At 46.1% G+C, this 57671-nt stretch carries 50 protein-coding genes and 1 riboswitch; of the genes, 3 read left to right on the top strand and 47 right to left on the bottom strand.

The window, feature by feature from the left end; genetic code table 11:
* Positions 1–256 precede the first annotated feature (256 nt).
* The 27 genes from ARB69_RS15525 to eno form a co-directional block, all read right to left on the bottom strand.
* Positions 257–2437: a YhgE/Pip domain-containing protein gene (locus ARB69_RS15525; protein WP_055154118.1), complete on the bottom strand. Its 2181-nt coding sequence runs from the start codon at positions 2435–2437 to the stop codon at positions 257–259.
* Positions 2437–4968 carry a YhgE/Pip family protein gene (locus ARB69_RS15520; protein ID WP_055154116.1) on the bottom strand — a complete coding sequence of 844 codons (2532 nt, stop codon included), beginning with the start codon at positions 4966–4968 and terminating at the stop codon, positions 2437–2439. Before ARB69_RS15520 ends, ARB69_RS15525 begins: the two co-directional genes overlap by 1 nt.
* A gap of 321 nt (positions 4969–5289) precedes the next feature.
* A complete protein-coding gene (locus tag ARB69_RS15515) occupies positions 5290–5577 on the bottom strand; it encodes a hypothetical protein (protein WP_055154114.1) in 288 nt (95 codons plus the stop codon).
* 7 nt (positions 5578–5584) lie between these two features.
* On the bottom strand, positions 5585–6151 hold the full coding sequence (locus ARB69_RS15510; protein ID WP_055154112.1) for a hypothetical protein: 567 nt from the start codon (positions 6149–6151) through the stop codon (positions 5585–5587).
* 15 nt (positions 6152–6166) lie between these two features.
* On the bottom strand, positions 6167–6700 hold the full coding sequence (locus ARB69_RS15505; protein ID WP_055154110.1) for a hypothetical protein: 534 nt from the start codon (positions 6698–6700) through the stop codon (positions 6167–6169).
* A gap of 163 nt (positions 6701–6863) precedes the next feature.
* Positions 6864–7466 (bottom strand): hypothetical protein, encoded by a 603-nt coding sequence (locus ARB69_RS15500; RefSeq protein ID WP_055154108.1) that lies wholly within the window; start codon positions 7464–7466, stop codon positions 6864–6866.
* A gap of 58 nt (positions 7467–7524) precedes the next feature.
* Positions 7525–8061, bottom strand: a complete 537-nt coding sequence (locus ARB69_RS15495) for a hypothetical protein (protein WP_055154106.1) — start codon at positions 8059–8061, stop codon at positions 7525–7527.
* Positions 8061–8588 carry a hypothetical protein gene (locus ARB69_RS15490; RefSeq protein WP_055154104.1) on the bottom strand — a complete coding sequence of 176 codons (528 nt, stop codon included), beginning with the start codon at positions 8586–8588 and terminating at the stop codon, positions 8061–8063. Before ARB69_RS15490 ends, ARB69_RS15495 begins: the two co-directional genes overlap by 1 nt.
* Positions 8585–13687, bottom strand: coding sequence for an SdrD B-like domain-containing protein (locus tag ARB69_RS15485; protein ID WP_055154102.1), 5103 nt, complete (start codon positions 13685–13687; stop codon positions 8585–8587). The genes ARB69_RS15490 and ARB69_RS15485 overlap by 4 nt, the downstream gene beginning before the upstream one ends.
* 386 nt (positions 13688–14073) lie before the next feature.
* The gene (locus ARB69_RS15475) at positions 14074–14976 is read right to left on the bottom strand and encodes a tyrosine-type recombinase/integrase (protein WP_055154098.1); all 903 of its coding nucleotides are present in this window, start codon (positions 14974–14976) and stop codon (positions 14074–14076) included.
* A gap of 495 nt (positions 14977–15471) precedes the next feature.
* Complete coding sequence (locus tag ARB69_RS26745; RefSeq protein WP_154253326.1) at positions 15472–15618, bottom strand: hypothetical protein; 147 nt, start codon at positions 15616–15618, stop codon at positions 15472–15474.
* 25 nt (positions 15619–15643) lie between these two features.
* On the bottom strand, positions 15644–16108 hold the full coding sequence (smpB, locus tag ARB69_RS15470) for an SsrA-binding protein SmpB (protein WP_050640224.1): 465 nt from the start codon (positions 16106–16108) through the stop codon (positions 15644–15646).
* 16 nt (positions 16109–16124) lie between these two features.
* Positions 16125–18287 carry a ribonuclease R gene (rnr, locus tag ARB69_RS15465; RefSeq protein WP_055154096.1) on the bottom strand — a complete coding sequence of 721 codons (2163 nt, stop codon included), beginning with the start codon at positions 18285–18287 and terminating at the stop codon, positions 16125–16127.
* Positions 18288–18417: 130 nt separating this feature from the next.
* Positions 18418–18660, bottom strand: a complete 243-nt coding sequence (gene secG / locus ARB69_RS15460; RefSeq protein WP_025656397.1) for a preprotein translocase subunit SecG — start codon at positions 18658–18660, stop codon at positions 18418–18420.
* Between the two features lie 126 nt (positions 18661–18786).
* A complete protein-coding gene (locus tag ARB69_RS15455; RefSeq protein ID WP_055154094.1) occupies positions 18787–19863 on the bottom strand; it encodes a PucR family transcriptional regulator in 1077 nt (358 codons plus the stop codon).
* A gap of 168 nt (positions 19864–20031) precedes the next feature.
* Positions 20032–21489, bottom strand: coding sequence for a PTS transporter subunit IIC (locus tag ARB69_RS15450; RefSeq protein ID WP_167702504.1), 1458 nt, complete (start codon positions 21487–21489; stop codon positions 20032–20034).
* Between the two features lie 40 nt (positions 21490–21529).
* Positions 21530–21832: a PTS sorbitol IIB subunit gene (locus tag ARB69_RS15445; protein ID WP_070102466.1), complete on the bottom strand. Its 303-nt coding sequence runs from the start codon at positions 21830–21832 to the stop codon at positions 21530–21532.
* A gap of 18 nt (positions 21833–21850) precedes the next feature.
* The gene (locus tag ARB69_RS15440) at positions 21851–22327 is read right to left on the bottom strand and encodes a PTS sugar transporter subunit IIA (protein WP_050640228.1); all 477 of its coding nucleotides are present in this window, start codon (positions 22325–22327) and stop codon (positions 21851–21853) included.
* 14 nt (positions 22328–22341) lie between these two features.
* Positions 22342–22620 (bottom strand): HPr family phosphocarrier protein, encoded by a 279-nt coding sequence (locus tag ARB69_RS15435; RefSeq protein ID WP_050640229.1) that lies wholly within the window; start codon positions 22618–22620, stop codon positions 22342–22344.
* A gap of 22 nt (positions 22621–22642) precedes the next feature.
* Positions 22643–24355 carry a phosphoenolpyruvate--protein phosphotransferase gene (gene ptsP / locus ARB69_RS15430; RefSeq protein ID WP_083487115.1) on the bottom strand — a complete coding sequence of 571 codons (1713 nt, stop codon included), beginning with the start codon at positions 24353–24355 and terminating at the stop codon, positions 22643–22645.
* Between the two features lie 19 nt (positions 24356–24374).
* Positions 24375–25178 carry a Cof-type HAD-IIB family hydrolase gene (locus tag ARB69_RS15425; RefSeq protein WP_055154092.1) on the bottom strand — a complete coding sequence of 268 codons (804 nt, stop codon included), beginning with the start codon at positions 25176–25178 and terminating at the stop codon, positions 24375–24377.
* Between the two features lie 69 nt (positions 25179–25247).
* Positions 25248–26564: a RuBisCO large subunit C-terminal-like domain-containing protein gene (locus ARB69_RS15420; RefSeq protein WP_050640231.1), complete on the bottom strand. Its 1317-nt coding sequence runs from the start codon at positions 26562–26564 to the stop codon at positions 25248–25250.
* Positions 26565–26583: 19 nt separating this feature from the next.
* Positions 26584–27633, bottom strand: a complete 1050-nt coding sequence (locus ARB69_RS15415) for a (Fe-S)-binding protein (RefSeq protein ID WP_055154090.1) — start codon at positions 27631–27633, stop codon at positions 26584–26586.
* A complete protein-coding gene (locus tag ARB69_RS15410; protein ID WP_055154088.1) occupies positions 27633–28940 on the bottom strand; it encodes an FAD-binding protein in 1308 nt (435 codons plus the stop codon). Before ARB69_RS15410 ends, ARB69_RS15415 begins: the two co-directional genes overlap by 1 nt.
* Positions 28933–30585 carry an anaerobic glycerol-3-phosphate dehydrogenase subunit A gene (gene glpA / locus ARB69_RS15405; protein ID WP_050640234.1) on the bottom strand — a complete coding sequence of 551 codons (1653 nt, stop codon included), beginning with the start codon at positions 30583–30585 and terminating at the stop codon, positions 28933–28935. The genes ARB69_RS15410 and glpA overlap by 8 nt, the downstream gene beginning before the upstream one ends.
* Positions 30586–30962: 377 nt before the next feature.
* Positions 30963–31379 carry a secondary thiamine-phosphate synthase enzyme YjbQ gene (locus tag ARB69_RS15400; RefSeq protein ID WP_050640235.1) on the bottom strand — a complete coding sequence of 139 codons (417 nt, stop codon included), beginning with the start codon at positions 31377–31379 and terminating at the stop codon, positions 30963–30965.
* Positions 31380–31677: 298 nt separating this feature from the next.
* On the bottom strand, positions 31678–32949 hold the full coding sequence (eno, locus tag ARB69_RS15395) for a phosphopyruvate hydratase (protein WP_050640236.1): 1272 nt from the start codon (positions 32947–32949) through the stop codon (positions 31678–31680).
* Positions 32950–33091: 142 nt separating this feature from the next.
* On the opposite strand from eno, the gene ARB69_RS15390 reads away from it, so the two are divergent.
* Both ARB69_RS15390 and ARB69_RS15385 read left to right on the top strand, forming a co-directional pair.
* Positions 33092–33934, top strand: coding sequence for a YitT family protein (locus ARB69_RS15390; protein ID WP_055154086.1), 843 nt, complete (start codon positions 33092–33094; stop codon positions 33932–33934).
* Between the two features lie 21 nt (positions 33935–33955).
* Positions 33956–36151, top strand: coding sequence for a DNA topoisomerase III (locus ARB69_RS15385; RefSeq protein ID WP_055154084.1), 2196 nt, complete (start codon positions 33956–33958; stop codon positions 36149–36151).
* Between the two features lie 236 nt (positions 36152–36387).
* Here ARB69_RS15385 and ARB69_RS15380 read toward each other — a convergent pair whose 3' ends face one another.
* The 4 genes from ARB69_RS15380 to ARB69_RS15360 form a co-directional block, all read right to left on the bottom strand.
* Positions 36388–37104, bottom strand: a complete 717-nt coding sequence (locus ARB69_RS15380) for a cell wall hydrolase (RefSeq protein WP_050640239.1) — start codon at positions 37102–37104, stop codon at positions 36388–36390.
* A gap of 875 nt (positions 37105–37979) precedes the next feature.
* Complete coding sequence (phnX, locus tag ARB69_RS15370; RefSeq protein WP_055154080.1) at positions 37980–38762, bottom strand: phosphonoacetaldehyde hydrolase; 783 nt, start codon at positions 38760–38762, stop codon at positions 37980–37982.
* Positions 38755–39855 (bottom strand): 2-aminoethylphosphonate--pyruvate transaminase, encoded by a 1101-nt coding sequence (locus ARB69_RS15365; RefSeq protein ID WP_050640243.1) that lies wholly within the window; start codon positions 39853–39855, stop codon positions 38755–38757. Before ARB69_RS15365 ends, phnX begins: the two co-directional genes overlap by 8 nt.
* Before the next feature lie 216 nt (positions 39856–40071).
* On the bottom strand, positions 40072–40548 hold the full coding sequence (locus ARB69_RS15360; protein ID WP_070102464.1) for a pyridoxamine 5'-phosphate oxidase family protein: 477 nt from the start codon (positions 40546–40548) through the stop codon (positions 40072–40074).
* A gap of 218 nt (positions 40549–40766) precedes the next feature.
* Between ARB69_RS15360 and ARB69_RS15355 the strand changes: the two genes are divergently transcribed.
* Positions 40767–42116, top strand: a complete 1350-nt coding sequence (locus ARB69_RS15355; RefSeq protein WP_055154075.1) for an MATE family efflux transporter — start codon at positions 40767–40769, stop codon at positions 42114–42116.
* 188 nt (positions 42117–42304) lie between these two features.
* Here ARB69_RS15355 and ARB69_RS15350 read toward each other — a convergent pair whose 3' ends face one another.
* The 16 genes from ARB69_RS15350 to ARB69_RS15275 form a co-directional block, all read right to left on the bottom strand.
* Positions 42305–42910, bottom strand: coding sequence for a response regulator transcription factor (locus tag ARB69_RS15350; RefSeq protein ID WP_330377704.1), 606 nt, complete (start codon positions 42908–42910; stop codon positions 42305–42307).
* A complete protein-coding gene (locus tag ARB69_RS15345; protein WP_055154071.1) occupies positions 42897–44456 on the bottom strand; it encodes a sensor histidine kinase in 1560 nt (519 codons plus the stop codon). The genes ARB69_RS15350 and ARB69_RS15345 overlap by 14 nt, the downstream gene beginning before the upstream one ends.
* A gap of 258 nt (positions 44457–44714) precedes the next feature.
* Positions 44715–46724: an FtsX-like permease family protein gene (locus tag ARB69_RS15340; protein ID WP_055154069.1), complete on the bottom strand. Its 2010-nt coding sequence runs from the start codon at positions 46722–46724 to the stop codon at positions 44715–44717.
* A complete protein-coding gene (locus ARB69_RS15335; RefSeq protein ID WP_055154067.1) occupies positions 46721–47482 on the bottom strand; it encodes an ABC transporter ATP-binding protein in 762 nt (253 codons plus the stop codon). The genes ARB69_RS15340 and ARB69_RS15335 overlap by 4 nt, the downstream gene beginning before the upstream one ends.
* 215 nt (positions 47483–47697) lie before the next feature.
* Entirely contained in the window at positions 47698–48339 is a 642-nt protein-coding gene (locus ARB69_RS15330; protein ID WP_055154065.1) for a DUF4318 domain-containing protein, read from the bottom strand.
* Positions 48336–48788 (bottom strand): LytTR family DNA-binding domain-containing protein, encoded by a 453-nt coding sequence (locus ARB69_RS15325; RefSeq protein ID WP_055154063.1) that lies wholly within the window; start codon positions 48786–48788, stop codon positions 48336–48338. The genes ARB69_RS15330 and ARB69_RS15325 overlap by 4 nt, the downstream gene beginning before the upstream one ends.
* Before the next feature lie 242 nt (positions 48789–49030).
* The gene (locus ARB69_RS15320) at positions 49031–49246 is read right to left on the bottom strand and encodes a hypothetical protein (RefSeq protein ID WP_055154061.1); all 216 of its coding nucleotides are present in this window, start codon (positions 49244–49246) and stop codon (positions 49031–49033) included.
* Between the two features lie 57 nt (positions 49247–49303).
* Positions 49304–49930, bottom strand: coding sequence for an ECF transporter S component (locus ARB69_RS15315; protein ID WP_055154060.1), 627 nt, complete (start codon positions 49928–49930; stop codon positions 49304–49306).
* Positions 49931–50062: 132 nt separating this feature from the next.
* Positions 50063–50189: riboswitch (FMN riboswitch) on the bottom strand.
* A gap of 195 nt (positions 50190–50384) precedes the next feature.
* Positions 50385–51140 carry a tyrosine-type recombinase/integrase gene (locus ARB69_RS15310; protein ID WP_193763653.1) on the bottom strand — a complete coding sequence of 252 codons (756 nt, stop codon included), beginning with the start codon at positions 51138–51140 and terminating at the stop codon, positions 50385–50387.
* Positions 51141–51335: 195 nt separating this feature from the next.
* A complete protein-coding gene (locus ARB69_RS15305) occupies positions 51336–51965 on the bottom strand; it encodes a Spy0128 family protein (protein WP_055154056.1) in 630 nt (209 codons plus the stop codon).
* A gap of 9 nt (positions 51966–51974) precedes the next feature.
* Positions 51975–52754, bottom strand: coding sequence for a class B sortase (srtB, locus tag ARB69_RS15300; protein ID WP_242857613.1), 780 nt, complete (start codon positions 52752–52754; stop codon positions 51975–51977).
* Positions 52755–53789: a QVPTGV class sortase B protein-sorting domain-containing protein gene (locus ARB69_RS15295; RefSeq protein ID WP_055154054.1), complete on the bottom strand. Its 1035-nt coding sequence runs from the start codon at positions 53787–53789 to the stop codon at positions 52755–52757.
* 134 nt (positions 53790–53923) lie between these two features.
* The gene (gene lepB, locus ARB69_RS15290) at positions 53924–54484 is read right to left on the bottom strand and encodes a signal peptidase I (RefSeq protein WP_070102463.1); all 561 of its coding nucleotides are present in this window, start codon (positions 54482–54484) and stop codon (positions 53924–53926) included.
* Positions 54477–54794: a hypothetical protein gene (locus tag ARB69_RS15285; RefSeq protein WP_055154053.1), complete on the bottom strand. Its 318-nt coding sequence runs from the start codon at positions 54792–54794 to the stop codon at positions 54477–54479. The genes lepB and ARB69_RS15285 overlap by 8 nt, the downstream gene beginning before the upstream one ends.
* A gap of 24 nt (positions 54795–54818) precedes the next feature.
* On the bottom strand, positions 54819–56486 hold the full coding sequence (locus ARB69_RS15280; protein WP_055154050.1) for a Cna B-type domain-containing protein: 1668 nt from the start codon (positions 56484–56486) through the stop codon (positions 54819–54821).
* Positions 56487–56888: 402 nt separating this feature from the next.
* On the bottom strand, positions 56889–57539 hold the full coding sequence (locus ARB69_RS15275) for a tyrosine-type recombinase/integrase (RefSeq protein WP_242857612.1): 651 nt from the start codon (positions 57537–57539) through the stop codon (positions 56889–56891).
* Between the last annotated feature and the right edge of the window lie 132 nt (positions 57540–57671).

The raw sequence follows: 57671 nt of genomic DNA, 5'->3' as shown, positions 1-57671 counted from the left end.
AAAATATATCCGTCTTGTAAAGAGAACAGCAATTCCTAAAGCGGAATGCAAGACCTATTGTAGAAAATAACATCTTAAAAGAAAGCACCTCTTTGTGACAGAATCCTTTTGCCAATGATTCATACACACAAAGAAAGGTGCTTCATATGATTTAAAGTATACAACATTTTAAACACAAAAACTTATATGATCGGGAAGCGGCCGGCATCCGTGCATCCTGCTTCTCTCAGAAGCCCCTCCAGCCGAAATCCCCCGCCTACATAAGCTGCGTCTCCTCAAGTTTCTCTGAGAATGCAGTGTTCAGCTTTATAACAGGCTTTCTCAGCACCAGGCCCAGCATAAGTGATGCCGCCAGGAAGATCACCAGTATCCCCAGTTCTCTCCAATATGTCATCCCATAAGCCCCGCCGATGCACTCACGCATGGCGGTCATACTGTGGGTAAACGGAAGCAGCGGATATACCTTCTGGAAAAATGCCGGCGCCACTTCAATTGGAAACGTCCCGCCTGATCCTGCCACCTGCATAACCAGAAGCACAACGCAGACTGCCTTCCCGATATCTCCGAAGGACACGGTCAGGGTATATATGATATTTACATACACAATGCTGGTAATCCAGCCGGCCAGCAGAAACAGGAACGGATGCTCACACTGAATCTGCAGATAGTAAAGATCTCCCAGGCAGATAAGCCCGCTCTGGAACAGTCCCGCCAGCAGGAATATGAGATACCTCCCCAAATAGACCTGGTAATTCTTTACACGCTTCAGTCCGTTCAGTGATTTTGGAGATACGGTAACCTTTAACATTGCGACCAGTACGATGCCGCCCACCCAGATCGCAAGGGTGGAGTAAAACGGCGCCATGGAAGACCCGTAATTCTCTATTGGATACAGTTTAGTTGTCTCCAGTTCCACCGGAGATGCAAGGAAGGCGCTGATGCTTTCTTTGTCCCCGCCTACGATCTCTTCCAGCGTCTGGAAATCGCCGCTGCTCTGTGCCTGATTCAGCTTCCATACCGTTTCCGTCAGCCGTGAGGCCGCCTTTTCCAGCAGCGAACCGGACGTATCCAGTGTTTCTTTTATCTGTGACAGGTCTGACGAAGCAGAACCGGATAAAGTGTAGATACCATCGGCACTCTCATCCAGCTGTTTCAGAAGCCCGGATATACTGCTCCGGGTATCTCCCAGAGAGGCATAAAGGCCGTCCAGATTCCGTTTCACCTGTTCCTCATACTCACTCTGAACCTTTGACAGGCTCTGTGCACTCTGCTCAAGGAGGGCGTCCAGTTCTTCCTCTGAGGTAAGAGCCTCCTCCGGTTTATTTCGAATCGTCTCCGCCGCTTTGCTCAGCTTATCATAAAGAGACTGCTGGACAGCTATGGATTCATTCAGTTTTCCCACGACACTGCCAACAGCCGGGGCAATTACCGCATGTTCCTCTCCAAGCGACTGCAGGGCATCCCGCAGGTTCGTATAGGATTGTATGATGTTACTGATCTTTTCTGAAAACAGATCCAGAGTGCCTGCGGTTGCAGCCGCATCCGATGACAGGGAATCCAGTCCACCATGAATCGTTTCCCCCATCTGTTGATAAAAACCTGCGCTGTCTGCCAGGGCCTGATTCATGCCTTCTGCTGCGCCAGATATGGCTCCCTGCATATCTGAAAATGAGCTTTCTTTCTCTTTCAGCGCACTCAAACTGCTGTCTGAATGCTCTCTGGACTGTTTTAAAAACCCGGATGTGGTATCCAGCATCTGCTGTGTAGACACCACCATGGAAGAAAATGCCTGGATGGTACCCGCGGCCGCGCTTAAATCGGCGGAAGTCCTTTCCAGGTTCGCTATCAGTGTAGCGGCAATTGATTCTGCGCCCTCCTGTTCTGCCGTATCTGCTACAGCCTGCATGGCCGTAATGGCCGTGTCAGATATGGTTTTAATAAACACTTCCTTTACCTGTGTCTGCACGGCACTGGCTCCCTTGTCCGTGACCTTGGGCGCTATCGCGTTTTCTTTGGCATTGGAATAATAAGTGATCTCAGGGTTCGTAACTGTGCCTGAGAAAAGGCTCATCATATTCCTGCTGAAATCTTCCGGGATCACAATTGCAGCGTAATATTTACCGGACTTCACACCGTCCACTGCTTTGGCGCTGCTTGTAAAGGTCCAGTCCAGCTGTGTATTTTCCCGCAGTGCGGAAAGGACATTCTCTCCCAGATTGAGTGAAACCGGGACCAGATCCCCCTCATACCCTTCATCCACACTTGCTACCGCAACTTTGAGGTTTCCCGTATTCTCATAGGGATCCCAGCTGGCGGCAATGTTAAACCATGCATACAGAGCCGGAACCACAACAATTCCCAGTACAACGATCAGAGCGATGACATTTTTATAGCACCGCTTCACATCCCTTCTGAAGATGCCCCATATATTCTTCATCACTCATCCCTCCCTTTCATTGCGTCCAGAAGCTCTTCCTGGGTCAGTGATCCCAGCTCAATCTGCCGCTGCAGGCGGTCGTGGATGTATTCCTGACAGATCAGATAAACCGCGATTACAATTATTGATACAATCCATAGAACCAGAAAGACAATCTTTGACTCAATGCTGAACATCAGGACTAAAAAGACCGCCGGAAGAATCAGAATCGCTAAAAAGCCATTACGGATCCGTTTCTTATAGCCCGCTTCAAATGCAGCGGCCTTTGCAACCAGTTCTTCCCGCATGGTCTGATCCCGAAGCAGTGTCCTGACTGCCAGGGAGAAGGGCGTCTTCCCCCCCTTTCCGTCTGAAGTTTCGCAGAGCATCAAGTCTGTCTCTCCTAGCTTTCTGTCAAACAGATCATTCAGATTCACCAGCAGCCTTCGCAGCCCAAGCCCGATCAGCAGGGCTGCCGGCAGATACACCGCCAGATGGAGCAGGCTGCCCCAGAAGGCATTTCCATACATGCCTGCAATCGCCTCTCTCATTGCATTGATTCCATAAGTAAAGGGAAGCAGAGGGTGCAGCTTTTGGAAGAACGGCGGCGTCATCTCAATCGGATATGTGCCCGCAGATCCCGGGATCTGCAGAATTACCAGTACGATACAAAGCGCTTTCCCAATATGCTTCAGCGCGCTAGACAGGGCATAGATCAGGTTCACATACACAAAGGAGCAGAACATTCCCGTGAGTACAAAGGCAGCGGGATGGAGGCACTGCACCTTCAAAAGCCACAGGTCCCCCAGACATACGATCAGTCCCTGAATAAGACCGATCACAACAAAAAGAAGCCATCTGCCGAAGTATGCCTCGGATGTGGAAAAGTGCCTGACACCACCGCCTCTGTCAACTTCCATTTTCAGAATCGCAATTAATACAATTCCGCCTACCCAGAGCGCCAGGTTTGTGTAAAAAGGAGTCATGGAAATACCGTAATTCTTTACGCTGTACAGAGTTTCACTTCGAATGTTCACCGGCGATGCCATAAACTCTGCAATGGAGTCCGCGTCCAGCCCCTCCAGTGAAAGAAATTGCTGATAAGCCTCCGAACTCTGCAATGCCTGCAGATCCGTCACGATCCGGTCCATCTGCCCCTTCAAAGAGGTTACAGAATCCCCCGTCCTGCCCAGCGCCTTAGAACTATCCTCTAGGCTTGTGCCAAGCTGGGACAGGATTCCCTTCAACTGATCTGTGGAAGCCGATACGCCAGACAGCGCAGCGGACATTTCTCCGCCCAGGGCAGAAAAAGAATCCATTGACTCGTTCAGCTGGGGCAGAAGCGTCTGGTCAAAGTTATTACGGTAATCCCGCAGCGACTGCCTGCTCTGAGATACCAGCGTTTCCAGCTGCTCCTTGGTGCTTTGCGCGGTGTCCATTGCATTTCCCATACTGGCATTGCTCTGGCTCAATGAGTCCAGAAGAGTTTGAAACTCTTCATTCTGCGCCTGCAGCTCGGCAATCCGTCCGGAAACAGCCTCCTTAAGCGCATCCGGCAGATCCGCACTGATTTCCTCCAGCTTTTCCAGAATACTGCTGTTTGTATCCACCAGATTCTGTACCGAATCAATTCCATCTTTCACTGCCCCGTTCACCGTGTCCGCCTGATTCTTAAGGGAACTCAGGCTGTCGGATGCCGAGCCGTAAATATTGTTAAGCCAGTTCTCCCCGTCCGACAGGCTGCCGGAAAATGCAGAAGAAAATTCCCCAATACTGCCTCGTCCGCTGCTCAGTACAGAAGCAGTATCCGACAATGTGTCCGAACCCGCTGACGCAGCCGATTTCACACTGTCCAGCACTTCCTGCGTATTGCTGATCTGCCCGGAACTATCTCCGACCGTGTCCTGAAAATTCTTCAGCACAGTCTGATACTGCCCCAGATTCTGCTGAATCTCAGACAGCATGGTCATCACTTCCGTATTCATACTGCCCATATCCCCCGAAAGCCGGGTGACAGAGCTCTGGATCAGTTTTGAAATTGTCTCTGCCGCCACAGAGGAAAAAGTATCGTTAATCTCCTGCTGCACGGTGCCTGCCCCTGTGTCTGTGATCTTAGGAGCAATCGCATTCTTCTTTTCATTAATATAGTAATCCAGCCGGGGTTTTACCGGATACCCCGAGATAATGCTCAGAAGCGAACTGCTGAAATCCTCCGGTATCACGATGGCCGCATAGTACTTTCCTGACTTTACCCCTTCCACAGCCTGGGACTCCTCCACGAATGTCCACCCCAGCTGATCATTTTCCCTCAGATTCTCCTCAATACGATCCCCCGCATTCAGAGTAATCAGGTCATTCGCCGCTTCCGTATCATGATTGGCCACAGCCACCTTAATCCCCTGCGTATTGCTGTATGGATCCATATTTGCGGCAATATTAAACCACGCATACAAAGACGGCAGGACACAAACGCCTGCCATCACAATCACGGCGACCCGGTTATGTACAAGACGCCCAAGATCCCTTTTGAATATCCGAAATGCTTTTTTCATAATGAATGCCCTCCTGCATATATCGGGTTAAGTATAACAAAAACAAACCAGGAAAACAACACAAAAATGACGATTGGTCATATTTTTTATTTCGAACCTCTCCAGTACAGTTATTTTGGAAACGCTTTACCAGATCTTCTACCCATTTATCCGCAGTTATTAATTCGAAGGCCTCCTCATACTCCGTCTGAATCTCTTTTGCCTCGTCTTCCTAACGGGTGTAAAATTTACGGAGAAGTTCGATTCGCATGAGCCATACTTCCCCGTTTTTTAACTATCCTATTTCTTTGATATCCTATTTGGGTCCTGTCGTTAAATAAACTATTTTTCAGAAAATTTAACCACGTATGGAACTGCCCCTGCCTTGTATTCCTGGCAATAGTTCCTCAGTTTATCCTGGATGCAGCAGGTAATGTCAGGATAGCTTTCCAACTGGTGTGTTTGTGTTTCTATGTAATTCAGTGTCTCCTTCCACTGCTGTATCGTGTACAGTTGGAGTTCAAAACTGGATAAAATTAAATAACAGTCTTTTTTATGCATCCTCAGATCAGATAAGCAGCGAAGTTGCAGTACAGCCGCCAGTTTATCCAAAAGACATACGTTTTCCATCCTTTATTCAACCTCCGCTTTCTCTCGTATTTTTTCTTCCGGGGAGCAGGATGACCAATAACAAAATAGAGATGACCGCTGGCAGGAGATACAAAAGTAAATTGGAAATATCGCCGGTTTTTATGGGTCTGCTTACAGTCAGACTGCTTCCGGTTGGTCGGACCGGAACGGATGAAGGCGCTGATGGGGTTTCTGTCTTTTTTAAAACTACTTTTTCAATATGCGGATTATTGCTCCCCGATAACACCAAATTAAGCTCTGTTGTTTCATAACCTGTTTTGTACACTTTGCAATGGTAATTTCCATACGGTATGATCGAATCATAAGTTCCCCCATCATGGGTAACCCCCAGCAGCTGATACCCAAGCTGCTCATTGGCCCATATCTCAATACTGGCTCCATCAATTGGTTTATCCTCCTCATCCACCACCCAAAAGTACACATTGGGTTTCGTCAACGTGATAACACCAACATAAACATCTGTTGAAAAATCGTCCGTGTCTGCAAGAACGGAAACCGGAAAACAAAGCGTCAGGAAGGCTAATACCGTCACCAGCCATTTCATCCTTTTCATTTGACTTCCTCCCCGCTATTTTGATACCGTTATAGTCATTTTAATGACGGCCGCTCCAATAGGCTTTTCCTTTGGATCCTGATAGGCCAGAAATCGGGCGGTTGCCGGATAATCTCCCTGTTTCAGCGCCGAGGAGAGGCTTGCTTCCTCAATATAATACCCCGGCTCCAATAAGCCGGATTTGTAAATCTCTTCTCCGGTGTCATCTCGTGTGATACTTACAATATAAGAATAATGGTTTTGCTTAATGTTCTCGATTCTAAGATTTCCGGGGGACTTCCCATCCTCAAATACAGGGTGGGGATTGATGCTCACGTTCATCATTCCTTCCGAAACCACTGTGTTCAGCCGCTGCTGAACTTCTTCCTCACTCATGTTCGGAAGTATCCCCAGCTGTGCATCCCGGTCTTTATAGACCCCGCCTTCCCGGCTGAAATACTGCCAGGCAAAAAAGAAAACGGTTCCAAGGAGAAGCAGCACCAGCAGTATCACGATCAGACGTCCTGTTCTCTTTGTATTTTTACTGGCGGTTTTCTCCTTCTGCTTCATATGTACTCTCCCTTATGTAAAGATTTTGTCCTCATGAAGGTAACGAGCCAAATGTACATGCAGACATATACATTTAGCGGCTGCCTTGGCTCAATATCCCGCGGCTCGCTGCGCTGCAGATTTGATAACCCGCAGCTTTCTGCCAGGTCATTACCTTGTGTTTTTACTGTGCCGCGATGTTCCACTCAATGACAAAGGATTTTGCGGATTTCTCGGGCGCAGAGTAATCTCCGGCGGTTCCACCTGCTTTTACTTCAGCCGCCATATGAGCAACCTCATTCGCCGGCAGGGCAAAATCATTCAGCATGATGGTGGCGTTATTGTCCGGAGCAATGGTGCCAGCCAGCACAGAGTTGAGTTTCAAGGAAAGCTCATGGGCACTCCCCGCAGTGTTATCGATAGTCCATTTGCTGCCATAGGAATTGATGATTTTGGCACCGGTCACCTTGGCGGCCACGTCTCCGTTGTTCACAAAGGTGACACGCTGATCCTTGATGCCCTGGCTCGCATCACCACTCATGGTAATGTCACCGGCAGCGTCCACCATGTAGTTGCCCATCAGCGTGGTGACCTTACTATCAGCGGCAACCACCGCGATCGCAAGGGCTGTTGGTACGGTTACACTGATGTTTGCAGGGGTTGTGTTCGTAACACCTACATATACGTCGGTGTTGCCCCCTGCCGGATTTCCAGCTGCGAATGCTGTGATAGCTGTGCTCATTAACAGTGTGGCAGCCATTACGATTCCTACAATTTTTTTCTTCATAGTTCTTTCTCCTTTTGTTTAAAATTTATTATCATACAGACTTTGCTGTTATGACCGGTTAGTTCTGGATCGTTAAGGTGATATTAATATTCACCACACCGATATCCTTCAGAGTTTGAGGGTCTATGATGGAAAACCTGGCGACCGCCGGGTACGTTCCCTTGGGAAGCTCCTTGTCCAGCTTTGCCTTCTCAATGTTTTGATCCGGCTTGATGCCACCGCTTTGAAAAACGGTCTCCCCTCCGTCCGTAAGTGTGATGCCGACCTTAGTGTAATAATGGTTTGCCTTGATGTTCTCGATATAAAGGTCGCCTTCCGTCTTCCCGTCAGGAAATACCGGGTTTGGGTTGATAGAAGCGTTGAACATCCCCTTTTCAACTACCGTGTCCAGAATCTTCTGCACATCCTCTTTGGTTCTTGCTTTGATGAGTCCGTCCCGTGCCTGCTTATCGAAATAAAAGTCATCGGCGGGACGACCGAAAAACCAATATCCCACGCCCGCAAGTATGAAGAGAATTAAGAGCAGCAGGAAAAAAATCCACCGGTGTTTCTTCTTGGTTTTCTGCGTTTTATCCCCTGTTTTTGCATGTATCATTATTCATCACCTCCTAAAAGCTCTACAGTAACGGCATATTCCACCGTACTTATTTCCTTTCCGTCTTCCAGAATATGAAACAATGCCGTGTAAGGCTGCGCGCCTGACCTTTCAATGCCTGTAAGTCGGTCTTTCTCCACGCTGTCCCCCGGCTTTAGAATATTTGATTTGTACACGGTCTTTCCGCTTTCATCACAGATAAGCTCCAGATAAAGATCGTAAGGATTTTCCGGCACATTGCTAAGATACAGCAGGGCCTCGTCCCAATTTTTTTTCAGTTGTATCTGGCTGTTGATCCGCAGAATCATTCTGCTTGCATCCGCATTCTCCTGCACTTTTTTTTGAATAAACGCAGGGTCTTTCATTTCTGCGCTTGTCTCCGTACGTTCATCTACGACAAAATCTCCTTGTTCTTCCGGACGGCCTGGCAAAAGCGCTGCCGTGACTGCCACCCCCAGCAGCACAGCGGCTGCCGCAGCGAGGATCAGACATTTTTTCCTGTTATTTCTATTTACATGTATGTTCATGGACTCACCTTTTCAGCCCGATAGCGCAGAACAAAACGGTTATCTGCAGGCAGTGTGGAAACAATGCCTGGATCATATGCGCCGCTGAACGTAAACTGTCCCCAGTTGCTGTTGCTGTCAAACCCCGGCAAATCGCCGAGAATCAGGCCCTTTCCATTATTTTGCATGGCTAGCTTTGTGAAATCGGTTTCCGCAATTCCCATAAAAGGGTTGTCTCGCTTGACAGAAGTTACGTTCAGACTGATTTCGTTGTCGGCATAGCCGGCGGATGCAGCTTTTTTTCCTACCAGTTCCAAAACGGGGCTGCTACCCGTATTTTCCTGGTCTGCATTGTTTATAAAAATGCGTGTCTTGTCCCTGCCATAATTGTACACGCTCATCACCGGAGCGATAATTTGATTCTCCTTCCCCTTCACGGCGTAAATCTCTGCCTTCAGCGGAACACTGATCCCGGCCACAGACTCCGGCTCCACATGAACCGTAATTTCTTTTGTAATCGTAACAGTTCCGTCCAGTGCTTCCGGGATGGACAGGGTGATTGTTCCCTGGCCTTCCGCTTTACCTGTCAGCTTCAAACTGTCAGGATCTGCGGTGAAGAAGTTGTTTGCGCTGCTTGCAAGCGCTGGCTTGATCGCGAAAACTGGATCATACATAAGGTAATCCGGCTGGATGGTGTAAGGAATCTTCCTTGTCTCCCCCACCGAGAGGTAGATATCGCTGGGTACGTTCAAAAACCGCTTGTCAGCAAGTCCGGCGTTTTGATATAGGACATCGGTATCGTCCAGCGTGATGGGTTCCGTTACCGCATTGTCTCCCTCCTGTTTAAACACGGACTGTTCATAAGGCAGACCGTCTGGCTTATACGGCTGGCTCAGCAGTTTTCCGGCCGGAACTTGAATCTTCAAGTAATAATCCCCATGATAAGGCACAGTAAACTTGTAGCTTCCGTCCCAAACTGTGGTCTGTGTTTCGACCAGTTTATCTCCAATGGGATCTCCGGTATGAGGATCTGTCCCGGTCTGGTGCAGTTCCACCCTTATTCCCTCTATCCCGCTGTCGCTGATGTCCAATAACGAATTGGCGTTTTTATCACTGAACACTGTACCGGACACCGTATACGGCACCATGGACAGAATGGTCAGGGGCGTATAGGCTACCGGAAACGGGCTGCCATCCATGGAGTAGGTATATACTCCGCTGAAATAATCTTTTATGACTTCCTTATCTCCCTCTTCCTTATGGCCTATTTTCATAGGAATGCTGCTCACGATATCCACGTTTGCCGTAAGAACTTTGGATTTGATTTTTATCATGGTGCAGTTTGCAAGGATATCCGCCGGCGTTTTCATCTCGGCCGCCGCCCTGTCCCGCACTTCCTGCTCTGTGAGGTAATTTGGTGAGGTGTCTTGGCCTCCGTTCAGTTCATTCATGGCATTGTGGTCGTCGCTGTCCGGGTCTTCGGGATGCGGCGATATGTAATAAAATACCGACATTCCCGCATCCGGAGGTACCGGCTGGCCGTTCACCGTGATGTTAACAAAGTCTGTTATGTAGGTGTCAAACTGTGAAGTGTAATGTAATTCGTTACCGTTTTGATCCACATAGGTAATGGAGTGCCCCCGTTTCGGTACATGATAATAGCCGATAAAGTCGCTGCCGTCCTTGCTGCCTATGATACGAGTGGACTGCATAAAGTCCACCTCCCCATGGGGATGCAGCTGTGCCTCCGTCATTTCCGTCCCTGTCTTCGGATCTCTCAGCCATGTGCTGACCGCCCCTGTCGTCATTTTTGAAACCGTCTGTTTATAGCACGGGTAGTCGGGGGGCTCCAGACTTACGATTGAAGCGCCCTTGTCCCCGTCGCCGTCAATGTCATAAGGATCGGCTGCCCGGTTAATACTAATACCGGCGCCGCCGGCGACTGCGCCTGTTTTGGATATCTCCACAGGTGTGAAAGAATCTAGCTCAGGCAGACTTTTAGGGGCTTTCCATCCGCTCACCTCCACCTTTTTTCCGGCCAGGTTTTTAAGCGCATCTTTATCTGAGCGGTATACCATGGGCGTCAGCCGATATGTCCCCGGCTCTGTCTGATGTTTCGCCCGCAGGGTCATGGAAAATTGGTAGTCTTTGAAGTTTTGATTATCGGCAGAGGAATTCTTCACAGGAAAGAGGTTAAATGCTTCGCTTCCTTTACCGATAAAGCGGATGCGCAAAAGACCGTTGCCATAATGCGCCGTATCAGTCGGATCCCTAAAGTAATTCGGCAGCCATTCTTCAATAAATTTATATTTGTTCCCTATTCCTTGAAAGCTTTCCCGGACATAATCGAAGTTTTTGTCGATTTCAAAGGCATAAGTAGGGTTAAATGCCACGTCGTTCAAGTAAAACTTCAGGGTTGTTTTACCGCCCGCAGCAATGGTGGGGGGAGATAACATGAGTTCCGTTCCAGAGTATTTAACGGGACCGAAAGGGATACATATATACCAATACAAACGCCCGATGTCTCCAATGTCATAAGCGCCCGAATACGCCGTACCTGATAAATCCTCATAGGTTACGGACGCAGCATAGCTATGCACCCACGTTGTATACAAACTTGATTCACCTTCTTTTTCATAAGACAAAGTATCGACAGCCCTGCCGCTTGGCAGGATTCCGTCCGTCAGCCTGAAGGTGTCCAATACCATCTCCACAGATGCATTGACGGGCAGATTTGAAAGCTTTATATCAGAAAAGCTTGTCACAAACTCACCTTGCTGTAAATTGAAATTTACTTCCGGGGAAGCTCCATTTGCAAATTCCGATTTCCCTATCGTAATCTCATAAGTATGTCCAAGGGATGTGGTATATCTGATCGTCACATCCGGATAGTCCGCCGGTTTTTCAAATCCCGTCAGCTTCAATGTTACCGGGTTTTGCCCCAGCATTTGATAAAGAAAGAAGGGTTCCGAATCGCTGCCGTTCGCCTTAATATTGGATGTCTGCCCTGTTCTTACGTTTTTCAGCGGCATAAGAGTCGCACCGCCGCTTTCTGCGGACGTATTCGCGATTTGGAACAGACGGGTATCATGGTAGGTATAGTCCATGGCATAATCGAATTTTTCCGACTTCCAATTAACTACAGGAGCTGCAGGTTTCGGCGGCACATAGGTAACGGTGGCGGTGTGGAACTTTTTCCCACTGCGGACACTCGGTTCCACAGTTCCATAATTCACAATTTCGTGGTACACATTAATTTTAGACTGGGTACCGGCAGCCATTGGGGAACCGTCCTCATTGGTGGTCATGAGGTCTGCTTTTAGATTAAAACCCAGTGTACATTTTCCCGTAGCCTGCACCGCAAGCTTCGTCACATACTCGCCGGTATCCAGCGCAGGAACGCTGTAAGATTCCTGCCCTGATACAGTCTGTTGAAACTTCCGGCCCTTGTTGGTAAAAAAAATCAGCTCAGCTTTACCGGATGGTTCAGACGACCAATTCGATATCACAACCGAAGTAAGCTGAATCCCCCAATCCATGGTAAACACAGACTGCCTGGTATAATGGGTAGGATAAACATATTGGGGGGCAAGCACTCTGAACCATGTTCGGGCGTTATCAGCACTGTCTTTCATGTCATTATTAATTACATAATTACCTGCCTGACTATAATCCTTGTTGGCATTGTTATTAGACCAGACGCGTACACTCTGTGTGTCAATATCCAGTCTCAGCACGGATCGGTCATTGAATGAGAGTTCTTGGGGAATTCCATAAATCTTTCCCGTAAACTTCCACGGTTTTCCAAATTGCTGCCTTTCCTTTATACTTGTGGAATTGTTGTACAGGTTAAACCAGTCGCTGAAAATCTTTTGGGTGAGATCAGAACCACCATTGTTAATTCCTGTATAATCCAGTCTCATTCGGAATTCAATTTCTGTTCCGTACTGATACACGTCCCGGTCGTAAAAAATGGTGGTTTTGTCTGCTGAAGCACTGATCTTCTCGCCGGCTGTACCGCCTTCCAATGGCGAGCTGACAAAGGTAACACCCGGAGGCAGGGGGATTTCAAGGTGCATCTTCTGAATATACCGGTCAGACACTTTGTCAGTTCCCATACTTCCATCCTTCAATGGACACTCAATCCAGTAATCCCCTTCCTGAGACAGCCAGTTAGTTCCGTTTCCCCCGCCATCGTTAGCGGTTTCCACATTGGTGAATAGTGCTATCTCCGTAGTTCTCAAATCTTTTGATGTCATTTCATAGGTGATCGGTACCATAAAGCGTGCGGTCTGTTCTAATACGTTGTCCCTATATGCTTTAATCTCAAGCCCGATTCCCCGTATAACACCGTCCGCCCCCACCTTGACTGAATTGGAGAATGCCTCCTCGTTGCCGAGATCGCTATAGCTGTCATTTTTATTTTGTATAGGAAGAAGAAAACTGGTGGCGCTATTTAAATCGAATCCGTCTTTAAAATTTATAATAATACTGTCAATGTCAGGATCATAGCTCGCTGATCGGATCGGATCTGCCACAGCCGGCAGCTTTGTCGGATCCATGCCCGCTTTTTTATAGCCGGTAATGACCAGCTTGGTTTGTTTGCCATCATTTTTCGGCTGGTAATTTATCATCGCATTCTGCCCCGGTTGGTTGGGAGTAAAGGAAATGGCGTCGTCGGGCAGCCTCATTTCCAGCATGCCTTGTCCGGCAGCAAAAGTCCCCGGTAGTTCATTGCCCGAATTCGTATGTTCCGCAGAGGTGTCCCCATCTGTAGGCGCTGGTTCTTCCACGGGCGCGGGTCCAATATCAGGTACCGGATCATCGGCAGGAGCAGCCTCAATAGCGGACGCCGGGGCTTCTCCAGTGTCAGGCACCGGGGCTTGCGCGGGTGCATTCTCATTATCGGGCGCCTCTTCCACAGCAGACTCCCCGTCTGGCCTTGTAACAGGGTCAGGCACTTTCTCCAACACCTCCGCATCTGAATCTCCGTCTAACTCTGCAGCTGCGGTGCTGTCTGTACGATCCGGAGCGGCATACACAGACGGCATGCCTGTTACAAGCAGCACAACCACCAGCATCAATGTTAGATATTTCTTTCTGTGTCTCAAATTTTTCACCTTTTGCATCCCCTATCAATTGCCAGTTATATCATGCATTATTTCCCCGTTAAAAATAGCGGGAGGCTTCGCTTATCATGTACCACATAATGCTGATTATGTGGCACAATCTGGCAATATCTATAAGGAAGATAAGAGATAACGGTCGTACAATACATGAGAAAGGATACAAAAAGGAAACCGAGAATAAAGCATTCTATATCGGTTTCCTTTTTGTACCCTTTTTCGACAAAGTATTGACTATTTTACTGATCCTTGGTATTCTATAAGCATCAATTTAGGAAATGTTTTCCATTTATGATTGATCTTCACCACATAATCAGCATTATGTGGTTTTTTACTTTTATGTGATTAGCGCTTCATAAGATTATGAAGTGAAACTGTCTTTATGCGGCCCCGTCACAGGACGGGAATCCCTCTTGCGGAATTCTTTTTTGTTCCCCGAAACAGACAAGATGCATACTGTCAAGCTGCTTGATATGCTCGGTTCCATTCTCCATTGTATAAATCCGCGTCGTATTTATACTGGAGTGTCCCAGTATGTCAGCAAGACGGGATATATCCTTTTTTATTCTGTAATAGATTTTTGCAAACAGGTGTCTCAGATTATGTGGAAACACCTTTCCCCTGTCCACCCCAGCACTTTCACAAAGGCTTTTCATCATCTTCCATATGTTAGACCGATCCAAAGGCCGCCCGTTTTTTGTACGGAAGACCACTCCTTCTTTTATTTTTTCCCGGTCACAGAATCTGCCCAAGATTATACATAAATCCCGTGGAAGTAAAATAACGCGCCGTTTGCCTTTACAGTCCACTTCTGCTCTGCCCGCCTTCACTGCACGTACCGTAATGTATTTTAGTTCGGAGACGCGTATTCCCGTGGAGCAGATCGTCTGCACTAACAAGGAAAGGCGATGGTTTCCCTTTCTCTCAGCGGCATTGATAAGCCGTCTGTATTCCGCTTCCTCCAGCTCCTTTTCCGGTTTTGCGTATAATGCCCGCTGAATGCGCAGGGGCTTTACTTTACATTGGGATTTGCCGTACCAGTCAAGGAATCCGTTAACTGCAGCCAACATAGAGTTTACACTCGTAGGCGCGTGGGTTTCACTTAAATGCTCCTTCCAGAGCATAACCTCTGTTTTATTAAGCTTCCTGTCTCCAAGATATTGAAAAAAAGCGGACACATCCCGCTGGTATTTCTGAATGGTATTCTGGCTTCTTTCTTCACTTCGTAAATACTCGCCATAGCTGCCAACCATATCTGTATATTGTCCGTTATCCTTTTTCATCCTTTTTCGTCCTTTCTAGTCATATTCCATAATTTTATTACATACAGGTCATAATTGGAATTGGTAACTATTTCCATTCTAACGAAACTTTAAGACGAAGGCAGGCAATTTATTCGATGGAACACCCTCACCAATCGGTAATCATATTTAACTGACTCTATCTCCCCTTATTATTTTTTTACATTTACTCATTTTTCTATCTCTATTCACAATATATACCTCTTTTCCATAATATATAAACACCCCAAAGAGGCACGATACGCACAGACGATTCTCATCCGCTGCCACCGTCCGGGAATCCCCCCATGAATGAACAATACCTGCCGGTTGGAAGAGCCAGCTCTATGTCAGGGATGCCGGGAAGGCGCTGGGGCTGTATATGCCGCTTTGTGATGCTAGAGTGCGCTTACTTCTTCTTAAAAAACCGATGCCGGATATGCGGGGGAAAACTTGATCTCCAAATCAAGTTTTCGGAGAACCCAGCGCGGGAAATCATCAGATTTCCCGTGATGTGTTCTCCGTACCCGCATATCCGGCATCGGTTTTTTTAGAAGCAGTTAGCAGCACGGGTGCATCACAAAGCGGCATATACAGCCCCAGCGCCTTCCCGGCATCCCTGACATGGAGCGTCCCCTCTGCCAACCCGCCCCCTATTCCAATTCATTCATCAAAGATTCCGCACCTTAAACTCCCGCTGCGCCTCTCGTTTCTGATCTTTCTTCGCAATATCTTCCCGCTTGTCATACATCTTTTTCCCCTTAGCCAGCCCGATCTCTACCTTTACCAGACTGTCGCTGAAGTAAACCTTAAGCGGTACAAGGGTGTTGCCTTGTTCTTTCATCTTTCCGAACAGCTTATTTATTTCGTTTTTATGGAGTAGAAGCTTTCTTACCCTGAGAGGGTCCTTATTGAAAATATTTCCTTTTTCGTACGGGCTGATATGCATGCCGTAAATAAAGATTTCCCCGTTTTCGATGCGGATGAATGCTTCCTTGATGCTGCACTGGCCCATACGCAGGGACTTTACCTCTGTCCCGTGCAGGACAATTCCGGCCTCGTACTTCTCCAGTATAAAATAGTCATGATATGCTTTTTTGTTGTTGGCAATCAGTCTGCCTTCCGTTTTTGCCATGGCACTACTCCCTCTATCAATCCTCTGTTTCACAGAATTCAAAATCAATGGTTCGCTGCAGGCGGTCTGCATCGAGTACCCTCACCCGCACCTTTTGTCCCAGTTTATATACCTTCCGGGTATGCTCACCCACCAGTTCATACTGCTCTTCCCGGTAATCATAGTGGTCATCCCGCATGTTTGTTACATGGACCAGTCCTTCTATTGTATTCTCCAGTTCTACATAAGCGCCCCATTTTGTAAGTCCTGATATGACGCCGTCGAACTCTTCTCCGATCCGGTCCCTCATATATTCCACCTTTTTCAGCTTCACGGTCTCACGCTCGGCTTCCTCTGCGCGGCGTTCGCATTCGCTGGACTGTCTGGCCACTTCCGGAAGAATGGTATTGTAATGCTCTTCCCGCTGTGCATCCATCCTGCCCCGGATATTCTCTTTGATAATCCGGTGAATCTGCAGGTCCGGATACCGCCGGATCGGGGAAGTAAAGTGGGTATAATATTTTGCTGCCAGGCCAAAGTGGCCGGTGTTCTCTGGCGTATACTTTGCCTGCTTCATCGAGCGCAGGGCCAGACGGCTGATCAGCGGCTCCTGCGGCGTTCCTTCTACTTTTCCAAGGAGCTTCTGAACCTCCTTGGGCCTGATCTCACTGTTTCCCACATGGATGTGATAACCGAAATTATTGATAAAAGTACTCAGTTTCCGGATCTTTTCTTCATCCGGCTGTTCGTGGGTACGGTACAGGAAAGGCAGCTCTCTCCAGAAATACTCTTCTGCAACCGTTTCATTTGCCATCAGCATAAAATCTTCGATGAGCTTTGTTGCCACATTCCGTTCATAGGGTTTGATGTCGACGGGTTTTCCATTTTCATCCAGTATCATCTTGGTCTCCGGGAAATCGAAGTCAATAGACCCCCGCTTTCTGCGTTTCTCACGCAGTATGCCTGAAAGTTCCGCCATCAGAAGGAACATGGGCACCAGCTCCTTGTATTTGCTGCTCTCCACGCCATTTAATACGGCCTCTTCCTGCTCCTTAAGTATCTTCGCCACACTTGTATAACTCATGCGCTCGTCTACCCGGATCACGGTCTCCGCAATCTCGTGGTCCACCACCTCTCCGTTTCCATTGATGGTCATAATGCAGCTGAGCGCCAGCCGGTTTTCTCCTGCGTTCAGAGAGCAGATTCCGTTGGACAGCTTATGGGGCAGCATGGGGATGACCCTGTCTGCCAGATAAACGCTTGTCCCACGCTTCAGAGCCTCCCGGTCCAGGGCGCTTTTCTCCTGAACGTAATTCGAAACATCGGCGATGTGGACGCCAAGCCGGTAAAGATCCCCTTCTTTTGTAAGGGAAACCGCATCATCCAGATCCTTTGCATCTTCTCCGTCAATGGTCACCATCTGCCAGTCCCGCAGATCCATTCTGCCGGCCATATCGGCCTCGCTTACTTCTTTTCCCACACGCTCTGCCTGATTTAGCACTCGCTCCGGGAACTCTACAGGCAGGTCATATCCTTTCACAATGGACATAATATCTGTCCCCGGGTCATTGATGTGTCCTATAATTTCCACTACACGGCCCTCCGGCTTCATGTCCTGGCCGCCGTAGGAGGTCAGTTCTACCACCACCTTGTGGCCGTTCATGGCTCCTTTGTCTTTTCCCTCAGGAATATAAATATCATTCAGAACACGCTGACTGTCCGGGCGCACAAATCCAAAGCTTTTGCATTTTTCATACAGGCCGACTACCTTCGTCGTTCCATGCGAAAGAATACGCACAATCCTGCCTTCTTTTCGTTTTCCATCCGTTCCATGCCTGCTGTCCGCTTCCTTCGTGACCACGAACTCCACCTGATCGCCCTGGAACGCACCTCCGATGTACTCCTCGGGAATAAAGATATCCTCTTCTTCCCCCTCCTGAATCACAAACCCAAATCCCCGGGCATTGGCCTGAAATACACCGGTCAGGCGCCTGGCCTCCCCCTTCGTATATTTTCCTTTTTTGGACACATGGATCTTTCCTTCTTCCTCCAGTGCGTCCAGCACTTCCTTCAGCTCACTCCGCTGCTCTTTGGGGATCTGAAGGACAATCGCTATCTCTTTGATCTTCATGGGTACATACATATCGTCACAGATAAAATCGTAAATGACTTTTTTTCTTTTTTCAAAATTCTGGTTCATATTCTCACCTTCTTTCTATTACTTTGGAACTTTCCTATTATAAAACAAAGTGGGCAAACCCACATGGGCTTCCACTTATATAATAAAAAACACTCTATATCTGTATAGAGTGTTCAATCATCTTATCTTCTTAGTTAAATACACCCAGGTTCAAAACCAGTGCCAAAACCATAAATAAAATAGCAAGGAACTTTGTGGACTTTACAAGAGCACCTTCCATTGAACGTCCCTTATTCTGTCCCCAGTAAGTATCAGCGGCCCCGCTGATCGTCCCAAGTCCTGCTGACTTTCCCTCCTGAAGAAGGATAATTGCTGAAAGAGCAATACAATCTATTACAAATATAATTGTTAATATTATTTTCAAAATATCCATTCTTTAACACCTCCTGCGGATAAACCACGATCATCTTACCACAATTGGGAAGATTTTGCAACAACTTTTCCAAAGTTAAAGCCCAGTTTAACCCCAGCTGCACTTAAGATGTTGTCACAAATCATCTTACCCTTTACACTTAATATGGATATGAATCAGCATTGCGATCTTAAATACAATTGCGTGGTCAAAGATACGCACATCCAGTCCCGTCAGCTTTTTAATCTTTTCCAGTCTGTACATCAGTGTATTCCTGTGAATAAAGAGCTTCCTTGCCGTCTCAGAAACATTGAGATTATTTTCAAAAAAACATTTTACAGTCTCCAGCGTCTCATTTTCCAGTGAGTCGAATCCGCCTTTTTTAAATACCTCATTCAGATACACCTCGCATAAGGGAAGCGGCAGCTGATAGATCAGGCGCTTGATTCCCAGATGATTATAGTCTATGACTGTCCTGCTTCCCTCAAACAGATACAGCAGCTCCAGAACATAAAGTGATTCCTTATATGAATCCGCCAGCTGCCGGATGTCGGTAACAATACTTCCGATTCCGATGACCGGAAAGGATTTGAAGACTTCCGCCGCCTTTTTCTGAAATGTAATGCCGATTGCCTCCAGCTCCGCATGAGAAGTATTCGTTTTTGTCTTCACAATAACAATTATGTCCGTTTCCGTCATAGAAAATACTTCGTATTTTTCGGATTCCTCTACGTTCTGGATCAGCATATTCAGATTCCACTCCGTATCCACATGGGGAAACCTCAATAAAAATACCGCCCGTGCCATAATCGGGGGAATTTTCAGCATCTTGGCCCTTACATTTATGTCAGCCGCCAGAATATTTTCCAGAAAAAGGGCTTTGTAAAACAAATCCCGGCTGTACTTCTCTTCAAAATAGGATTTCATGCCAGTAAAACAGACGGATAGTATGGTTGCATAATCCTCTGCCTCCTTATCGGTCCCTTCAACAAAAACTGCAAATCGAACAAAACTATTCTCATAGAAGATACGATATGTATTATTTTTAATAAAAAAGCATCTGCCTTCCTCGTTTTTCTGCTTCATCAGATTAAATGAATTCGTGATGCCTATCATTTCCTGATTGCTGCATGAAACGATCTCCTTATTGTCAATCACACCAAACGTTCTGTATATACTTTTCTGTAACTGATATATGTATCCCTGGAAGAACCTGTCTGCCATCTTTCCACACCGCCTTCAATTATTCAGACTAAAGCGTGTCTGAAAATTCATTATCGCAATATGCCACTCTGCTTCACAGTCTAGTGCAAATTATTATAACACATATTTTTACGCCGGCAAAGCCCACGGAGGCAGTTTTCACTGCCTTCCAATGGGCTTTACTTTACATTACTCTATGTATCCTCTTTCCAGCAGATATTCTTCACTTGCGCCAGCCGCAACCCACCATACCTTTTTATTTTTCCGAAACGAAAGATAGATGGCCAGATATACCGCGACAACGATAATAATCCCAACTATCCGCATCATACCGTCTGCCGAAAATGCTTTGTATACCAGATATAACACCGGATTCGTGCCTACCGTCCATGAGGCAATTCCAAGCCCCTGGGCAAAGGCATTGGAAACAGAGTCCATCTGTGAAGCTACACCTGCGGATTCCGCAGCCTTTGTAAACGCGGCGCAGACATCCGAATTCAGCACATTTGCCACATTGAACCAAACCGCCCCGGAGACCACAGTCATCAGAATATCTCCCCGGAATACGCAGATCAGCCCCGCCGTCATAAATGCCATGGCCGGAATATCTGCAAGCATCAGAATCTTATTCCCCGGCAAAATAATGGATATAAAGAACACGATCGGAATCAGGATCAGTGCTGCCGCCATATTATCCCCGTTTCCGAAGAAAACTGCCGGATCCATGGCAATATGAAAATACTTTCTGTTCGAGCTGCCGGAACGCGCACGTGCCTGCATGGACTGGCTCAATGGAATTAGTCCTTTCACAAAAAGTCCGGAAACTGAGGGATAAATGACCATAACCGCCGCAATGGTAATTGATGCTGTCAGGATTCCCGCCCATGTATTCACATTGGCCAGGCCGGTGACTGAACCCAAAATCGTAATCAACAGCCCGACTACCAGGCCGATGGAAAGAGGTTCTCCCCAAAATCCTAATTTTTCCTGCAGCCGCTCCGCACTGATCGGTTTTGTCTTAATCTTTAATTTTAGCATGATCCATCTTACAATCATGGCAAATGGCGCTCCTCCGGAGGGAACACTGGTAAGTGTAAGGTTGTCATAACCGTTAAATTCCTGCAGAGACGGTGCGATAATATCTGCGATCAGAAGCACCACCAGGTTGCACATAACCGCCGCTGCAACGCCCAGTGCAAAGCTTCCTGTCGTAAACTGCACGATAACTGCCCAGAATACAAACTGATAGTAGTTCCATATATCCGTAGGCTGAAACGTATCGACCAATTTCAGCGCGAACAGAAGCAGATTCAGCCCAAGTCCGAGCACCAGATAAATATAACCCAGCGTATTGGAGTACACGACAACGGATGCGCCCTGCCAGCCGATATCAATGAATGGCAGCTGAATACCCACGTGATCCGCCATGGCAGTTACATATGGGGTGATAGCTGTCATCAGAACACCGAGCACGGCGTTGAACAAAGTCAGCCCGACCGCCATATAGATCGCGCCTTGAAAAGATTTCTTTACCCCAACACGCATAAACATACTAATGATGAATATAACTACTGGTACGATTATGGTGCTCCCAAAGATACCCATAATATTATTAACAGCATTTCCTATTTGTATCAAAGCCTGCATTTTTCTACCTCCCGATATTTAGTAGAATGTAGGATAAATACTATTCATCCATGATTTTTTTAACTGCTTCCAGCAGCTCTTCTGTAAACTGCTCCGCTCCCACTCCCGTAAACAGAGGCAGTCCCAGCATCACCGGAGCGCCTGCCTTGTTCTTTGCATTCGTCTTACCCGTCACTACGATCAGATCATACCCCTCCAGATTGGGGACTTCCGTAATTTTATGAGGGTTAATTGAAAATGGTATTTTTTCTTTTTTTAATATCTCTTTGATTTTATCTGTTACAACCGTTGTTGTAAAAATTCCGCCGCCACAGGCAACCGCTATATTAATTTTTGCTTTCATAATCATTCACTCCATTATTTAGATTATCAGATATTCCTCTAACAATTCCTTCATTTTCTGTATCATTGCTTCCGGTTTGTCAATCTCAAGCAGTTCGTTCATAATGCCGTCGTCCTGAAAAATATTGCTGAATTTTCTCAAAACTGCTGTCTGATAGCTTGGGTCCGTGATCCCGAACAGGAATACAAGTCTGGTTTCCACCGTTTCATCCGGATCCCCCATACATCCAAATGCAACCGGTGTGTCCAGAACGGCCATCGAGAAAAAGGATCTCAGGCAGCCGTCGTGAATGTGCGGGATGGCGATGGGAACGCCAGTGGGAAGCCCCGTCGGATACTCTTTTTCCCTTTCCAGCAGGGCTGTAACAAATACAGGCTCAATACAGTTCATCTGCATAGCCCTATCGCACAGCCTTCTCATTATGTCCTCGGCATTTCTGGCTTTTATCCCTGTCAGTATCATTTCCTTGTTTGTATAAAGGCCTATCGTTTCCATCCAATCTCTCCTTCTCAGTCTTCGCCAAACTTACTTTTAATCAATGCAGCCAGTGCCTCCACTGCTTCCTTCTCATCTTCGCCCTCGGCGCTGATTTCCGCTGTTACGCCCTTGCCAAGGCCCTGTGCTATCAGCATAACAATTGATTTTGCATTCGCCTTGCAGCTGTCTTCCTCATCCATATTCTGTATAAAAATTTTACTCCGGAATTTGTTCGCAAGTGCTATGAAATCTGAAGCCGGACGGGCATGCAGGCCAGTCTCGTTCTCAATCACTACCTGTTTTGCATACATAAGTTCTCCTCCTTTGCCTGCCTTAATCCGGCAGTTCACTTTTTATGTATTCTTCCACCTGGACTGCTGTAGAGAGTTCCAGTACTGTTCTGGCCATCCTCTCGGCTTTGCAGATATCCATCTGAGAGATCATTTTTTTCACGGAGGCCAGGGAGGAAGCATTCATACTGAACTTGCGCACTCCCAGTCCCGCAAGCAGCGCTACCGCCTGGGGATTACCTCCCATCTCACCGCATACACTCACCGGCTTCTTCTGTTTCCCGAACTCTTCCACAATCTGCCTGATCAGCCGGAACATAGCGGGATGAAAACTCTGATAATATTTCGCAACACTTGGATTGAGTCGGTCAACTGCCATGAGATACTGGCAGAGATCATTTGTCCCTATGCTTGCAAAATCGACCTCAGACGCTGCAATATCGGCCATAAGCGCGATTGACGGTATCTCTATCATAATACCTACTTTTACATCTGTGCGACAGGAAATATTTTCCTCCCTCAGTTCTTCTTTTACTTCTTCCACAATCTGCTTCGCAAAGCGGATATCCCCGATGCTCCCAACCATAGGAAACATGATCCAGAGGTTTCCGTACACAGCAGCCCGCAGAAGTGCTCTGAGCTGCGTTTTAAATATAGGTTTCATCTCAAAACAAAGCCGCAGTGCACGCAGTCCCAGAAATGGATTGTCTTCCCGCGGAAGCTCCAGATAATCCAGCTTCTTATCGCCTCCGATATCCAGCGTGCGGATAATTACCGGCCGTTCTCCGTACATAGTCACGATCTTTTTGTAAACTCTGAACTGCTCCTCCTCTTCCGGAAGCGCCTTTTTGCTCATATACAAAAACTCTGTCCGAAACAGTCCAACCCCGTCTGTATATGATTCCAGCTCCAGCTCACTCTTGTCGGCAGAACCAATGTTCAGGCAGACCTCAATTCTTGTTTTATCCAGTGTCTCAGGAACAAGGGGGAGGTACTGACGCATATCGCTTATCTTTTTCAGATACTCCTCGCGCATAACCTGATACTGCTTTTCCTGGTCAACCGTCAGATGAGTAATTACCTTCCCATCCTTCGCGTCTACCGCTATCTTCTGGCCGTTTTCTGTATTTTTCATAATATCTGCTACACCCAGAACCGCCGGTATGCCATAGTTTCTGGCCAGGATCGCCATATGCGAAGTATAGCCCCCAACTTCCGTAACAATGGCCTTCACATATTCTGTCTTCATTGCCGCCGTATCCGAAGGGAGCAGATCCTGTGCAACCACAATTACATCTCCGGCCAACGAGGAAAGCGGGTTTTCATGTCCGCCGTCCCACAGGCGGATCAACCGCTGGCAGACGTCTTTTAGGTCCGCCGCTCTTTCCCGGATCAAAGCATTCTTTGCCTTGGATATAATCTGAATATATCTTTCATAGACTTCCTGGATTGCCCATTGGGGAGACAGCAGATTGTCCCGGATTTCGTCCTCGATTTCACGGCTCATCTCTTCATCCTGTACAATATCAATATGTGCCTGGAAAATTTTCTTTTCTTCCTCGTCCAGCTCAGAACCTTCGATCAGCTGTTTTAGTTCTTCTTCCGCCTGGATGAGTACGCATTTATACTTTTCCATACAGCTGTCTGCATGGGCTTTTGCGATCGTCTCATGGCGGATTTCCGGCTGATAAGGCTGATATTGAAACACACGTCCTATGGCTGCCCCATCCGAAACCGCCGTTCCTTCATAAATCATTCTATACCCTCTTTTCCGCTTAGCTGATTTTGCATCGCACGTACTTCTCTATGGCGTATGCGACGCCGCTTTCATTGTTCGATAGTGTCACTTTTCCGGCTGCCTGCTTCACACCTTCCATGGCGCCCTGCATGGCAATCGAAAGGCCGGCATACTCCAGCATGCTTTTATCGTTTTCACCGTCGCCTATAGCTACCATCTCTCCGGGCTCTATATGATAATAAGAACCGATCCATGCCAGCGCACGGCCTTTATCGCTGCCGCCGAGCTCAAGAGAAAAATCATACGCACGATCCGCACTCACCACGCCGCCAAAGGCTGCGGACACCCATTCTCTGAACTGCGTGACTCTGCAGGGTTCATCCAATATTAAAATCTTTCCCAGGGGTGTGTTATTATAGCACATCCCGACATCCTCTGTATAGACAACCCTCTGCCCCATACATTTTTCAAATATCTCCAGATATGTTCCCTTAAGCCCGGAATAGACCTGGTCTTCCTGGTAAATAAGCGGCTGGTAGAGATGCGCCCTGCAGTAATCCAGTATTTTCGTGCAGTTTTCGGATGAAATCAACTCCGCATGCAGGATTTTATTCCCGGTATTGTCCAGCACCAGGCTCCCGTTCTGCGTCACGACTGCCTCTTCCAGCTTAAGTGTTTCAATAATTCCCTTAAGCGCCGGATATCCCCTTCCGGAAAAAGGAATGACTTTCACCCCCTCTTCCCGGATATCCCGGATAGCCCTTCGGTTATTTTCCGACAGTCTGTGCTCATCATCCAGCAGTGTTCCGTCCACGTCAACTGCCAATAATTTATATTTCACGTTACCTCCTGCGCTGCCCGCTGCTTCTAAGTCAGTTCTTTCCGGGCAGAAAACATTATGTGGAGCTTTCTATTTCTTTAAATCAAATAATTGCTGGTTCATGCCCTCTCCCCAGAGATCCAGGGCAACCTTTAAGGATTCACAGTCTTTTGCGGCTTCACGAAGTGAAATTCCTTCTGCCGTTGCATCTGCAGCTTTGATCAGACTCTCAACGCCTGCGGCTGCTCCCATCGGATGCGCGTGCATTGCCGCACCTGCTGAAATGGAAAAGTCCATTCCCAGATCGGAGGCAACATCCGGAATTAATCCCTGATATACACCTGCAGCCGGTCCCGGGAACGTGCGTTTCATTCCCCTGAAATCTGTCAGCAGAGCCTGCGCAATCCTGATATACCGCTCACGCTGAATGTCTACTTTGCCGTATGCACAAGGATAAATCACGATATCGGCTCCGCTCATTCTCATGAATTTGCCCAGAATCAGATGGCTTGATACGCCTGAGTAGTGTGATTCGTACATTGCCCCTGCAAATGCCGGATGTGCCAGGATCGGAAGCCCGACTTCGTCATTCTCTGCTACCATCTGCATAGAAGGCCAGCCTACAGTGAGTGCATTGATCATGATTCCGGGAATGCCCATCTCTTTGCACATTTTCGCTTTATCAAGCATCTTATCCGGTCTGTCTGTAATATTCGGTGAATAGATCACGCGTTTTCCGGTTCTCTCATAGACATCCTTCAAAATCTCCGCAGCGATCTTAGCTCTTGCCTTTACAGTACAATATTCTGTGTCACTGAAGAGTTCATCGTCTTTGATCCAGTCGATTCCTGCCATTGCCAGTTCCCGTATCAGTTTGCCCGCGTTCTCTGGCGTTGCCCCTGTACACGGTTTAATCATGCTGACAATAAACGGCCTTTTTTCAACACCTGTCAGCTCTCTGAGTCCCTCCACGCCATATCTCGGCCCTTTAAAGGCATCCGTAAATACTTTCGGGAAGTCTATATCAATCAGTTTGAGTTTTCCTGCCATAGAAATATTTCCTATTACAGAGGTCAGTACCTGGGGAAGATTCGGGCCCATATTCTCAAACGGGAATGCAATCTGGAATACCGCCATACGCTCTTTGCCTTCCATCTCCGGCATATTGAACTCATAGCACGGAATCTCGTGCACTGCGATTACTTTGCCGCCGTGTCTTCTCCTGACTTCCGGCGTCTCAAGGGGTACCGGCGCCCATGTGCCGGTAGTCTGCTCAATTGCTATAGATCCCACTTTGTTCAGCAGATCTGATGTATAACCTTCACAAAAGTAGGTGCAGATAATATGGGTGTCCTTGTCTACTGATTCTGGTAATTTAAAAATATTCGGATCATATTTTGCATTCATGATAAATTCTCCTTTCACTCTATAACGCCCGTGCTACATATTCTGTAATATCGATGATCTCCATGTCTTTTTCTTTAATAGCCTCTTTTAACGCATATTTTTCAAACACGCATCCCGTCACTACTGTCCTGCATCCCAGATCCGCAAGCTCCTTTGCCCGCTTCTTGCTGACTGCTGCCGCCAGTTCCGGATAAAAAAGACCCAGACCGCCGCCGAGTCCGCTGGAAGAGGTTCGGTATCCAGTTCTCTCCGGCTGTACCGCTTTTTGTCCGCTCAGTTTTACAATCAATTCTTCGGGGGCTTTCACTTCGTTTTTTCTGGTAAGCATATGTGCTGCGTGATAGGCTGTCTGCTCTGTCCCCCCTGTGGCATTTAAGTTTTTCTTCTCCAAAAGATCCTCCAGGAATTCGCTTGTATGCAGATATGTATACTTCTCCGGATAATAATTCTGAAAGGCCTCGAACGAATAGCTGCACGGCGTAACGATCACTTTTGCCTGTACTCTCTCAAATGCTTTTACATTGGTATCCACAGCCTTCTGCAGCCCCTCTGTCTGTCCGCTTCTGTCCAGAAAGTATCCACTGTCTGCTGTGTCTGTCAGAAAAGTATAAGAAATTCCTGCCGCCTTGCAGATCTTATCAAAGGCATTCTGCATCTCCACATCCAATTCGCCTGCGTATCCAAGGAATACGGCAACATCTGCTTTGCCTTCCCGGATCTCCTGCGGTTTGCCAAGTATATTCTCCCCGGCCTCTGCCCTGTGCACAATATCGGTTACAGCTTCCGGCACGGTATTCTTCTCTCTGCATAAGCGGCGGATATATGCCATTGTATCTGCGATCGGAACGTTTACGGGACATGCTGATTCACATTCATAGCAGTCAATGCACTGAAATGCTTCCTCCGTCACCATTTCCAGATCAAAGCGGGATCCCAGCGCCGAGTATACAGCGGAATACATGGGAGCTTTATCCGTTCCGACCGCCCTGACAGCCGGACATCGGTCCAGACACAGGTTGCATCGTACACATTCCACGCTGTTATAATAAATATCATTAAAGTCTTTCATCAGTGCTCACTTCCTTTCGCCATATTTGCCGCATTCTTTCCTGCAAGGTATCCGGAAGCTGCCGCAACTCCTGCACCGCTTCTCTCATAGACCCAGTCATAGCCTTCCATTAAATCCCCACAGGCAAATATCTGTCCGGAAAAGCTGCCCTGTGCGATGGTCATATCATCGTACACCCGGATGCCGGTCTTGATAAAAGGCTGGCCGCCTCCGGGGAATGCTTTTTTATTTACCATATCAGCGTCAATCCTGCCCAGCGGCTCATGAATAACCGGGATAAACACATCTTCTCTATAGGAGGTGATACCGCCTCCGATGAATCCGCCGGCAGCAAGCACAATCTTTCTTGCATATGCTTCCCTGGTCTTTCCCTGCTGCTCGAACACGACACAAAATACCCCTTCTTCTGTTTTCTTAATTTCCACTGCCTTTGCCTGATTGGTTACCTTAATATTCAGATTCTCCAGGCCTTTTTCAAATGCGTCCGCAAGTCTCTGTGCACTGACCGAATGTCCTCCTGCAGAGATCTCTCCTACCGGGATCCCAAGTGTCTCATATAAGAGTTCCATGTTCTGTGCATAATTTTGATAGCCCAGAACCGGTGGAACCAGAATCCTCTGAATACCGCCCATAACGTTCTTCATATCATCCAGTACTGCTGCAAGCTCCTCAATGCCTTCGCTGGTATCAAAAAATGCGGCAAGTTCTGCATTGGTCAGCTTCTCCCTGTTTGTAAGAGAGGGGAGTTCCAAAGTGACTGCAATATAAGCAGCATCTGCTTTGGGAGCAAACTGTTTCTGATAGGCATTGTAGGACTTGCAGGCATATTCGGGATAAAATTCCGTATATCCCCTGAACCCTGCAACCAGTATTTTCCCCCGGGCTGTTGTCACGTCTGCGTATTTATTATAGGAAGGGATGTATGCCGTATTTTTATAGGTTCCCAGAATATTCGGGATGGCGGCGTTCCTGATCCCGTTGCCTGTAAACTCCATTCCGCCTGCGCGGCAGACTTCCCGCAATGCTTTGATTCCATTTTCCAGACTGTCTTTGAGAACCGCATAGGGGTGCTTTGGATTTTTCTCCAGCAGCAGGGCCATCCCCTCACTGATTTCTTCTACAACTATATTTTTCTCTTCTCCCGGCACTGCTCCCAGAATATCCAGAACGCCTGAGCCCATCATGGTTGCCCCTGCGCCTTTTGTGATAATTTCTACGCCGGCCAGCTCATCCGATGCCGCCTTTGCTGCAGTTACCCCAGCCATGCCGCTGCCGATTACAATTACATCTTTTATCTTATCATTCATGCGGAATCACCTCCGTTGGTTTGGTATCCAGAAGATCGTAGCTGCCCTGGGTTACATAAAATGCCTGCATAATTTCTGCCTGTGCCAGTTGATCTCCATATTGGAGTGTATAATAAATGCCCTTCCAGCGCTCCTGCATATACTCTGCCAGCTGGTCATGAGCCTCCTGTGCCGTCGCGTGAACCGCTTTCTGATACAGGGCAGCCACTTTGTATGTACAGAACGTTCCCTGGCAGGTTCCCATACCGTTGCGGATTCTTCTTCTGAGATCCTTAATGTTAAATACTTCCTCATTCTGGAATGCATTAATGACTTCTGATCCGATTACCTGGGCGCATTCACATATGACTCCGGAGTACTCCGGCGCAGCATCTACAATTTCCTTTGCCCTGCTGCCATATCTTGCGGTCATCTTATGTGCGCTGTACAACGGTACTTTGTATTTCTCATGTATATATTTTGCATCTTTTTCTGCTTCTTCCTTTGTCTGGGCCCCATAGATCAACCGCTTATGTGTCGTACACTCTGCATCGCTTCCCAGCTTTCTGCATACGAGGTCCACTGTCTCTTCCGCCATCAGCCTTGCCGTTGCATATTTTCCGCCGGTGATTGTGACAATTCCTTCAATACCATGTTCTTCTGCGTGATCGATCAGAATCATTCTGCGACTGACCGCCCTCCCGGTTTCTGATGTGGTTGAGTAAAGGGGTCTGACCCCTGTGCACATACGGAGCATTCTTGCATTTCTGATATCCGGAATGATCTGCTCTACACTGCTTTCCATCAGTTCAATCTCGTCCAGCCCCGGAACCGCCGCATCGGGATCTTCTATATCTACGGAAGATGTGCCAAGCAGGGAAGTATTCTGATATCCCATGCTGACAAGGCCGTCGCCGTCTGAGGGTACTCTCAGAATACCAATCAGCGTTTTCGTGGGCCGCATGTTATATACCCCCATGGTTCCTTTATTTGGCTTTACAGGTATCTTAAAGCCGGCCATTTCTGTCACTCTTGAGCCCCAGGGGCCTGCAGCATTTACCACAATCTTTGCGCAAATCTCATAGATCGTTCCATTCTTTCTGTCCAGTACCTTTACCCCTTTTACGGTATCCGCCTCCATGATCAGATCGATCACTTCGCTGTGCGTCCGGATAACTGCGCCTTTTACCTTTGCATCATATGCCTGTGCAATACAGAGACGGAAGGGATCAAATCCCGTGTCAATTGTACGCAGGGCGAACTGGATATCGTCGGCCAGAAGAGGTTCATCCTGTACGGCTTCCTCCGGTGTGATCACTTCATAGGGCAGACCAATCTCATCTGCATTCTCCATCCACTTCTTTGCAAATTCAAGCTGCTCTTCTGTCTTTGCCACCCACATTGCATCTGTCGGGTCGACTACCTGTGGGACTATCTCACGGAATACTTTGTTCTCCTGCAGACATTCCACTGCAGTCTGCTTATCTGTCACAACATATCTGGAACCACCGTGCAGTGCTGAATGGCATCCTCCGGATGTACCCGCAGCCAGATCGTCTCTTTCCAAAAGAACAGAATTTGTGTATCCGCGGAGTACCAAATCTCGAATCGCAGCTGTTCCTGTGGTCCCGCCACCAATTACTACTACGTCAAAATTTTCTCGCATAAATTCGATCTCACTTCCTATTTTCTATTTTCAACCCGGTTTGAATTAGCCTTATAATATCACCGTTTATTTGCACAATCAAATCCGGTTTCTTTGCAATTTTTTCGTTTTTTTGTCCTTTATTTGTGCATCCTTTTCAATTTAAGTTCCATGTTTTAGGGCACCTTGTACATGTCACCATAGTTTCAACTTTGTATAGCACAAAATAATTTTGTCATTCTGCACCATTCTCACCGCTTCATTTTCTAACTGAATATAATAGAGTTTTTATGATATAGGAAATTTCAGAGTGATTTCCTATATCATAAAAGGAGCCTGTCCGGGGCTTCTTATTTAAGTCCCGGACAAGCCCCTTTGCAGGCATACATCCCTCTCCTTTATTCTCCCATAATTTTAATGCAGATCTTTTTCATGCGCTTACCGTTAAAATCAGCATAAAAGATCTGTTCCCAGTGTCCCAGATCCATATTCCCTTCCGTAACTGATATGAGCTCGCTTCTTCCGATTATATTCCTTTTCAGATGGGCGGGCGCATCCTTCTCACTCTTATTATGCCGATAATAGGGTTCCTTCTGTTCGGGAATAATCTGCTCTAAAAACTCCAGAGTATCTCTGATCAGTCCCTCCTCATCATCATTTATAAAAATTGACGAGGTAGTATGAAGAGAAGATACTATAATCGCACCTTCTCTGATGCCGCTTTCTTCCAAAACCATCCTGACATGGTTCGTGATATTTTTCATCGTTTCCTTTTCTTCAAATTCAAAGCTTAGATATGTACGGTATGATTTCAAAATAGCCCTTCCTCTTCTGCTGCCAGCATTTGTCTGACCGCCCTATAAAACAGCCTGCTCACTCAGGCCAATGCGCAGAACTGTTATACAGGCGCATTCTAAGTTCATGGTTCTGTTTCTATGTCTGTTTTATTATAATACCGTAGTATTCGCCAAGTCAAGGAGACGTATGGAGCTGTCCGACGCAGGCTGCAGACTCTGTTTTCATAAACTATTATAAACTTTATTTTCTGCAGATAAAAACAGCTGCGGCCTGCCATTTCCGGCAAAACCGCAGCTGTTTTTCTTATCTTTTTAACTATCTTCCCAGCTCTTCTTCTATCCTGAGCAGCTGGTTGTACTTAGCAACACGCTCTGACCTGCACGGAGCCCCGGTCTTAATCTGTCCCGTGTTAAATGCCACCGCAATATCTGCTATGGTCGTGTCTTCCGTCTCTCCTGATCTGTGGGATATGATCGCATTATAGCCCGCCTTCTGGGCCATCTCAATGGCATCAATCGCCTCTGTCAGTGTCCCAATCTGGTTTACCTTTACTAGTATGGCGTTAGCCGCATTCTGCTCAATTCCCTTTTTCAGCCGTTCTACATTTGTAACAAACAAGTCATCTCCCACCAGCTGAATCTCATTCCCCAGTCTTGTTGTCAAAAGTTCCCATCCGTCCCAGTCTTCCTCATCCAGCGGATCTTCAATAGATCGGATCGGAAATTCCAGTGATAAGTCTTCATAATATTCAATCAGTTCCTCGGCAGAGCGCACGATCTTCTGTCCCTGCATCCTGCTTTCTCCCGGGAATTCATATTTTCTGAAATCCTTATTATACAGCTCGGACGCTGCAACATCCAGCGCAATCTGAATGTCTTTTCCCATCTTATATCCGGCCTTCTCCACCGCTTCTTTCAGAAATCTGAGCGCTTCCTTTGCGTCCGGCAGATCCGGGGCAAAACCGCCCTCATCTCCCACGGCTGTACTCAGTCCGTTTTCTTTCAATAACGCTTTCAGTGTATGATAGATTTCTGCACACATGCGGAGCCCTTCTTTAAAGCTGGGCGCGCCGACCGGCATGATCATAAACTCCTGGATATCCAGTGTATTGTCCGCATGCGCCCCGCCGTTCAGGATATTCATCATTGGAACCGGAAGTTCGTGAGCATTAACTCCGCCCAAGTATCGGAACAACGGTACTTTCAGAGCGTTTGCCGCCGCCTTGGCCGCTGCAAGCGACACTCCCAGAAGGGCATTTGCTCCCAGGTTCTTTTTATTCTTGCTGCCGTCAGCCTTGATCAGCACTTCATCAAGAGCGGCCTGATCAAATACATTCATGCCGATCACGGCTCTTGCAAGCTGGTCATTCACATGTTCTGCAGCGCGCTGGACTCCTTTTCCGCCGTAGCGGTCTTCACCGTCACGCAGCTCCACTGCTTCATATTTTCCTGTAGATGCACCGGAGGGTACCGCAGCGCGTCCTACCGTATCTTCCCCTACAAGCACCTCTACTTCAATCGTCGGATTGCCTCTGGAATCTATAATTTCTCTTGCGTATACGTCTCGAATTGGTAAATACTGATACATATATTCCTTCCTCCTTATGGGAACATAGTATTTCCAAATATCTTGTCTTAATGCGTTGACTTTTCATATTCCGGGCGTTACAATTCGGATAGAGTGAGAGGTTTTTAATTTCAAAATTATGTATATTACGGGGAGCATACGGATGAAGGGTAAACTGAAGCATTTTCTCTTATTAACATGCAGTACACTGATTATGGCTGTCGGTACTTATTTTTTTAAATTTACGAATAATTTTACATTCGGAGGTATCACGGGCCTGGCGGTTCTGGTAGCCAAAACCGGATTCATGTCTGCCAGTGATTTTACCTTTGTCATGAATATGATACTGTTGGTCATTGGTTTTATTGTGTTAGGACGTAAGTTTGCGGCTAAGACCGCCTACTGCAGTATCCTGCTTTCTGTGACGTTATCCGTTCTGGAGCGTGTTTATCCGATTACTCATCCGCTGACAGACCAGCCCATGCTGGAGCTCTGTTTTGCCATTGCTCTGCCCTCTCTGGGTTCTGCGGTATTGTTTAACATCGGGTCATCCAGCGGCGGTACGGATATCATTGCCATGATACTGCGGAAATATTCCAGCTTTGATATTGGACGCGCGCTGCTCATCACCGATATCCTTATTACCATCGCGGGCTGCTTTATGTTCGATATCGAGACAGGGCTTTACTCCTTCCTCGGCCTGGCAATCCGCTCATTCATGATTGATACGTTTATCGAAAGTTTTAACCTCTCCAAGTATTTCAATGTGGTATGCGACGAACCGGAACCCATCTGTGATTTCATTGTAAATACACTGCACCGCAGTGCCACCGTCTGCCATGCACAGGGCGCCTTTTCGGGAAGAGACAAGTATATCGTCTTTACGGCCCTCAACCGTCCCCAGGCAGTTAAGCTTCGTAACTTTATTAAGGAAAATCAGCCGGAAGCCTTTATTCTGATTTCGAATACAAGTGAAATCATCGGAAAAGGATTTCATAATATCTAAGATTAGTAAAAGGAGACTTCAATGAAACATCTTGTGATTGCCGAAAAACCTTCTGTGGCCAGGGATATCGCCAGAGTCCTGCGCTGCACAAAGAAGACAAACTCTTATATAGAAGGAACTGAATATATCGTTACCTGGGCGCTGGGACATCTTGTCACCCTGGCAGATCCCGAGCAATATGGCGAGCAGTACAAAACCTGGAATATGGACACACTCCCCATGATCCCTAAGGAATGGAAGCTGGTGGTCATCAAACAGACCGGAAAACAATTCCATGCGGTCAAAGAGCTGATTTACCGCAAGGACGTATCCGATATCATCATTGCAACCGATGCCGGACGCGAAGGCGAGCTGGTTGCCCGCTGGATTCTGGACAAAGCGGGAAGCAAAAAGCCGCTGCAGCGTCTCTGGATCTCGTCCGTAACAGATAAAGCTATCCGGGAAGGTTTTGCGAACCTGAAACCCGGGAAAGCCTATTACAACCTCTACAGAGCCGCAATTGCCAGGGCGCAGTCCGACTGGGTTGTGGGCATCAATGCCACACGGGCGCTGACCTGTAAATATAACGCACAGCTCTCCTGTGGACGCGTACAGACGCCTACACTAGCTATGATCGCTGCACGCGAAGAAGAAATCCGCAGTTTTAAGCCACAGCCTTTTTATGGGATGAAGGCATCTGCCGGAGGAATCACTTTCCTGTGGTGCGACAGCCAGTCCGGTTCTTCAAGGACATTTGACCAGGAACGGATTCAAAAGCTCTATAAGCAGTGCGGGGGTACGCTAGAGATTACAGAGGTCATAAAAAAGGAGAAGAAATCCTTCTCTCCTGCCCTCTACGATCTGACTACACTGCAGAGGGAAGCAAACCAGCGTTTTGGTTTTTCGGCAAAGGAGACCTTGAACATCATGCAGCGCCTGTATGAAAACCACAAGGTACTGACCTACCCAAGGACGGACTCCCGCTATCTCACTTCGGATATGACGGGGACACTAAAGGAACGCCTCAAGGCCTGTGCAATCGGCCCTTACAGTAAGATTGCCGGCCGGCTGACCATGCAGCCCATTAAGGCCAATAAATCTTTTGTGGACAATGCTAAAGTCACAGACCACCATGCCATTATTCCTACAGAACAGTTCGTTCAGCTGGATCATATGACAAACGAGGAGCGAAAAATATACGATATGGTTGTGCGGCGTTTCCTTGCCGTGTTATCCCCGGCATGCGAATATGAAGAGACCTCTCTAAGAGGCAGGATTTCCCAGGAAGTGTTTACGGCCAAAGGAAATGTGATCAGACAGGCCGGCTGGAAGGAAGTATACGAGGCAGGATACGAAGATGCAGATGAGGAAGAAGCGGAAGAAATTTACATCAAACAAACTCTGCCGGAAGTACACAAGGGGCAGAAACTGCAGGTAAGCAGCCTGAACATCACAGAAGGTAAAACAAAACCTCCCGCGTATTTCACAGAAGGCACACTGATTGCCGCTATGGAGAATCCGGTCAAATATATGCAGCATAAGGATAAGACGCTGATCAAAACACTGGGTGAGACCGGAGGTCTCGGAACCGTTGCAACACGCGCGGACATCATCGACAAACTGTTCAACAGTTTCTTGATGGAAAAACGTGGCAATGAAATCCATATCACAGCCAAGGGCAGGCAGCTCCTGGAGCTGGTACCCGGAGATTTAAAAAGCCCGGAACTGACCGCTGACTGGGAACTCCGGCTTCAGGCAATCGCCAAGGGCAAGGAAACAGACCGGCACTTTATGGATGAGATTGAGCATTACACACAGGCTTTGATTCAGGAGATTAAAACCGGGGACGGAAAATTCCGGCATGATAACCTGACCCGGACCAAGTGCCCGGAATGTGGAAAATATATGCTGGAGGTCAATGGCAAACACGGCAAGATGCTGGTCTGCCAGGACAGAGAATGCGGACATCGTGAGACCATTTCCCGCCGCACCAATGCCCGCTGCCCGGTCTGCCACAAGAAAATGGAGCTGGTTGGCAAAGGGGATGGACAGCGGTTTGTCTGCTCCTGCGGGCATAAGGAAAAACTGAGTGCGTTCGAAGCCAGACGGGCAAAAGAAGGCAAGGGGGCAAGCAAGAAAGACGTGAATAACTATTTGAAAAAGCAGGCCCGGGAAGTGAAGGAACCGGTGAATAACGCTTTCGCGGATGCATTTTCAAAGCTGGATATTGATTTATAGTGACCATCTTTATAGACAACTGATCTGGCTGCACTAGAGCGTGTATAGATTTTCGATTTACGCCAAATTGTTTATCGACATTATAAATTATGAAATATGATTATAATGAAAGAATGCTGCGAGATAAATCGTAGTCATCGAAAATAAGTCACTTACTGTTATATATTATTCGATGTACTACTATCTATCCCGCAGCATTTTAAATGTATTTAAATTATTACATGAGCGTTTCTTTCCTAATGGAAGAAATGATCCCCAATCTGGATCCCATAATCTCCATTCCCAAAGTAAAGGCAGTCCCCGATTGGGTTAGATCCGGCAATTGCGTCTGCTGCCGCCTGCATAGCAGTATCAGTGTACCCCCCGCTCGCCAGCACGCTGTCCAGCCAGCCCGTCATAGCCGGACCAAACTGTCCTGACTGGTAAATAACCTCTGGAACACTGTTCGGATATACCCCGCTGCGTACCCGGTTCATAATAACGGCTCCCACGGCAACCTGTCCTTCATAAGGCTGATTTCCCGCCTCACAGAAAATAATTGCTGCCAGCAGTTCCTGGTCTCCCGCTGCCACGGGCTGTGCCACAGCCGCTGACGCTGCCGCCGCCTCGGCTTCCTCCGCCGCACGTGCCTCTTCCTCCGCCGCACGCTGAGCCTCTTCAGCGGCGAGCCTTTCTTCTTCCTCTTTCCGCTTTTTCTCTTCCGCTATCTTTTTCTGTTCCTCTTCATAAGCAGCTTTTGCTTCCTTTGCCGCTTTCTTTATCTCTGCTGTTTGCTCTACCGGAATGCTTTTTACGGTCTCTAACAGTAATGTATCTCCTTCTTGTTTATCTGCTGTATCAATTGTAACTGCCACAGGCATCTGTGAAGCCGCCTGTGTAGTAAAGCCGGCTGTGAATGTCATACACACCGTCACTGCTGACAATACTGTTATAAATTTCTTACCCTGTAACATATACTTAACCTCCTGATTTGTTGCAATATCTTTAAGTATTCTTAATAAGCTTGTAATAAAATATATGCTTTTGATTTCGAACTTATTACAGATATTACAAATTTGTTACAAAAGTCATTCTAATACAAAAAATGAAATCTGTCAACTTTTTTATTTCTTCCACAATCCGGTAAAATTGGGAGGAGGATTTTCTGGTGGAAGGACGCCTGTCTGAAATGTGGTGGGGGATGCCGCCGGGAAGCAGGGGAGGGGGGCTGAAAGCAGCCCGTTTGCGGAGAAGTGCTAACGCAAAAGAAACTGCCCATGAGGGCACGTACAACATGCAACGGGAAAGCCTGATGCTTTCCCGTCTTAGGATGTACTGGAAAGTGATTTGGTAAATCACTTTCCATCCCTCATGGGCAGCTCCTTTTGCGTAAGCACTAAACCGCGCACTTTATGCTCCCAGCCCCTCTCCCCTGCTTCCCGGCGGCATCCCCCACCACATTTCAGACAGGCTGGGCTTCATCCGGTCAGGACTTATAATTCTCCTTAAGGGGAATTTCGGCGGGAGCAGCGTATGGGACTGGCTGGGCTTGATGAGAGGTGCTCCGTTAGTTTTGAATATTGCATATTTTTCTTCTGAGCACACTTAACCGCATAGCCATTATAAATACGCCGCCCCCGCCAGCGCCTCCTCCGGAATAATGAAAGCCAACATATGAATTAAAAGCAGGGCCGCCAGCCCTGCTTTTAAGCCGACTTATACGGGAATGCATCCTGCATTCCCGTGTTTGTCGGCGGTATTCATCATGTTGGCTTTCATTTTGATTAGCGGCTGTTACACCACAATTCCGCATCCAAAAGAGTCCTGTCACGATTCCGCACAGCGCCCCTTAGCCATTCAACTCTCCAATTTCCAACAGCTCTTTCAGATTCAGGATTACTGCATCTGCGCCTGCATCCATGAATCTGATGGTTACTGCCTCTGCTTTTTCCTTTTTTTCTGCCTCCGGCAGTGCGTTGTATTCGGATTCTGTCAGGCCCATTTCTGAGCTGCCTTCTACTACTCCTATGGTATAGACGCCTGCATTTTTTCCTTCTTTGATGTCTGATATGGTGTCTCCTACCTTGATGACATGATCAATGGATGTTACTTTGAGGGCTTCCATGTTTTTGAAGATCATATACGGGTAGGGGCGTCCTGCATTTCCGACGGAATTAGGGCTGAACCATGCGTCCGGCTCGTATCCTGCCTCTTTGGCTTTTGGCACGACAATCTGCATCATTTCGTCTGTATAGCCTGTGGTGGATCCTATTTTGATTCCCAGTTCACGCAGCCTGGCTGTAACTTCCAGTACGTATGGCTTGGGATCGGCAAATTCATCCAGTATTCCCAGTAATTTATCTTCAAAGGACGCATATAATTGGTCGATATCCGGCTCTGATGGGGATTTTCCATACTTCTTCTCCCATAATCCACGGATTCTTGGCATTTCCAGCATTGTTTTAATATGGTCTCTTTTCAGCATTCCCATCGGCTCTCTTACCTCATCCATTGTGGGCTCAATTCCTGCCTGTCTGAACACCTCCGCAAATGCTTTTACCGGTGCAAAACAGCCGTAATCTACCGTTGTTCCCGCCCAGTCAAATATAACCGCCTCTATATTTTTATTCATGGCTGCTCTCCCCCAGAAATTCCGTTATAATCTCCATCAGTTTCAAAATGTCGTCTCTGTATATCTCTCCGATATTACCGATACGGAATGTGTCTGCCTCCGTTACTTTTCCGGGATAAATTGCATATCCGCGTTCTTTGATGTATGTATACATTTCTGTAAAAGAAAACGTGTGGTTCTCAGGATAGTAGAAAGTTGTGATGATTGGCCCCTGATGTTCCGCGTCTATATACGGATGGATTCCAAGCTCTGCCATCTTTTGAATCAGGAGTTTGTTATTCTCGGTATAACGTCTGCTTCTTGCCGGTATGCCCCCTTCTTCTTCCATTTCCTTCAGTGCCTGTGAAAACGCCAGAACCACATGTGTTGGGGAGGTAAAGCGCCACTTTCCGTCTTTGTTCATGGTCTCCCACTGGTCGTATAGATCCAGGGAAAGGCTTCTCGCTTTCCCTTTGCTTGCAATCAGTTTTTCTCTGTCTGCAATGACAAATGAGAATCCCGGCACTCCCTGAATGCATTTATTAGCACTGCTGATAATAAAGTCGATTCCCCACTCGCCTACAGGAATATCCACTCCGCCAAAACTGCTCATTGCATCCACAATCATCGTACGGTTCCTTGCTTTCACAGCCTTAGCGACTGCCTCAATATCATTGAGAATCCCGGAAGTTGTCTCGCTGTGGACCATGGATACGTGGGTAATGGATGGATCGTTGTCGAGAATTTCTGCAACCTTATGCGCATCCGGTACTTTATAGTAAACTTCGTTGTACACAACGTGGCAAATGCCGGCATGCTCTGCGATATCTACCATTCGTTCGCCGTAAGCGCCATTGGCAACAATTAACAGCTTATCGTCATTTGCTATCACACTGGACAAAACTGCTTCCACTCCAAAGGTTCCGCTTCCCTGCATCAGAACAACCGTATACTCGTCCTCAGAAACATGTGCCAGCTCCAGAAGCTTTTTCCGAATATCCTGTGTAATTGATTTATAATCATCATCCCAGGTGCAGTGATCGAACAGCATTTCTTGCTTTACACTGTCTGTAGTCGTCAGCGGACCCGGTGTCAGCAATTTGTAATTTTTCATTTTATAAATCTCCTCTCAATCTTTGTATCTTCGATCGGTAAGAGTTCAGACAAGGCTGTACTCTTATTTCAATCAGACTACGGAAATTATAGCAGTCTGTTTTTTAATTAACAATCAAATAGAATTCAAGATTTTGTAAGAAATTTGTAAAATCGTAATTGTAAAACAATTCTGAAAACGGTAGGCAAAGGGGTCAGACCCCTTTGCCTACCGTTTCTATTCTCTCCGTTTACCAGTCAGTTCCTTTGCCGTTATTTTAATAACTGACACAATTGTCACAAGCCGCTCGGTAAATTCAAAATCTTTCCCAGTCTGGCATTTCATTAATACACGCAATGCCTCCATCTTCTCCCGGGGCTCCTCCACAAACTCGGCCACGCCTTTTCCCACCAGGCTGGCGTAGCGGAATCCATACTGGCACGGGACTCTTCCCTCTATCAGTTCATGGTCACAGTCCAGCTCAAATCCCACATTAGGATTTTTTCTTAACAGGTCCAGCTTTTTACCCTCCAGTGCTGCGTGGATATAAATTACCAGATTATTGTCTTCGTATGTATATCCAAAATTCATGGGCAGCATATAAATCCCATCTTCATCATACATGGCCAGATGTACGACCTTACATGTATCCAGTACATGAAGTATCTCTTCCCGGCTCTCAATTTCACGGTCTCTTCTTCTCATTCGTGGCATTATGTTTACCCTCTCTTTCATCAAATATATTTTATCATACCATAAACTATAGTAGTCTGCACTCAAAATTCATGCACAATGAATTCCTGCTGTCCACTGCGTCTGCATTGTAATAAAGAGCTCCAAAGCCCTATCGACAGCAGATGTATTTCATGATATAGTATCGTTGTTAAGTTGGAAAACACGACATATACATAAGAAAAATGAGTGAGGTTTTTATGAAGCGGGGCAGTCAAACTATGAATCAAATCACGGAAGGTGTCATCTGGAGACAGCTTCTTCTTTTCTTTTTTCCGATTGTATTCGGTACATTTTTCCAGCAGCTGTACAACACCATTGACACCGTAATCGTGGGCCATTTTGTGGGGACAGAAGCTCTGGCCAGCGTGGGTGGATCTTCCGCACAGATTAGTGCCCTGATCGTGGGCTTTTTCACCGGGCTTTCCTCCGGTGCTTCTGTTGTAATCGCACAGTTTTTCGGCGCACAGGATGAACGTTCTGTGAGGCAAAGCCTGCATACGGCCTATGCTTTCTCAATCATGGGAAGTATTATCATCAGTATTCTCGGCATCGCGCTTGCTCCGTCCATGCTGTCCTGGATGCGCACTCCTGCCGAAATCATGGCTGATTCTATTCTGTATCTGCGCATCTACTTTGCGGGCATTCTCTTCGTCTTCATTTATAATATGGGCTCCAGCATCCTGCGGGCGGTTGGGGATTCCAGACACCCTTTGTATTACCTGATTATCTGCTGTTTCCTGAATATCGTACTGGATGTGGCCTTTGTAGTCATCTTCCGCATGGGTGTGCTGGGCGTGGCGCTGGCCACCCTCCTTTCTCAGGCTTTCAGCGCCGTACTTGTCACACATAAACTGATGAAAGCGGAAGGTATCCTCCGGCTTTTTCTCCGCCAGATCCGTTTCCACGGTTCTGTAATGAAGTCACAGCTCCGCATCGGAATCCCCACCGGCGTTGAGGCCGTTATGTACAGCATTACCAACGTCATCATTCAGGCTGCTTTAAACGGTTTCGGCACCGATACCGCGGCGGCCTGGTCTGTATTTGGAAAATTAGATGCTGTTTTCTGGATGGTCAGCAGCGCATTCGGCATCTCCATCACCACATTTGTGGGGCAGAATTACGGAGCGCGTAAGGCTGGCCGGATCCGGAAAATCACCCGCGTCAGCCTGGGCATAGATTTTTTGGTCTCCGCAGCCCTCGTCGTCTTTCTGATTGCGGCCCGGGTCCCCTTGTTCCGGCTGTTCACCACGGATACCGAAGTTATACGGATCGGGACTGAGATGCTTTTGCAGGTGACTCCGTGGTATATTACGTTTGTGTTCATTGAGATCCTCACTGGCTCTCTGCGCGGCATCGGGGATGTAATTATCCCTATGATCATCACCCTGTGCGGTGTCTGCCTTCTGAGGGTTCTCTGGATCATCGGCGCCCTCAAAATTCAGCCCACCATATCGGCTATTATATTCAGTTATCCGATTACGTGGATTATAACTTCTATACTATTTATCTGCTATTACTTTTATAGAATAAAGAAGATGAAAATATAAAACGCTCTAGTATAAGACAATCTAAATGCCTTGCTGGTTCGGTGAAAATGATTTTTCGAGAGTGCAGACGCAAAAACGTAGGCGTAGTGGGGCTACGCTGAGGCTTTTGCGTCTGTGCTCTCGGAAAATCAGGCCAGCGAAACAGTAAGGTATTTAGATTGTCTTATACTAGTACATCGAAAAATAAGTCAACAGATCGGCGGTATATAGCCCAGCTGAATTGCCTTAGTGACTGCTTCCACAACAGAGGAAACCTCAAGCTTTTCAAAAATATGCTGTAAATGATTCGAAAGAGTTCTCTCACTGATAAACAACTCATCTGCAGCACACTTTCGTTTCTTTCCGCTGCTCATAATCTGCAGAATTTTCCGCTCCATACCAGTTAAATCCTCGATGATCAGGTCGCCTCTTTCCTCCGGAAAACAGGAAGCCCCGTTAAAAACACGGATTAAGGACGCGATCAAATCATCCGGACTGATATTTTTATTCAGAAATCCGCTTATTCCGTTCTTTTTCGCCTCATGCCTGTACACAGGCAGGTCGTACCCCGTTAGTATCACTATTTTTACCCCGGGATTTGCTCTTCTCAGATCTGCTGCTGTCTCCAGACCATCCGTATCGCTAAGGGCGCCGAGATTGATGTCCATCAGGACGATGTCAATATTCCGATCCCGGACGATCCTATCCAGCCCCTTAATATCCTGGGTCGAATAAAAATGTTCGATCTCCTTATACTCATCTAATGCAACAGAAAGGCTTTTTGCAAATAATAAATGATCATCAACTAATAAAATATTGATAAGACCCCTCTCCTTTCATCGGAATTCTGATGTGTATGCAGACACCCTGGGGGGCGCTGTCTAAAATCTCCATCGTACCATCCATATTATTAACCTGCTCTGCGGCAGAGACGATCCCTTTATGTTTTTCTTTGTCTGCAGAAATTAATAAGTCTGCATGCGCGGTTCCATTATCGCTGATCCAAAGCTCAATCATACTATTTTCCTGTATAAGTGTTATCCAGGCCCGGTTCCCGTCCGAGTGCTTGTAGACATTGGTCAGCAGTTCTTTCAGCAACCGATAGATCAGTAAATGATAAGGCTCCACCAGAAATAAGGCATCGGAGCACTCAAAGGATACCGCTATATTCCGCTGTGGAAAGGTCTGAGAAACGTCTTCTATCAGATTTTGATAATTCTCTTTCGCGGTCAGAGTTTTCAGTATAACGGGATGATAATCCTGCATTTGCTCACGTATATGGATATTCAGCTTATCGAGCGTTTCGATGATAAGATCCCGTACTTCGGGACGGTGAGCCTTTGTCGTCATATTTTTTACAGAAAGCAGATCCTGCAGCACATCGTCATGGAGAAAATTCGCAAACTCTGTTTTCAGCAGTTCTTCTTGCCGCAGCTGACGAAGAGCAGCATTGTATTTGCTCGCCTTGACCATCTTACTTTCATCTTGCTTCAAATTTCTTTCCAAAATGATATTACACATATATAGAATTACAAACAAAACATTCACTGCGATCATCAGCTCTTCATACTCCCAGCCTGCAGAGAGAGTGATCAGAACAAGCAAAGACAGTGACACACCAAGAATCTCCAAAGCCTGTATTCCGCTAAATATGGTAGAAATCGGATAACTGTTATGCTCCTTTCGTATAATCCCGTGGACACTTATAAAAAATAGAAGCATGGGCAGATATATTCCGAAGTTTGAGATATGGTTTTTTATTTCTAATGTCGTAAAGAAATAAATCAAAAAAGATACCCCAATAATTGCAACAGAAAACAGAATACATTTCCATTCGCTTTTTAACACAAAAACAGTCCGTTTCCAATGAACGATGATGATAAACAAGCAGCTGAACCAGCTTGCCAAAAACTGCAGCCCATACAAACCGGCATATATCCTGTCCGGCATGCAGATTCCGGCCAGCGAACCGATGCAGGTTGCAAGCAGTATCACATTGACCGGCTTTCGGAAATGGTAACCGCTTCCCTGAAACAGAAACATCAGGAAAAATTTAACGGAAACGTAACATATAATAGGGCTTAAGGCGTTGAAAACAAAGCTCTCTGCCAGATCTTCTTCAAAGGAAAGAAGTACATACCAGCCGTCCAGGGCAAGCAGCCCGCAGAAGAGTAAGACGACTTTATTTTCTTTCATATTACAGGCACTGATATAAGTAATATCAATCATCAGCAGCGAGGCGAACAGTAGCGGTATCCTGCTCTCCAGCCCCGTCTGTCTCTCGTTCAAATGCCAGCTCATATAGAGGATAAGCAAAATATAGTTTACCAAAAATATCCGCTGCAATACCGTATTCTTCATCTTTACCCTCCTTCGTTTTTTCATTATAGCATGGCCTCCGCCATTTATCCGAAATTATTTGTTACTGTTCAGACCGTGCCGTGCACCAGTTGCACGGCATCGGAGCCGATGACGTGATGGTCTCGGGGCATCTGGTCTCCGCTCCGCTTCGGTCCGTGCTTAACATGCGCCACTGGCGCATAGCACCCCTCGCCGTAGGCGACTTTAAATGGGCAGATGCCGTTACTGTGCACACCCGTAAGGTGTGCACAGTAACAATTATTTGAAACAGACTAACCTAAAGCAGGTACGGACAGTAACAAGGTAATAAATTAAATAAATAAGTGCTGTCACTGCCACGGCAATTACAACCGGAACAAATTGAATCAGGGTGTTCCCGAGCAGATTCTGCATTAAACCTGTCTTATACACAGCTGTGGCAAAGATACAGTCTAACAGGCCAAGGCCAAATGGAATGCTGAAAAAAGCCAGCACCTGTTTTCTGATGATCCTTTTTATGCGTATGTCTGTATACCCCATTTTAATCAGGATATCATAGTCAGATTTTGTTTCGGCAACAGCAGAAATATTGTTGAAATATAAGATACTTCCGGCTGCGATAAAAAACAGAATCACAAGAAAACCAATCAGAAGAAACGTGGAGCTGTTCAAGGAAAACAGTTCGTTTATCCTATGCGAGTGACCCTGTAAATAGGGACTTTGGCCAAGTATACTGCTGATTTCTCCGTACAGCGCTTCGTTATCTTCTATCGCCTTCCCATTCAAACTTATCACTTTTTCCATTGGTGCATCAGACGATCTGATCCGGTCATATATTTCGTCGCTCACAATCAAAGTGCCAATACTATTTGCGAACGACAATGGATTATCAAGTGTTACCTTTTTTACTGTCAGAGGTACCTCATCCCCGCCTATTATTAACGGATAACTTTTCCCGGTTTCCGGTCTGTCCTCTCCGGAAGGCTGATACTTAACTAAAATACACTCCTCATCCGTCAGCCCGGGCAATGAATCGATCACATTCTCCCGGCCCTGTGCGCGCAGCAATGTTACATAGTCTGTGAATGAGATACATTCAAAGCCTGGCTCCCGTACAATCTTTTCATTTTGCGCATCCCCTTGAGCAGATCCCACACCATATTCCACGGGAAGCACGGAAGCAGAAGAAGCCGCCTTATAGATCTCTGTCTGCGTAAATGTAACCGTTTCGTCCGGTGCATACCTGCTGACAATCCGCTTAACCGTGTCCAGCTGAGTCTCATCTTCCATCCGGAATTCAATTTCCGATGGAGCAATTCGGGATACTGCGGCGATCGGATAGTATACCGTCAGCGCCATAACGCTCGATACCGTTAAAACAGCCGCAGAAAGTAATGTCAGCAGAATCAAGGTTTTCGCGTTAGAACGGATACGGTAAATAAAGTTTGGTATCGTAATGATTCTGGTTTCTGTGTAAAACGCCAGTTTCTTCCCCTTACGTTTTTTCATTACATAAGGCAGAAAGGATGAAATAAAAAATATAGTCCCGATAACAACAAGCATTGCAGTCAGCATACCAACCGGATAAAAACCGATAGAAATCCAGACGGACTTTTGGCCTCTGATAATATCCAGCGCCAGCCCATAGCCTGCTATTATCATTACAATTCCAACCAAAGCAGGCAGACGTCGGCATCTCAGATTTTTTTCCGCTTTCTTTTCAAAACGTATCATATCCATAAGAGACGCCTTAAAAAGAAACCTGACATTGGATGCCGTCAAAACGCAAACAACCAGCACGACAAAGCAGGCCGTTTTCATAATAGCATTTACATTAAAAAACGGTATCTGTGAACTATCCACCGAAAGTTTCAAAAGTGCAGTAATTCCCTTTACGATCCCCTTATGCGCGGCTGCTCCTAATATAATTCCTGCCAAATAAGCGCCGCAGCTTATGAAAATATTTTCAAAAGTCAGCAGACATAATATCGAAGACTTCCGATACCCCAGCAGTGCGTAAATACCAAGCTCCTTTATACGGCGTTTGAGAAAAAAGCGATTCGAATAAGCCATATAAAACACCACAAATACCATTATAAATATAGAAATCGTATTGCACATGGACTCCACACGCCCGTCCGCAGATATTTTATCAAGCATGACCTGATTCATTGAAAACGAAGTAAATGCGAAGAATACTGTAATCACCAGGGACACGGAAAATAAATAGAGCACATAATACGAAACATTTTTTGTCAGGTTTTTATATGCTGCAGCTAAAGTATTCATGCCTTTTCCCCCTGTCTTTTTGTATCGAGCTTAGCGGTTTCCGCGGAAATAGAATCGTAGAACTCCTGCCTGCTGCCGCGTTTGAACAGTTCTCTGATGATACAGCCGTCTTTAAATATCAATATACGGCTGGCGAAGCTTGCAGCGTAAGTATCATGGGTCACCATGAGTATTGTAGTATGCAGTTCCCGGTTCGCTTCCTGCAAAGCATGCAGCAATTCCGCAGCCGAATTAGAATCCAGTGCCCCCGTGGGCTCATCGGCAAATAAGATCTCCGGCTGTTTCACAATCGCCCTTGCCGCCGACGCCCGCTGCCGCTGTCCGCCGGACAGTTCACCCGGATATTTATTTAGTTGCGATGATATTCCAAATCTCCCGGCCAGGTTCCGCACCATACTCTCGATTTGTTCCGGAGGCAGTTTCATGAGAGTAAGGGGAACAGATATATTTTCCCGAATGGTAAGACTGTCCAGCAGAAAATATTCCTGAAATATAAATCCCAGATTGTCCCTTCGAAAATCAGCAGCGCTTGTGTTTGTCAGTTTCTTTAAGTTAACGCCTTTGATCCAGATATCCCCGCTTGTGGGCGTATCTATGGTGGAAAGAACATTCAGCAGAGTGGTCTTCCCCGAACCAGAGGCGCCCATAATGCCGACAAACTCCCCTTTTTCTACGCGAAAGGATACTTTATTCAGGCTTGGGGACTGCGCCTTTTCATAGGTCTTCGTTACATCTTCAGCTACTAATAATGCAGTCATAGTGAAATCTCCTTTTTACTTTTAATGACTACATTGTACTATTGCGCTAAAAAAAGCGAATGAGTAAATCAGGCACATTTTGTGTGATCTGCTTATTTTATATGTAAAGAAAAAATAGAGTTCTTATTGGAATAATAGAAGGAACAGTGCCTGTTGAAGAAAAACAATTCTGAAATAAAAACAGGCCCTTTTCTAAGACCTGCCTTTTTCTGTGTTTATTCTTTTCTGAATTTCAGTGCATACATGGGGCCAAACTGTGAGTAAAAGAAATCCAGTGTGACCTCGTATTTTTCCCCATCCATCAGAATAACTGCCGGTTTTTCCCTCTGCAGAAATTCCAGCCTGATCTTATTTTTCCTGCAATAATCTTCTATTTCTCTGCAAAAAGCCTCCGTACCTTTCGGACATTCATCCAGATCAACGACCAGGTATCTGCCTTTGACAGATCTGCCGTTCAGCTCTTTCGCAATTTTCAGTACAGAGCGGTAATCCAGTATCCAGCAGACCAGAACCACTGCCGCATTCACCAGAATGATGTGCCTCCAGGACTCCGATACTATAAAAGAGAGCAATACAAAGCCGACAGCGATCAGATCGATCCAGTACACAGCTGCTGCCCCTTTAAACCAGCTGCTGACTCTCCCCTTCTCCGGCAGGGAATGAAGCCAAATCAGCAGATTGCCGATCACCAGATATCCTGCCAGGACTGCCGGAATAAATGGCAGTATCCTTCCCACCTCGTTCATATCTCTTCTAAGACTCAAAAACAGCGCGGTACTCGCAAAAAGAAGCAGCCCCAAAAAACAGCCCTGATAAATCTTCTCTCTTGTCTCTTCAGAAATCCTGTTTTCTTTCATAACAATCCCTCCTTAATTTTGGCTCTGAGCCCTTTTAAATATTTCCTCGAAATATAAGTAACGTCGCCATTTGCAAATTCTGCAATCATAATTCCGCCGGCTGACGGCTTATAGACCTCCACTTTCGCCATATTCAGAAGCACCGATTTGGACGCCCTGACAAATTCCGGCGGAAGCTGTCCCTCCAGCTCATAAAGACGCTTCCTCGTAGAATAAATATCCTCCCTGGTATGGATATACTGTACCTCCTGCATGGATTCAATGTAGTAAATTTCTCTGCACTTAATCTGGTAAATCTTATCGTCCTTGTTGCAGGTTAATATCAGAAACTTATATCTTTCTTGTTCAATAAACTGAGCCAGCCTTTTCGTACTCTCATTTTCCTCATGTACGCGGATCCTGGCAGATTCTTCCGTCTCTATCCCTACCTTTTCGATCTCCACCTTCATATCCGTTTCCTCCTGCCTTAATTTAAGTTGTTTCCTTTTCTGTATTTATCTTATCCAAAATAAAAAAGAAAGTCTACTGAAATCCGGTCAGTGGCTCTTTTGAGCAGGTAAAAGGCTGCCATCCGGGGACTTATATCCCCGAATGGCAGCCGCATTTACCATTTTATTATCGTTTCAATCTATTTATCCAATCAGCCTTATTATAAAGAATTCTGATGATATGAACCGTCTCTTGCTCTTCATTATAATAATAGAAAATATTGTCCAACTGCTGCCAGTAAATCATCCGCAACATACGAATGTTCCTTCGGAAAGTCTGCAGGCTTTTTAGCCTTACCCATTGTGAGTTCCCTGCCATCCTGCATCGCCCTGTACCCTTCACCAATAAGACGGTATAGTTCCAACTTATACATAGATTCCATATTTTCGTCTACTAATTTTTCTTTTACTGTCTGCATATATAATCACAAGCTATAAACGTTCATACCTGCATAGAATATCTACAGGACTACTCATTACCGCATCCGAAAGATCGGGCTGATCTTTTTATAAATCAATAGTACGATCAGGGATACCAGCACACCCTTTAAAAGATTGAACGGCGCCACAGCAAACATAACGAATGTGGAAAGCCCTGTAATGCTTGCATTAATGGCCGATCCCATCTCTACCAATGCATCAATAGGCATCCCGAATGCAGTTGCATATGCCGGAAGAAGGATAAAGGCGTTCAGTACACACCCGATAGCGGTCATAAAGACGGTTCCGACAGCCAATCCGATGAGGGCGCCTGATCTGGTGCGTTTTCTCTTATAAATGATTCCTGCCGGTACACATAGCGCACATCCGATCAAAAAGTTTGCCGCTTCTCCGACACCAGCTGTGATAGTTCCGTTAATCACCAGGTTCAGCAGGATCTTTACAAGCTCAATCACGGCTCCTGCCAACGGCCCCATTACAAAACAACCAATCAATATCGGCACCTCACTGAAATCAAACTGATAAAATGCAGGTGCAAATGGAAGCGGGATTTCGAACAGCATCAATACCGTTGCAATGGCGGATAACATTCCGATCTGTGCGATTGTGCGGATTCCAATTTTAGATTGTGACTTTGGTACTACATTACTTTCTGTGTTCATAGTCGTTTCTCTCCTTTAATTATACAAATGATTTGAATTGAAAAGAAAGAAAATCTTCTTGGAGATCGTGTCTCAGACATAATAAAAACCCCGGATGATAATTCCGGGGTTAAGATTACGCTTTTACGGCATCAATTTCTTCTCTCATCCAGACTTTACTGTCGGTACTGGAATTACACCAGTTCAACCGCTGTCAATATGGCAGTGGGTCGCGGACTATACCGCCGGTTGGGAATTGCACCCGACCCCGAAGAATTCATTCTATTCTATAGGTTATTATAACCCATTGTATGTGGTTATGCAAGCAGTTTTTTTGGTCAATTTTACCAAAAATTTCACGTAAATCTTTGTATCTCGTTATAAGTAATCTTCGAAATGTCGTAAATTTGTCGTAAACGTTGCTGTGAACTCTGCCGTAAAAGCTATCATAAATAAAGATTTATATCTGCAGAAATCAGATCGCAGCCCTCTGTTTTTCCTCTTCCATTGGCTTCTTATTTAGTTTTTTCATTTGCTGGCGGATACGTTCCAGATTCACTGAGTCGTAAACCTTTAAGATCATTTTAACATTTGTGTGGCCCATGATATATTTCATTGTGCTTGGATCAACTTCAGCTTCGGCCATCACTGTACATCCTGTATGCCGGAAAATATGATTTGAAATTGTAGGAAAATCTTTGCCGGTCTTTTCCTTGTACCTATCTACTATTCTATATAATGCTTTATTGATGTTAGTTGGATACATCGGTCCTCCTCTTTGGTTAACAAATACAAAGTTTGAATATCCATCCACTTCACGCTTTGAAGGATTTTTCAATGATTTTTCCCGCAGCTTTTGAAATGCCCGGTATACCTCATCTGTCATTGGTATGATTCTCTTTTTGTTTTTATCAGTTCCCTTCGTGATGTAAAACTGAGTTTTTCCATTCTTCTTACGATATAACAGCCCATGATCAATGACTACCTCCCGCCTTTTCATATTCACGTCGAACCAGGTTAATCCCACAAGTTCACTGACCCGGCATGAAAGCCCCTGCATCACAGTAAAAATCAGATAATATTTTTCAGCATCCCGGAACATTTTAATGATCTCATTATAAAAGACATCCCGTTCTTCCGGAGTCATTGCTTCCCGCGGCTCTGAACTTGAATAATCTCTGCAGCAGCCATCTGCAGGATTTCTTCCCAGAATGTTGTCATCTACCAGCATTTCCAATGCGGGATGGATAATCTTATGGACAATCTGAATCGATGGCCTTAGCGATATCCTCCTGGATTAGTATTTATTTTAACACCAATCCAAGAGGATATATATATCACATCTTTAGTTTACACAGAATTTATTACAGTCTCACAGCTCCCTGATTTTTGCTCTTATTATGAATCTTGCCGTCAAACAAACAACTTACTCACTACTATGTTTCTTTGTTTTCCATACCGTTGTAATCGTTACAAGCGCTGCCACTGCCGCCACTGTCGGCACTGCTGCGTTGGCTGTATCTCCCGTCTTTACCGTATCTTTGGCCGGCTCTTCTTTCTCCGGTTCCTTATAGTTGTTGGCGAACACGATACGGTCTGTCTTGTTCTGCTGTCCGTCCTCGATCGCCCAGATTTCTGCCGCTAGCCCGCCTTTGCCATCGTTGATCACACGCACCGTCACTGTGTACGCAGCGTCATCGTATGTATAGTTCTGTGTCGTTCCTGCCTTTTGATATATCCAGTACTGATAGTCTCCCGGCACCATATATGTGATCGGTTCAAACTGCCCACGCCCGCTTCCGTTTATAGTAATCTGTGTCTCTTCCGACATAGGAACATCCTCCCCTGCCGCCTCCAGCACGATTACGAAATCTTCTGCCGGCGCATTTTCTCCTGACACTTCCATCTCTACCGGGATCGATACTATGCAGGAGTAACCTTCCGCATGTACAATTCCCGGCACAAACAGTACCGCCATCATCAGCGAAACGATCATTCCAAGGTATTTGTTTTTGAATCTTTGAATCATTTGGATGAAATGCACCCCCTTTCTCATGTCATACTCCTATTTTTCCAGCCGCCCGAACAGAATCACCCGCCCGTTTGTCTCGGCGACTGCACATGTAGATAATCCGATTAATGTATCCTCTGCAGTCATGCCAATGTCTTCATACTGTACGGACCTGTCTTTGATATCACTTAGGAAAGCGCTCAGTGTCTCCTTACTCTGAGCATCCGGATCAAAGATCGCCGCATCTGTCGCATCTGCCTTCACACACGCCAAAAACGAAATCTTATAAGTGTCCTCCGGTAGATAGAGTGTACCTGTCCGGTGCTTTTTAAAATATTTTTTGTCGACAAACTCCACGATATCGCCGAACATTGCACCATTGTTCATATGATGACCATAAAGAAGATTATAACAATCCGAAAAATCCCGTTTGTTCTGACAATCAAGAAATATGGAACCAGACAGAGCAAATTCTCCATAAACGTCCTTGTTGATATATTCCATATTTGTGTCACCCTGAACTACCGGATAATCAATATTCGTATCATCCACGGTAAGCCACGCACAGACATCAGGGTTGATCTTCATCAACTCATCCAGAGTCGGGTTCTCTTTCCCTTCGCCCGCCGGCTTGTACTTCATCAGTTCCTCATCTGCAAATGCGCCTCGGTATGTCCGGTACATATCCCAGAGTGAATAACCTCCATAGAGGAGCATCACCACGACCAGTACGGCCGCGATAATACCCAGTATATGATTTCCAACCCGCGCAGCACAGGCTGCACTCCTAAGAATCCCTGCTGCGTCTTTTCTATTTTCTGTTCTCTCTGTCAATTAGAACCCTGCATTTCTCTTTTTACGGAAAAACAGAACTGCAACTGCTGCTGCCAGTGCGATAAGCACTACAAACGGAGCAACTGTCATAATGACACCTGTCGGAGTTACTGCGTCTTTCTGGTTTGTAAACACAACGCTGTCATCATCCTTGCCGATAGTTACTTCATCTGTACTGGTGCCTTTTACTGAATCTCCCCCATTTACTGTGTAGGATGTATCATACCCTTCTTTTGTCTCGATATTCTCTGTGATCGTGTAATTAACTGTGGAAGGAATTCCAGTAAATGTTACTGTCTCATTATTTCCAAGAGACACTGCTACGCTGCCCTTTCCGTCAGCATCCAAAATTACTGTCTGACCACCAAATGTAAAAGAAGCGTTTGCAGATCCTCCTACAAAGGTGACTGTAAAATCAAACTTTTTGTTCATATCCGCCATATCACCTTTAATCACCTTTTTCAGTGTCAGAGCATATGTTTTATAGCTGTTTGTATAGCCGTCACTTTTGTTTTCTATTCCATAATTCCCATCATTATCCGGTGTCCGCTCGCTAGCAAGGAGTACAGAATTCGCAATCTTATAACCGTCCTGTCCGTCATTCACTACATATACATCGAGATAACGTGTATCATTGGTGTCATTGGTAATATCTACATTAGTCGAAGTCTGCTCTTTGATTACATAACGATAAATACCAGGCTTTGTAAAATTAACTCTACTAAAATCAACAGACACCTCATCTGTCAGATCCGCGTCTGTATGAGTAAATACTGCCTCTTCTACTGTAGCACCATCAACTCCAGGAAGGATCTCCGGGTTATTTTCTGTAGCCCCAACACCCTGACCCGGTTCAATTGTATATGTAAATGTTACATCCGGTGTGCTTGCTCCTTGAGCCCCTCTCATATCAAGAGTTTTTGTAAAGTGTACATCTGTAGCGTCAGCCGCATTTACATTCATTCCAAGTGTCGCTGCCATCATAGCTCCGGCTATCGCCATCGCACAGAGACGGCTTGTTGTTTTCTTCCTCATTTTCATTACCTCTTTCTTTCATTTATTTGTTACTTTCTGTCTATCCGGCAGAATTTCTCTGCCTCTACCCCAGAACCGAATCCTTCCAAAACGGTTCTGTGATATGCTAATAAAATTTTCTTTAGATCCGGCTGCTATAAATTCGAACGCCGAATTACAGTGATCACTTTCCCTTTAATCTCTTTTTTCGAAACCGCTCCAAAAAAACGGCTGTCCTTTGCCCCTTCCCGGTAATCGCAGAGAATAAAATATTTATCTTGTTCAAGAGTGACCGGATAACTGATTCCCTCCTCGTACTGAGGTGTGCTGTAATAAATGTCATTTTCTACAACGAGGCTACCATTTACCATAAGTTCCGCGTCTTTCGTAATCTCTACGGTATCGCCGCCTTTCGCAACGACACGTCCGGCATAACGCCTGCCCTCTTTAATGAACACAGCTATATCACCGGCAGTTAGATCTTTCTCCAAACGATAGTACAGCATCAGATCCCCGGCGCTGATCCTTGGAGACATGTCATTGTTCTTCATAACCGCAATTCCGAAGATTCCCCCGAGAATCACCACCATCATCAGGGCAAGAGTGACGCTTCTCGCCGCAAACAGAGAAATCTCTGCTCTATACGCAAGATTCTTTCTGCGACTTCGTATCACTTCCCGGGGAGAAGAAAGTGTTTCCTGTTTGTGCTTATCCATCCACGTCACCCCAAGTCCACTCGGCATCCGCCAGCTTCTTTTTCAGATGAGTGATCTTTGCCTCCCGCTCTCTCAGAAGGGTGCGATACCGTTCCTTCTGAAGCAAAAGTTCCTTTTCATATTCTTTTTGCAGCTCGTCGATCTGCCGCCAGACGTCAGCTTCATCCACACCACCGAACCATTTTTTCCGAAATTGTATCTTTCGAAGCATTTCTGCAATTCCTTGCATTTTCCTGTCACCTTTGGATTCCTCCCTTTGGTCCGTCGGTCTGGACACTCTTTTGATCTTTCCCAACTGTCTGTTCGCCATCTAACTCTCCTTTATGCCGAATCCCTAACACGACCGCTTCCTTCTGCCAAATACAGCCGCGGCTCCAAGCCCGCAGAAAAACATTGCCATATAGGCCCCTGTTCCCTTAGACACTCCTGTCGGAGGTACAATATTTTTTGTATTCGTGAACACGATACCTGTATCGCTATTCGCTGTTCCATTCACGATATTATTATTGGCTGGCTCCCCGTCTCCCACTTTGATGGAAACGTCATAGTCTGCATTCTCCTCCATAATGTCGTAGGAACATCCAAACGGAATCGCAATAGCGATCTTTTCTGTATCCTTAAGCGTAAATGTATAACTGTCATTCGTTGCTGTCAGTGTCCCTGACTCTTCGCCTTTCATATAAGAGAGCGGCTGTATATATGCTCTCCCATCTTTCAACAGTTTCATGGTGAACGTAAACGCTCTGTTATGATCGCCCATGTTTCCAGTCACCTGCTTTTCCACTGTCAGATTTACATTTGCCAAGCGGTTTGTCACTGTCAGATTTTCCTGATCATATTCCGGATTTCCATATCCTTCCGGCACATTCGGTTCGTTGATCTCATATTGGATTGTAGTTCCATCCTCACGATACTTTGGAACTGATACTGTCTGGCTCCAAATGTTATAATCTGAGGCAGAAGCATCGCCTGTTGATAGATTGATGGTGTTTTTGACCTGAGTTCCGTCTTTTAACTCTACATCGATAGTGGTTGGACGCACCGGACTATTATTGTCGTCCCAGATTTTTATAACCTTTATATTCGTCTGAAAATCTGTATCTAATCTATTGACCAGACTGGAGGAAATAGTATTATTTTGGAACTCAAACGGGCCATATGCAAACCAGCTCCAATCGCTTTGATTTTTAAAGTTTAGATGAACATTTCCCGTGCCTTCCGCGTATATAATCTCCGTATTTTCAAGAGTACTACCTGTATCTTCATCTAAAAACCGAGGGTTCTGATAGTTCACTCCAACAATTTTTTTAATTTCAGCCCGTGCCTCGGTAGACAATTGCTCCATATACGGCATCCATATAAGATAATCGCTACCTTTTTTCAGAACAAGAATTCCACTTCCAGGAAGATCAAATACCGCTTTATTTTTGTTCTTTATCTCTGTCCACTGAACTTGAGCCCCCTCATATTCTCTAGTGAATTCGAATTCTCCCGGGATCCATCCGTATAAGTCTTTTTCCGAATATCCTTCGGCATATGTAGGCAGCCAACTTCCTTCCATATCAAGCCCATATGTAACAATCAAATTTTCATTTTTGTCATAAACTCTTTCCGCCACCGCTTTAAAATAGGAATAATCTTCTACCGGATTCCTATAAACATCTGTCCAACTATTATCCCCTGTTAAAGCAAGCATAAACGGTTCCCCAATAGGTTCTTCTGTTAAGTCCGGATACATTCCCACTTTATAATATTGTTGAATATCAACCTCTACTTTCCCAAATGGAATGTTGGAATTCTCGACTGTCTCCCCCCCTTTTGTCTTCCACTCTTTTGTAACCTGGAGCTGCTGACCCTCTCCTTTTCCAGATCTTTGTCCCCCCTGTGCAGCCGCTGCGCCAGCGGACGAAGTATCTTCTGCAAATGCCTGCACGCCAAACGCAGACAGTAACAGCATCGCCGCCATCAGAGATGCCAGGGTTTTTCTCACTCTTTTCCGCATTTTACACTCTCCATTCATAGTTCTTTTTACTCTAAAAATGACCGGTACATACTAAACAACGTTTTCTACTCCTCTTCACCTCATAATGATTATTATGCGGTATTCTGAATCGGAGTGACAAAGCAATATGGTTCTACTACAGGGCGCGGGCACAGAAAAAAAGCATATCCATAGCCGCTTCTGCCAAAGGATGTGTTTGTCGAACATGAAAAGAGACTTTTTCACATACTATTCTGTTCTTTTAATGCGGAAGGTCTTATTTTTGTTGGAAAAATATTGTATTTTCTATATCGCAGTGCTATAATAAAGGCGATGTTAAGAAGATACATATGTAATAACGGGGCTTGACTACCACATAATAATCATTATGTGGTTTTTTTATTTTCCCGAAGAATCGTTCTTTCACACAACAAGACCCAGTCCGTCAATCTGTCGAATCTGCTCCTTTCCGCTTACCAGCGTGTAGATTCTTGTGGTGTTGATATTGGAATGTCCCAGCATATCTGCCAGATGGATGATGTCCTTCCTTATTTTATAATAAGTGCAGGCAAAGAGATGCCGCAGGTTATGTGGAAATACTTTTTTCTCCTGTACCCCCGCCTCTCTGGCCAAGGCCTTCATGGCATGGAAAATATTACTGCGATCCATGGGCCGCCCACTCTTTGTTACGAAAATGCTTCCTTTCTTAATTTCCGTTTTTCTGACATATTCCTTCAATTTCCTGCAAAGTGTTCCAGGAAGCAGAACCGTTCTCATTTTCCCCTTTGAATAGGCGTTCACCTGACCTTTCTTTAATGACTCCACTGTGACAAAACGAAGCTCACTGACTCTTATTCCAGTGGCACCTATTGTCTGCATCAACATATACAGTCTTTCATCCCCTTTGCACTGCGCCGCCTGTAAAAGTCGGAGATACTCCGTTTTGGATAGTTCTCTGTCCTGGCTCCGGAAAGAGTTCTGCTGAACCTTGATCATTTTGACCATGCAGTCATACCAGTCGAGTCCAGCAAAAAAATACCGTAAGGCTGCCAGCATAGAGTTAACGCTTGACACAGCGTATCTGCCTTTGAGGTATTCCTTATAGGACAACACCATATCTTTATCTACCTCTTGTAAATGTCAATATAAAAATGATCAAAAAGTGGAAAATAAAAATGTACATTTTCCAAGATCTATTCCTCAGTT

The sequence above is a fragment of the Faecalicatena contorta genome (genome assembly GCF_001404335.1).
Taxonomy (GTDB): Bacteria; Bacillota; Clostridia; order Lachnospirales; family Lachnospiraceae; genus Faecalicatena; species Faecalicatena contortus_B.
Note: the sequence above shows the minus strand (reverse complement) of the source record. Positions and strands in the feature narration are given on the sequence as shown.

Excerpts from the sequence above, each read along its gene's own strand:
- ARB69_RS15525 (WP_055154118.1), bottom strand. The coding sequence starts at position 2,437 with ATGAAGAATATATGGGGCATCTTCAGAAGGGATGTGAAGCGGTGCTAT.
- ARB69_RS15520 (WP_055154116.1), bottom strand. The coding sequence starts at position 4,968 with ATGAAAAAAGCATTTCGGATATTCAAAAGGGATCTTGGGCGTCTTGTA.
- ARB69_RS15515 (WP_055154114.1), bottom strand. The coding sequence starts at position 5,577 with ATGGAAAACGTATGTCTTTTGGATAAACTGGCGGCTGTACTGCAACTT.
- ARB69_RS15510 (WP_055154112.1), bottom strand. The coding sequence starts at position 6,151 with ATGAAAAGGATGAAATGGCTGGTGACGGTATTAGCCTTCCTGACGCTT.
- ARB69_RS15505 (WP_055154110.1), bottom strand. The coding sequence starts at position 6,700 with ATGAAGCAGAAGGAGAAAACCGCCAGTAAAAATACAAAGAGAACAGGA.
- ARB69_RS15500 (WP_055154108.1), bottom strand. The coding sequence starts at position 7,466 with ATGAAGAAAAAAATTGTAGGAATCGTAATGGCTGCCACACTGTTAATG.
- ARB69_RS15495 (WP_055154106.1), bottom strand. The coding sequence starts at position 8,061 with ATGATACATGCAAAAACAGGGGATAAAACGCAGAAAACCAAGAAGAAA.
- ARB69_RS15490 (WP_055154104.1), bottom strand. The coding sequence starts at position 8,588 with ATGAACATACATGTAAATAGAAATAACAGGAAAAAATGTCTGATCCTC.
- ARB69_RS15475 (WP_055154098.1), bottom strand. The coding sequence starts at position 14,976 with ATGAAAAAGGATAACGGACAATATACAGATATGGTTGGCAGCTATGGC.
- smpB (WP_050640224.1), bottom strand. The coding sequence starts at position 16,108 with ATGGCAAAAACGGAAGGCAGACTGATTGCCAACAACAAAAAAGCATAT.
- rnr (WP_055154096.1), bottom strand. The coding sequence starts at position 18,287 with ATGAACCAGAATTTTGAAAAAAGAAAAAAAGTCATTTACGATTTTATC.
- secG (WP_025656397.1), bottom strand. The coding sequence starts at position 18,660 with ATGGATATTTTGAAAATAATATTAACAATTATATTTGTAATAGATTGT.
- ARB69_RS15455 (WP_055154094.1), bottom strand. The coding sequence starts at position 19,863 with ATGGCAGACAGGTTCTTCCAGGGATACATATATCAGTTACAGAAAAGT.
- ARB69_RS15450 (WP_167702504.1), bottom strand. The coding sequence starts at position 21,489 with ATGCAGGCTTTGATACAAATAGGAAATGCTGTTAATAATATTATGGGT.
- ARB69_RS15445 (WP_070102466.1), bottom strand. The coding sequence starts at position 21,832 with ATGAAAGCAAAAATTAATATAGCGGTTGCCTGTGGCGGCGGAATTTTT.
- ARB69_RS15440 (WP_050640228.1), bottom strand. The coding sequence starts at position 22,327 with ATGGAAACGATAGGCCTTTATACAAACAAGGAAATGATACTGACAGGG.
- ARB69_RS15435 (WP_050640229.1), bottom strand. The coding sequence starts at position 22,620 with ATGTATGCAAAACAGGTAGTGATTGAGAACGAGACTGGCCTGCATGCC.
- ptsP (WP_083487115.1), bottom strand. The coding sequence starts at position 24,355 with ATGATTTATGAAGGAACGGCGGTTTCGGATGGGGCAGCCATAGGACGT.
- ARB69_RS15420 (WP_050640231.1), bottom strand. The coding sequence starts at position 26,564 with ATGAATGCAAAATATGATCCGAATATTTTTAAATTACCAGAATCAGTA.
- ARB69_RS15415 (WP_055154090.1), bottom strand. The coding sequence starts at position 27,633 with ATGAAAGACTTTAATGATATTTATTATAACAGCGTGGAATGTGTACGA.
- ARB69_RS15410 (WP_055154088.1), bottom strand. The coding sequence starts at position 28,940 with ATGAATGATAAGATAAAAGATGTAATTGTAATCGGCAGCGGCATGGCT.
- glpA (WP_050640234.1), bottom strand. The coding sequence starts at position 30,585 with ATGCGAGAAAATTTTGACGTAGTAGTAATTGGTGGCGGGACCACAGGA.
- eno (WP_050640236.1), bottom strand. The coding sequence starts at position 32,949 with ATGTATCAGTATTTACCAATTCGAGACGTATACGCAAGAGAAATTATA.
- ARB69_RS15390 (WP_055154086.1), top strand. The coding sequence starts at position 33,092 with ATGAAGGGTAAACTGAAGCATTTTCTCTTATTAACATGCAGTACACTG.
- ARB69_RS15385 (WP_055154084.1), top strand. The coding sequence starts at position 33,956 with ATGAAACATCTTGTGATTGCCGAAAAACCTTCTGTGGCCAGGGATATC.
- ARB69_RS15380 (WP_050640239.1), bottom strand. The coding sequence starts at position 37,104 with ATGTTACAGGGTAAGAAATTTATAACAGTATTGTCAGCAGTGACGGTG.
- phnX (WP_055154080.1), bottom strand. The coding sequence starts at position 38,762 with ATGAATAAAAATATAGAGGCGGTTATATTTGACTGGGCGGGAACAACG.
- ARB69_RS15365 (WP_050640243.1), bottom strand. The coding sequence starts at position 39,855 with ATGAAAAATTACAAATTGCTGACACCGGGTCCGCTGACGACTACAGAC.
- ARB69_RS15360 (WP_070102464.1), bottom strand. The coding sequence starts at position 40,548 with ATGCCACGAATGAGAAGAAGAGACCGTGAAATTGAGAGCCGGGAAGAG.
- ARB69_RS15355 (WP_055154075.1), top strand. The coding sequence starts at position 40,767 with ATGAAGCGGGGCAGTCAAACTATGAATCAAATCACGGAAGGTGTCATC.
- ARB69_RS15345 (WP_055154071.1), bottom strand. The coding sequence starts at position 44,456 with ATGAAGAATACGGTATTGCAGCGGATATTTTTGGTAAACTATATTTTG.
- ARB69_RS15340 (WP_055154069.1), bottom strand. The coding sequence starts at position 46,724 with ATGAATACTTTAGCTGCAGCATATAAAAACCTGACAAAAAATGTTTCG.
- ARB69_RS15335 (WP_055154067.1), bottom strand. The coding sequence starts at position 47,482 with ATGACTGCATTATTAGTAGCTGAAGATGTAACGAAGACCTATGAAAAG.
- ARB69_RS15330 (WP_055154065.1), bottom strand. The coding sequence starts at position 48,339 with ATGAAAGAAAACAGGATTTCTGAAGAGACAAGAGAGAAGATTTATCAG.
- ARB69_RS15325 (WP_055154063.1), bottom strand. The coding sequence starts at position 48,788 with ATGAAGGTGGAGATCGAAAAGGTAGGGATAGAGACGGAAGAATCTGCC.
- ARB69_RS15320 (WP_055154061.1), bottom strand. The coding sequence starts at position 49,246 with ATGCAGACAGTAAAAGAAAAATTAGTAGACGAAAATATGGAATCTATG.
- ARB69_RS15315 (WP_055154060.1), bottom strand. The coding sequence starts at position 49,930 with ATGAACACAGAAAGTAATGTAGTACCAAAGTCACAATCTAAAATTGGA.
- ARB69_RS15310 (WP_193763653.1), bottom strand. The coding sequence starts at position 51,140 with ATGCTGGTAGATGACAACATTCTGGGAAGAAATCCTGCAGATGGCTGC.
- ARB69_RS15305 (WP_055154056.1), bottom strand. The coding sequence starts at position 51,965 with ATGAGAAAGGGGGTGCATTTCATCCAAATGATTCAAAGATTCAAAAAC.
- ARB69_RS15295 (WP_055154054.1), bottom strand. The coding sequence starts at position 53,789 with ATGAGGAAGAAAACAACAAGCCGTCTCTGTGCGATGGCGATAGCCGGA.
- lepB (WP_070102463.1), bottom strand. The coding sequence starts at position 54,484 with ATGGATAAGCACAAACAGGAAACACTTTCTTCTCCCCGGGAAGTGATA.
- ARB69_RS15285 (WP_055154053.1), bottom strand. The coding sequence starts at position 54,794 with ATGGCGAACAGACAGTTGGGAAAGATCAAAAGAGTGTCCAGACCGACG.
- ARB69_RS15280 (WP_055154050.1), bottom strand. The coding sequence starts at position 56,486 with ATGCGGAAAAGAGTGAGAAAAACCCTGGCATCTCTGATGGCGGCGATG.